At 62.0% G+C, this 45,010-nt stretch carries 62 protein-coding genes, 2 tRNA genes and 1 other RNA gene; 20 read left to right on the top strand and 45 right to left on the bottom strand.

The features are described from left to right. Positions 1-107: 107 nt before the first annotated feature. Positions 108-183, bottom strand: a tRNA-Lys gene (locus tag ABWU19_RS06185). Positions 184-305: 122 nt separating this feature from the next. Here ABWU19_RS06185 and ABWU19_RS06180 point away from each other — a divergent pair. From ABWU19_RS06180 to ABWU19_RS06145, 8 genes are all read left to right on the top strand, one after another. Further along, positions 306-392 (top strand) — tRNA-Leu (locus ABWU19_RS06180). 258 nt (positions 393-650) lie between these two features. Further along, positions 651-1,193, top strand: coding sequence for a ribosome maturation factor RimP (rimP, locus tag ABWU19_RS06175; protein WP_435900848.1), 543 nt, complete (start codon positions 651-653; stop codon positions 1,191-1,193). Positions 1,194-1,248: 55 nt separating this feature from the next. After that, positions 1,249-2,427, top strand: coding sequence for a transcription termination factor NusA (gene nusA / locus ABWU19_RS06170; protein ID WP_435900847.1), 1,179 nt, complete (start codon positions 1,249-1,251; stop codon positions 2,425-2,427). Positions 2,428-2,453: 26 nt separating this feature from the next. Then, a complete protein-coding gene (locus tag ABWU19_RS06165; RefSeq protein ID WP_435900846.1) occupies positions 2,454-2,753 on the top strand; it encodes a YlxR family protein in 300 nt (99 codons plus the stop codon). 28 nt (positions 2,754-2,781) lie between these two features. Then, a complete protein-coding gene (infB, locus tag ABWU19_RS06160; RefSeq protein ID WP_435900845.1) occupies positions 2,782-4,497 on the top strand; it encodes a translation initiation factor IF-2 in 1,716 nt (571 codons plus the stop codon). A 131-nt stretch (positions 4,498-4,628) separates the two neighbouring features. Next, positions 4,629-4,949 carry a hypothetical protein gene (locus ABWU19_RS06155; RefSeq protein ID WP_435900844.1) on the top strand — a complete coding sequence of 107 codons (321 nt, stop codon included), beginning with the start codon at positions 4,629-4,631 and terminating at the stop codon, positions 4,947-4,949. Between the two features lie 186 nt (positions 4,950-5,135). Continuing rightward, the gene (secD, locus tag ABWU19_RS06150; protein ID WP_435900843.1) at positions 5,136-7,415 is read left to right on the top strand and encodes a protein translocase subunit SecD; all 2,280 of its coding nucleotides are present in this window, start codon (positions 5,136-5,138) and stop codon (positions 7,413-7,415) included. A gap of 210 nt (positions 7,416-7,625) precedes the next feature. Next, positions 7,626-8,207, top strand: a complete 582-nt coding sequence (locus tag ABWU19_RS06145; protein WP_435900842.1) for a protoglobin domain-containing protein — start codon at positions 7,626-7,628, stop codon at positions 8,205-8,207. 138 nt (positions 8,208-8,345) lie between these two features. Here ABWU19_RS06145 and guaA read toward each other — a convergent pair whose 3' ends face one another. Together guaA and ABWU19_RS06135 are read right to left on the bottom strand one after the other, a co-directional pair. Further along, the gene (guaA, locus tag ABWU19_RS06140; RefSeq protein ID WP_435900841.1) at positions 8,346-9,872 is read right to left on the bottom strand and encodes a glutamine-hydrolyzing GMP synthase; all 1,527 of its coding nucleotides are present in this window, start codon (positions 9,870-9,872) and stop codon (positions 8,346-8,348) included. Between the two features lie 134 nt (positions 9,873-10,006). Continuing rightward, the gene (locus ABWU19_RS06135) at positions 10,007-11,326 is read right to left on the bottom strand and encodes a hypothetical protein (RefSeq protein ID WP_435900840.1); all 1,320 of its coding nucleotides are present in this window, start codon (positions 11,324-11,326) and stop codon (positions 10,007-10,009) included. A 284-nt stretch (positions 11,327-11,610) separates the two neighbouring features. Between ABWU19_RS06135 and ABWU19_RS06130 the strand changes: the two genes are divergently transcribed. From ABWU19_RS06130 to ABWU19_RS06120, 3 genes are all read left to right on the top strand, one after another. Further along, positions 11,611-11,979 (top strand): hypothetical protein, encoded by a 369-nt coding sequence (locus ABWU19_RS06130; RefSeq protein WP_027877444.1) that lies wholly within the window; start codon positions 11,611-11,613, stop codon positions 11,977-11,979. A 75-nt stretch (positions 11,980-12,054) separates the two neighbouring features. Continuing rightward, the gene (locus ABWU19_RS06125) at positions 12,055-12,672 is read left to right on the top strand and encodes a uracil-DNA glycosylase (RefSeq protein WP_435900839.1); all 618 of its coding nucleotides are present in this window, start codon (positions 12,055-12,057) and stop codon (positions 12,670-12,672) included. A 43-nt stretch (positions 12,673-12,715) separates the two neighbouring features. Next, the gene (locus tag ABWU19_RS06120) at positions 12,716-13,615 is read left to right on the top strand and encodes an EamA family transporter (protein ID WP_435900838.1); all 900 of its coding nucleotides are present in this window, start codon (positions 12,716-12,718) and stop codon (positions 13,613-13,615) included. A gap of 72 nt (positions 13,616-13,687) precedes the next feature. On the opposite strand, the gene purH is transcribed toward ABWU19_RS06120, so the two are convergent. Beyond that, complete coding sequence (gene purH / locus ABWU19_RS06115; protein WP_435900837.1) at positions 13,688-15,196, bottom strand: bifunctional phosphoribosylaminoimidazolecarboxamide formyltransferase/IMP cyclohydrolase; 1,509 nt, start codon at positions 15,194-15,196, stop codon at positions 13,688-13,690. A gap of 103 nt (positions 15,197-15,299) precedes the next feature. On the opposite strand from purH, the gene ABWU19_RS06110 reads away from it, so the two are divergent. The 3 genes from ABWU19_RS06110 (at position 15,300) to ABWU19_RS06100 (ending at position 17,231) form a co-directional block, all read left to right on the top strand. Next, complete coding sequence (locus ABWU19_RS06110) at positions 15,300-15,695, top strand: GatB/YqeY domain-containing protein (RefSeq protein ID WP_435900836.1); 396 nt, start codon at positions 15,300-15,302, stop codon at positions 15,693-15,695. Positions 15,696-15,984: 289 nt separating this feature from the next. Next, positions 15,985-16,373, top strand: an RNA gene (rnpB, locus tag ABWU19_RS06105) — RNase P RNA component class A. A 132-nt stretch (positions 16,374-16,505) separates the two neighbouring features. Then, complete coding sequence (locus ABWU19_RS06100) at positions 16,506-17,231, top strand: HNH endonuclease signature motif containing protein (protein ID WP_435900835.1); 726 nt, start codon at positions 16,506-16,508, stop codon at positions 17,229-17,231. A gap of 17 nt (positions 17,232-17,248) precedes the next feature. On the opposite strand, the gene ABWU19_RS06095 is transcribed toward ABWU19_RS06100, so the two are convergent. The 13 genes from ABWU19_RS06095 to ABWU19_RS06035 form a co-directional block, all read right to left on the bottom strand. After that, positions 17,249-17,731, bottom strand: a complete 483-nt coding sequence (locus tag ABWU19_RS06095) for a hypothetical protein (RefSeq protein WP_435900834.1) — start codon at positions 17,729-17,731, stop codon at positions 17,249-17,251. Between the two features lie 5 nt (positions 17,732-17,736). After that, positions 17,737-19,035 (bottom strand): hypothetical protein, encoded by a 1,299-nt coding sequence (locus tag ABWU19_RS06090; RefSeq protein ID WP_435900833.1) that lies wholly within the window; start codon positions 19,033-19,035, stop codon positions 17,737-17,739. Positions 19,036-19,043: 8 nt separating this feature from the next. Continuing rightward, positions 19,044-19,646: a phage tail protein gene (locus ABWU19_RS06085; RefSeq protein WP_435900832.1), complete on the bottom strand. Its 603-nt coding sequence runs from the start codon at positions 19,644-19,646 to the stop codon at positions 19,044-19,046. A gap of 2 nt (positions 19,647-19,648) precedes the next feature. Next, on the bottom strand, positions 19,649-20,725 hold the full coding sequence (locus ABWU19_RS06080) for a baseplate J/gp47 family protein (RefSeq protein WP_435900831.1): 1,077 nt from the start codon (positions 20,723-20,725) through the stop codon (positions 19,649-19,651). After that, positions 20,715-21,083 (bottom strand): GPW/gp25 family protein, encoded by a 369-nt coding sequence (locus tag ABWU19_RS06075; RefSeq protein ID WP_027878159.1) that lies wholly within the window; start codon positions 21,081-21,083, stop codon positions 20,715-20,717. The genes ABWU19_RS06080 and ABWU19_RS06075 overlap by 11 nt, the downstream gene beginning before the upstream one ends. 2 nt (positions 21,084-21,085) lie before the next feature. Beyond that, the gene (locus ABWU19_RS06070; RefSeq protein WP_051529430.1) at positions 21,086-21,571 is read right to left on the bottom strand and encodes a hypothetical protein; all 486 of its coding nucleotides are present in this window, start codon (positions 21,569-21,571) and stop codon (positions 21,086-21,088) included. Next, positions 21,561-22,220, bottom strand: coding sequence for a hypothetical protein (locus ABWU19_RS06065; RefSeq protein ID WP_277189098.1), 660 nt, complete (start codon positions 22,218-22,220; stop codon positions 21,561-21,563). The genes ABWU19_RS06070 and ABWU19_RS06065 overlap by 11 nt, the downstream gene beginning before the upstream one ends. Next, positions 22,220-22,843 (bottom strand): hypothetical protein, encoded by a 624-nt coding sequence (locus ABWU19_RS06060; RefSeq protein WP_119340429.1) that lies wholly within the window; start codon positions 22,841-22,843, stop codon positions 22,220-22,222. Before ABWU19_RS06060 ends, ABWU19_RS06065 begins: the two co-directional genes overlap by 1 nt. After that, positions 22,836-25,241, bottom strand: a complete 2,406-nt coding sequence (locus ABWU19_RS06055; protein WP_147075206.1) for a phage tail tape measure protein — start codon at positions 25,239-25,241, stop codon at positions 22,836-22,838. The genes ABWU19_RS06060 and ABWU19_RS06055 overlap by 8 nt, the downstream gene beginning before the upstream one ends. Beyond that, a complete protein-coding gene (locus ABWU19_RS06050; RefSeq protein WP_156941901.1) occupies positions 25,242-25,400 on the bottom strand; it encodes a hypothetical protein in 159 nt (52 codons plus the stop codon). Continuing rightward, positions 25,400-25,942 carry a hypothetical protein gene (locus tag ABWU19_RS06045; protein ID WP_435900830.1) on the bottom strand — a complete coding sequence of 181 codons (543 nt, stop codon included), beginning with the start codon at positions 25,940-25,942 and terminating at the stop codon, positions 25,400-25,402. The genes ABWU19_RS06050 and ABWU19_RS06045 overlap by 1 nt, the downstream gene beginning before the upstream one ends. 78 nt (positions 25,943-26,020) lie before the next feature. After that, a complete protein-coding gene (locus ABWU19_RS06040; protein ID WP_156941902.1) occupies positions 26,021-26,509 on the bottom strand; it encodes a hypothetical protein in 489 nt (162 codons plus the stop codon). 211 nt (positions 26,510-26,720) lie between these two features. Then, entirely contained in the window at positions 26,721-26,951 is a 231-nt protein-coding gene (locus tag ABWU19_RS06035) for a hypothetical protein (protein ID WP_027877618.1), read from the bottom strand. A 163-nt stretch (positions 26,952-27,114) separates the two neighbouring features. On the opposite strand from ABWU19_RS06035, the gene ABWU19_RS06030 reads away from it, so the two are divergent. Together ABWU19_RS06030 and ABWU19_RS06025 are read left to right on the top strand one after the other, a co-directional pair. After that, the gene (locus ABWU19_RS06030) at positions 27,115-27,354 is read left to right on the top strand and encodes a hypothetical protein (RefSeq protein WP_027877619.1); all 240 of its coding nucleotides are present in this window, start codon (positions 27,115-27,117) and stop codon (positions 27,352-27,354) included. Positions 27,355-27,369: 15 nt separating this feature from the next. Beyond that, positions 27,370-27,939, top strand: a complete 570-nt coding sequence (locus ABWU19_RS06025; protein WP_027877620.1) for a hypothetical protein — start codon at positions 27,370-27,372, stop codon at positions 27,937-27,939. A gap of 58 nt (positions 27,940-27,997) precedes the next feature. Here ABWU19_RS06025 and ABWU19_RS06020 read toward each other — a convergent pair whose 3' ends face one another. From ABWU19_RS06020 to ABWU19_RS06000, 5 genes are all read right to left on the bottom strand, one after another. Next, a complete protein-coding gene (locus ABWU19_RS06020; protein ID WP_156941903.1) occupies positions 27,998-28,282 on the bottom strand; it encodes a hypothetical protein in 285 nt (94 codons plus the stop codon). Then, complete coding sequence (locus tag ABWU19_RS06015; RefSeq protein ID WP_435900829.1) at positions 28,240-29,430, bottom strand: phage head morphogenesis protein; 1,191 nt, start codon at positions 29,428-29,430, stop codon at positions 28,240-28,242. The genes ABWU19_RS06020 and ABWU19_RS06015 overlap by 43 nt, the downstream gene beginning before the upstream one ends. A gap of 1 nt (position 29,431) precedes the next feature. After that, positions 29,432-30,151, bottom strand: coding sequence for a hypothetical protein (locus ABWU19_RS06010; protein ID WP_119340541.1), 720 nt, complete (start codon positions 30,149-30,151; stop codon positions 29,432-29,434). A gap of 6 nt (positions 30,152-30,157) precedes the next feature. Beyond that, positions 30,158-31,066, bottom strand: a complete 909-nt coding sequence (locus ABWU19_RS06005; protein ID WP_435900828.1) for a hypothetical protein — start codon at positions 31,064-31,066, stop codon at positions 30,158-30,160. A gap of 97 nt (positions 31,067-31,163) precedes the next feature. Further along, positions 31,164-31,400, bottom strand: coding sequence for a hypothetical protein (locus tag ABWU19_RS06000; RefSeq protein ID WP_435900827.1), 237 nt, complete (start codon positions 31,398-31,400; stop codon positions 31,164-31,166). Positions 31,401-31,530: 130 nt separating this feature from the next. On the opposite strand from ABWU19_RS06000, the gene ABWU19_RS05995 reads away from it, so the two are divergent. From ABWU19_RS05995 to ABWU19_RS05980, 4 genes are read left to right on the top strand one after another with little or no spacing between them, the layout of a single operon-like run. Continuing rightward, positions 31,531-31,695, top strand: coding sequence for a hypothetical protein (locus tag ABWU19_RS05995; RefSeq protein ID WP_435900826.1), 165 nt, complete (start codon positions 31,531-31,533; stop codon positions 31,693-31,695). A gap of 27 nt (positions 31,696-31,722) precedes the next feature. After that, a complete protein-coding gene (locus ABWU19_RS05990) occupies positions 31,723-31,926 on the top strand; it encodes a hypothetical protein (RefSeq protein ID WP_435900825.1) in 204 nt (67 codons plus the stop codon). Then, the gene (gene tnpA / locus ABWU19_RS05985) at positions 31,927-32,325 is read left to right on the top strand and encodes an IS200/IS605 family transposase (RefSeq protein WP_435900824.1); all 399 of its coding nucleotides are present in this window, start codon (positions 31,927-31,929) and stop codon (positions 32,323-32,325) included. A gap of 3 nt (positions 32,326-32,328) precedes the next feature. After that, on the top strand, positions 32,329-33,453 hold the full coding sequence (locus ABWU19_RS05980) for an RNA-guided endonuclease InsQ/TnpB family protein (protein ID WP_435900823.1): 1,125 nt from the start codon (positions 32,329-32,331) through the stop codon (positions 33,451-33,453). Positions 33,454-33,472: 19 nt separating this feature from the next. Here ABWU19_RS05980 and ABWU19_RS05975 read toward each other — a convergent pair whose 3' ends face one another. The 23 genes from ABWU19_RS05975 to ABWU19_RS05865 form a co-directional block, all read right to left on the bottom strand. Beyond that, a complete protein-coding gene (locus ABWU19_RS05975) occupies positions 33,473-33,823 on the bottom strand; it encodes a hypothetical protein (RefSeq protein WP_027877623.1) in 351 nt (116 codons plus the stop codon). Beyond that, positions 33,816-34,190 carry a hypothetical protein gene (locus tag ABWU19_RS05970; RefSeq protein WP_435900822.1) on the bottom strand — a complete coding sequence of 125 codons (375 nt, stop codon included), beginning with the start codon at positions 34,188-34,190 and terminating at the stop codon, positions 33,816-33,818. The genes ABWU19_RS05975 and ABWU19_RS05970 overlap by 8 nt, the downstream gene beginning before the upstream one ends. Continuing rightward, on the bottom strand, positions 34,187-35,749 hold the full coding sequence (locus tag ABWU19_RS05965; RefSeq protein WP_169735542.1) for a phage portal protein family protein: 1,563 nt from the start codon (positions 35,747-35,749) through the stop codon (positions 34,187-34,189). Before ABWU19_RS05965 ends, ABWU19_RS05970 begins: the two co-directional genes overlap by 4 nt. A gap of 216 nt (positions 35,750-35,965) precedes the next feature. Beyond that, the gene (locus tag ABWU19_RS05960) at positions 35,966-37,228 is read right to left on the bottom strand and encodes a terminase large subunit domain-containing protein (RefSeq protein ID WP_435900821.1); all 1,263 of its coding nucleotides are present in this window, start codon (positions 37,226-37,228) and stop codon (positions 35,966-35,968) included. A gap of 1 nt (position 37,229) precedes the next feature. Further along, positions 37,230-37,787, bottom strand: a complete 558-nt coding sequence (locus tag ABWU19_RS05955; protein WP_435900820.1) for a phage protein Gp27 family protein — start codon at positions 37,785-37,787, stop codon at positions 37,230-37,232. 10 nt (positions 37,788-37,797) lie between these two features. After that, the gene (locus tag ABWU19_RS05950) at positions 37,798-37,995 is read right to left on the bottom strand and encodes a hypothetical protein (protein WP_027877627.1); all 198 of its coding nucleotides are present in this window, start codon (positions 37,993-37,995) and stop codon (positions 37,798-37,800) included. Then, positions 37,992-38,345, bottom strand: a complete 354-nt coding sequence (locus ABWU19_RS05945) for a hypothetical protein (protein WP_027877628.1) — start codon at positions 38,343-38,345, stop codon at positions 37,992-37,994. The genes ABWU19_RS05950 and ABWU19_RS05945 overlap by 4 nt, the downstream gene beginning before the upstream one ends. A 9-nt stretch (positions 38,346-38,354) precedes the next feature. Further along, positions 38,355-38,603 carry a hypothetical protein gene (locus tag ABWU19_RS05940; protein WP_027877629.1) on the bottom strand — a complete coding sequence of 83 codons (249 nt, stop codon included), beginning with the start codon at positions 38,601-38,603 and terminating at the stop codon, positions 38,355-38,357. A 72-nt stretch (positions 38,604-38,675) separates the two neighbouring features. After that, positions 38,676-38,876 (bottom strand): hypothetical protein, encoded by a 201-nt coding sequence (locus ABWU19_RS05935; RefSeq protein WP_027877630.1) that lies wholly within the window; start codon positions 38,874-38,876, stop codon positions 38,676-38,678. Beyond that, on the bottom strand, positions 38,873-39,298 hold the full coding sequence (locus ABWU19_RS05930; protein WP_027877631.1) for a hypothetical protein: 426 nt from the start codon (positions 39,296-39,298) through the stop codon (positions 38,873-38,875). The genes ABWU19_RS05935 and ABWU19_RS05930 overlap by 4 nt, the downstream gene beginning before the upstream one ends. Continuing rightward, positions 39,295-40,164, bottom strand: coding sequence for a helix-turn-helix domain-containing protein (locus tag ABWU19_RS05925; RefSeq protein ID WP_027877632.1), 870 nt, complete (start codon positions 40,162-40,164; stop codon positions 39,295-39,297). The genes ABWU19_RS05930 and ABWU19_RS05925 overlap by 4 nt, the downstream gene beginning before the upstream one ends. Next, positions 40,161-40,631: a hypothetical protein gene (locus tag ABWU19_RS05920; RefSeq protein ID WP_027877633.1), complete on the bottom strand. Its 471-nt coding sequence runs from the start codon at positions 40,629-40,631 to the stop codon at positions 40,161-40,163. The genes ABWU19_RS05925 and ABWU19_RS05920 overlap by 4 nt, the downstream gene beginning before the upstream one ends. After that, positions 40,624-41,037 (bottom strand): hypothetical protein, encoded by a 414-nt coding sequence (locus tag ABWU19_RS05915; protein WP_027877634.1) that lies wholly within the window; start codon positions 41,035-41,037, stop codon positions 40,624-40,626. The genes ABWU19_RS05920 and ABWU19_RS05915 overlap by 8 nt, the downstream gene beginning before the upstream one ends. Continuing rightward, positions 41,034-41,324 carry a hypothetical protein gene (locus ABWU19_RS05910; RefSeq protein ID WP_435900819.1) on the bottom strand — a complete coding sequence of 97 codons (291 nt, stop codon included), beginning with the start codon at positions 41,322-41,324 and terminating at the stop codon, positions 41,034-41,036. The genes ABWU19_RS05915 and ABWU19_RS05910 overlap by 4 nt, the downstream gene beginning before the upstream one ends. Continuing rightward, on the bottom strand, positions 41,317-41,604 hold the full coding sequence (locus ABWU19_RS05905) for a hypothetical protein (protein WP_027877636.1): 288 nt from the start codon (positions 41,602-41,604) through the stop codon (positions 41,317-41,319). Before ABWU19_RS05905 ends, ABWU19_RS05910 begins: the two co-directional genes overlap by 8 nt. Beyond that, positions 41,591-41,884: a hypothetical protein gene (locus tag ABWU19_RS05900; protein WP_156941904.1), complete on the bottom strand. Its 294-nt coding sequence runs from the start codon at positions 41,882-41,884 to the stop codon at positions 41,591-41,593. The genes ABWU19_RS05905 and ABWU19_RS05900 overlap by 14 nt, the downstream gene beginning before the upstream one ends. After that, the gene (locus tag ABWU19_RS05895) at positions 41,860-42,102 is read right to left on the bottom strand and encodes a hypothetical protein (RefSeq protein ID WP_027877637.1); all 243 of its coding nucleotides are present in this window, start codon (positions 42,100-42,102) and stop codon (positions 41,860-41,862) included. Before ABWU19_RS05895 ends, ABWU19_RS05900 begins: the two co-directional genes overlap by 25 nt. A gap of 97 nt (positions 42,103-42,199) precedes the next feature. Next, positions 42,200-42,517: a hypothetical protein gene (locus ABWU19_RS05890; RefSeq protein ID WP_027877638.1), complete on the bottom strand. Its 318-nt coding sequence runs from the start codon at positions 42,515-42,517 to the stop codon at positions 42,200-42,202. Positions 42,518-42,520: 3 nt separating this feature from the next. After that, a complete protein-coding gene (locus ABWU19_RS05885; RefSeq protein ID WP_027877639.1) occupies positions 42,521-42,769 on the bottom strand; it encodes a hypothetical protein in 249 nt (82 codons plus the stop codon). Between the two features lie 2 nt (positions 42,770-42,771). Continuing rightward, positions 42,772-43,206: a division/cell wall cluster transcriptional repressor MraZ gene (gene mraZ, locus ABWU19_RS05880; RefSeq protein WP_027877640.1), complete on the bottom strand. Its 435-nt coding sequence runs from the start codon at positions 43,204-43,206 to the stop codon at positions 42,772-42,774. Beyond that, the gene (locus ABWU19_RS05875; RefSeq protein ID WP_027877641.1) at positions 43,203-43,637 is read right to left on the bottom strand and encodes a hypothetical protein; all 435 of its coding nucleotides are present in this window, start codon (positions 43,635-43,637) and stop codon (positions 43,203-43,205) included. Before ABWU19_RS05875 ends, mraZ begins: the two co-directional genes overlap by 4 nt. Further along, positions 43,634-43,978 carry a hypothetical protein gene (locus tag ABWU19_RS05870; RefSeq protein ID WP_027877642.1) on the bottom strand — a complete coding sequence of 115 codons (345 nt, stop codon included), beginning with the start codon at positions 43,976-43,978 and terminating at the stop codon, positions 43,634-43,636. Before ABWU19_RS05870 ends, ABWU19_RS05875 begins: the two co-directional genes overlap by 4 nt. A gap of 91 nt (positions 43,979-44,069) precedes the next feature. Then, the gene (locus ABWU19_RS05865) at positions 44,070-44,885 is read right to left on the bottom strand and encodes an AAA family ATPase (protein ID WP_435900818.1); all 816 of its coding nucleotides are present in this window, start codon (positions 44,883-44,885) and stop codon (positions 44,070-44,072) included. Positions 44,886-45,010 lie beyond the last annotated feature (125 nt).

Here is a 45,010-nt window from a genome sequence, read left to right as displayed (position 1 = left end):
TCCCTCCGTGTCCCTGTCCATGTTTTTCAACTTTTGTCGTGTACTTAGGTTTTTGGCTCAAAAATACGTAAAAGCCAGAGCAAATAGCCCTGGCTTTCCGCTTTGCCTGGTGGGCTGTGCAGGAATCGAACCTGCAACCCACTGATTAAGAGTCAGTTGCTCTGCCAATTGAGCTAACAGCCCAAGCAACACATAAATATAGTGGCGTAATCGCTTTTTGTCAATATCTCGCTGTGTTTTGTGTTTCTTCTTGTTACCCCCCTTGACGAAATGGGCTTAACTGGCTACTATTTCTCTTGCCCTGAGCCGGGATGGCGGAATTGGTAGACGCACATGATTCAGGGTCATGCGCCCGCAAGGGTGTGCAGGTTCAAGTCCTGTTCCCGGCACCACCAGCCCCCTCTTGCAAGAGGGGGTTTCTTAATATTGAGTTTGGCTGAACAGTCATTATTCAGGCGGCTGTTCACCAGGTAGCAGACCAGGCTTCACGGAGGTGTGCCTCAATGAGGGTTGAGTATCCCTGTGAAGTCGGCACTGGTGGCTTATGGCCCCCAGGCTAAACCCAGCGCACAAGGCAATCCGTCTCACTTTACCCTCTCATCAAATAGTGCTAAACTTTTATTTGCTAAGTTCTCCCGAGATTCCAGGGGGTGGGTTTTCAACCCACCCTTCTTTCTTGGGGAGGAGGTGAATGCGTGGAGCCAGATAAATCCTTGCAGATGGGGCCCAAAACCGGCTCAGACAGCGCTTCTCAGTGGAGTCAGGTTGTCACAGGTGTGCTGTCGCCCCTGGGCTATGAGGTGCTCGAGGCCAGCCTCAAAAGCGGTAAGAACCCCATTCTGCTCGTGCGCATTGAGCGCAAGGACGAGGTGCCCATCTCGGTGGCCGACCTCGAGCGGGCCAACCGCGCACTCAGCGCGCATCTCGACACCCTCGAGGCGCTTTTACCAGAGCATTACCTGCTTCAGGTCGAGTCGCCGGGCGCCGAACGCCCGCTCTTCACCGCCCGCCATTTCGAACGCTTTGTGGGCCTGAAGGTAAAGGTTCGCAGCCCCCAGGGCAACTTTACCGGACGGGTAGGGGCAGTCAAGGGAGATATGGTGGAGTTCTGGCTCGAGAAGGACGAGGTACGCACCCTTCAGCTCGGCACCTTCAAAGCGAACCTGGCCGAGTGGCCCGACAGACCCAGGTAGGTCAGGCCCAACAAGCTCCAGGCAAGTATCCGCATCAAGCAAAGGAGGAACATCTGTGAACAAAGATTTTGTAGACGCCCTTTCCCAGGTAGCCCACGAGCGTGGGGTTACAGCAGAAGAGTTAATTTCCAATTTTGAAGAGGCCTTGCGGCTAGCCTATTTACGGCAAAGAGGCTTCAAGCAAAAAGACGTCGAAGAAGAAGGCAAGGGCCCCATCGTAGAGGTGCAGCTAGACCCCCAGGAGGGCCACCTCGAGGTACTGGAAATACGGCGGGTGGTCGAGAAGGTCGAAGACTCCGATAAAGAGATTGACCTCGAGACCGCCAGAAAGTACGACCCCGAAGTCGAAGTGGGCGAGGAGATGGAGTTCCCCGTTGACCCTGAGGAATTCAGCCGCATTGCGGTGCAGATCGCCAAGCAGGTGCTCACCCAGCGCCTCAAAGAAGCCGAACGCACCCGCGTACATAACGAGTACAAGGACAAAGAAGGCGAGGTCGTAACCGGCAGCGTGGCCCGGGTGGACAACCGGGGCAACGTTTACGTGGAGCTGGGCCGCGGTGAGGCCCTGATGCCCCCCAAAGAGCAAATCCCCACCGAGCGCTATCACCCCGGTCAGCGCATTAAGGTCTACCTGAAACAGGTGCAGCGCTCCACCAAAGGACCCAGCCTGGTGGTTTCCCGGGCCCACGAAGAGCTGTTGCGCTACCTGCTGCGCCAGGAAGTCCCCGAGATTGCCGAGGGCATCGTGGAGGTCAAGGCGTTGGCCCGCGAACCCGGAAGCCGCTCCAAGGTGGCTGTGGTAAGCCACAACCCTAACGTTGACCCCATCGGAGCCTGTATCGGGCACAAGGGCCAGCGCATTCAGGCGGTCTCGGCTGAGCTTGGCCGCGAGCGGATCGACATTATTCAATGGAGCCCTAATCCAAAAGAGTTCATCCGCAACGCACTCTCGCCGGCCACTGTGGGCGAAATAGCCATAGAAACCAGCGAGGATGGCAAGAACCGCGCCAGGGTAGTGGTCGCAAAAGATCAGCACTCGCTGGCTATCGGTAAGGCAGGCCAGAATGTGCGCCTGGCATCCAAGCTAACCGGCTACGAGATCGACTTCGAGGAAGCCGAAGAGATTACCGACCTCGACGCAGCCATTCTGAAAGCAGCCGAGAAGGACGAGTCCCTGAAAGTCTCGCAGGATGCCAAGAGCCGCTTCGAGAGCCTGTTCAAAGACGGCGAATAGTGGCGGTGACCCACCACGGAGGCTGGATGCCCAAGGCTAAACACATTCCCATCCGCCAGTGCATCGCCTGTCGGGAACGCAGGCCCAAGCAGGAATTGTTGCGGATTGTGATTACCGAGGGAGGCCCCGTGCTCGATCTCACCGGGCGCAAACCTGGGCGTGGCGCTTATGTATGCCCCGACCGCCCCGGGTGCTGGGCCGAGAAAAAACTTCGCCGCTTCGCCGGAGCGAAAGCAACAGAGCTCTCCTTAGCATTACAAATGGTTCTAGGAAACGTCTTTAGTCAGACCCTAAAGGTCGAGAAACCATCGTCGCAAGACACATGACTTTGGACGCACAGAACTGGAGGTCAGCATGGCAAAAATCAGAATCTATCAGCTCGCTAAAGAGCTCGGCATGACCAACGACGAGCTGCTCAAAATCCTCGACGAGATGGGGGTAAGCTATAAGTCCCATGCCAGCACCCTCGAGGAAGACACCGCCCTAGCGGTCAAGGAGCTCATCGGTGAGCAAAAGGTCGCCGAGGCAGCACGCAAAGCCGAAGAGGCCCGCAAGTCTATCCCCCACCGTCCGCCGGTGGTGGTGATTATGGGGCACGTAGACCACGGCAAGACCAGCTTGCTGGATTACCTTCGCAAAAGCCGCATTGCCGAGAAGGAAGCCGGAGGTATTACCCAGCACGTAGGGGCCTTTGAAGTAAAGACCAAAGGCGGCACGGTGGTGTTTATCGATACCCCCGGCCACGAGGCCTTCACCACCATTCGGCAGCGGGGGGCCCGGGTCGCCGATATTGCCGTTATCGTGGTCGCAGCCACCGAGGGGGTGATGCCCCAGACCAAAGAGGCCATCGCCCACGCCAAAGCCTCCGGGGCCAAGATTGTCTTTGCCGCCAACAAGATGGACCTGCCCGGCGCAGACATCAACAAGGTCTACCAGGATTTGATGCAGCTGGGCATGGTGCCGGTGGCTTTTGGTGGAGACGTGGAAGTGCTGCCCATCTCAGCCAAGACCGGCCAGGGCATCTCCGACCTGCTCGAGACCATCCTGCTGCTGGCCGAACTCGAAGACCTGCGGGCCGACCCCAAAGCCGAGGCCCAGGGTGTAATACTGGAAGCTCGAGTTGACAAACAAGCGGGTGTCCTGGTGAGCCTGCTGGTACAGCAAGGTACCCTCAAAATCGGTGACTATGTGGTCGCGGGCGAGCACTGGGGCAAGATAAAGGCCATGTCTGATGCCGAAGGCACCCGTCGCACCGAGGCTGGCCCTGGGAGTGCTGTGCAGGTACTGGGCTTTTCGGACCTGCCCTCGGCCGGGGATACCTTTACCTGGGTCCCAGACCAGGTAGCGGCCAAGGAAATTACCGAAGAACGCATCGAGGAGCGCAAAGCCTCTGAGGCCAAAGCTGAGTTCACCCGCGCCCGTAGCCTGGCCGATCTGATGCGACAGGTGCACGAGGACGAACAAAAGGAAATTAACCTGATCCTGCGCGCCGATACCCAGGGTTCCCTGGAAGCCATTCAAAACATTCTGGCTAAAGAGGCCACCGAAGAAGTCAAGATTAACGTGCTGCTGGCCGCGGTAGGCGCACCTACGGAGTCGGATGTGCTGCTGGCCTCGACTGCGGGCGGGGCCATCCTCTCCTTTAGTGTCAATCCCAGCGGCTCAGTCAAAAAGGCAGCGGAACAAAAGGGCGTGCCCCTGCAAAGCTTCCGCATCATCTACGAGCTGATTGACGAGATCCGAAAAATGGTGAAGGGGCAGCGCGAGCCGGTCTACAAAGAAGAAATCCTGGGAACTGCCGAAGTGCGGGCCATCTTCAAGCTGACCCGTGGGGTCATTGCAGGCTGCATGGTCACCTCGGGCAAAATTACACGCAACGCCGACATCAGGGTTTTGCGCAAGGGTAAGGAAGTCTGGAAAGGCAAAATCGAAAGCCTCAAGCGGGTCAAAGACGATGTGCGTGAGGTGGCTCAGGGCTTTGAGTGTGGAATTCTGCTGGATGGCTTTACCGATTTCCAGGAGGGGGACGTGCTCGAGGCCAGCCAGCAAGTTGAGGTAGCCACAGACTAACCAAGCGCCTCAAGCGGTTACAGGAAACCTTCTTGTGCATGGGCAGTCAAGTGCGCTGGGCTTTACCGCAGCGGTGCGCCTCGAGCTGGTCAAACCTTGCATTGCGGTATAAAGTGATTTGGCTTTAAGTTATGAAACGCTGGCAACGCTGGATCACCTTTGCAATCCTGGCCCTATTAGCCTTGGGGCCGGGGCTCTTCTGGTCGCCCAGCAAAGCCAAAGCCGGTAGCGGGTTCAGCCAGGGCTGGATGGCCATTCCCCTACCCCAGCAACTGCTCGAGGCCAAAGCCAAATTCAATCCCCTAAGTCTGGGCTTGATTGTGGTGGCGCTGGGGCTGGCCATGCGCAGCCCTTCTGCTCCCGTTTTCCCGTCGGCCCCTGCGCAGCTCATGCTGCCCCCAAGGCGGCGGCTTTATCTGGCCTATTCCCGCCTGCAAACCGACGGTGGCTAAAGCCCCCCATGCTGCCCGGTGCCAAGAGGCCAAAAAATAAACGCTGCTCAAGAATTTTGGCCTGGCCCCAGATGAGCACAATCTGGATAAAGTATGGCCCAAAACCCTCGTTCCGACTTGATTTAGAGCAGTTCGCGTCCGCCCCGCTCTGGCGGAGAAATACAGCGAGCTGCGCCAGGAGCCCATATGACCAACCGTTTGTGGAAAGCTGTTTTTCTGATAGGGCTGCTTGTGGCAGCCATTGTGGGACTTTTCCGCCCCTGGGAAGCCCGCAACCCGCAAAACCCCTTGCTGCCCGCCGATGGCCTGATTCGGCTTGGCCTTGACCTGCAAGGAGGCCTGCGGGTAACCCTGAAGGTAGTAGCCCCGAACCCCGACCCTGCCATTGCCAAAACCGAGCTCGAGGTAGCCCGCACCGTTATCGAGAACCGGGTCAATGCGATTGGGGTGGCCGAGCCGCTGGTGCAGGTACAAGGCAACGACCGGATTATCGTTGAGCTGCCAGGCTTGAAGCAGGACCAGCAGGAGCGTGCCCTGGCATTGATTGGTCAGACCGCCAAACTCGAGTTTCGCATCGTCAATCAGGGCGCAACTGGTACCACCGTGGCGCAAATCAACGAGCAATTGCGCAACTCGGGCCTGAGCGGGGCCGCCCTGGCTGCCCGCCGGGCCGAGCTCGAGAAAAACCTTTACAAGCTCGAGGACCTCGGACCACCCCTGCTCACCGGCGCCGACCTCCGCACTGCCAATGCCTCTTTCGATCAGTTTGGCCGACCTCAGGTCGATATGGAGTTCACCCCCGAGGGGGCTAAAAAGTTCGAGGAGGTTACCCGGGCCAATGTGGGCCGCCAGCTGGCAGTAGTGCTGGACGACAAAGTCTATACTGCACCCAGCATCCGCCAGGCCATCGTCGGTGGGCGGGCCGTGATCGAGGGGCTTTCGGGCGTACAGGAAGCCTCCGACATCGCCCTGGTGCTGCGCTCAGGCTCCCTCCCGGTGAAGCTGGAAGTGGCGGAAACCCGCGCCATTGGCCCTACCCTGGGTCAGGATGCCATCAATGCGGGCATCCAGGCGGGAATTATCGGCACGGTTCTGCTGTTTACCTTAATCTTCGCCTATTACGGCTTCTGGATGGGGTTGGTTGCTGCGCTTGGTCTGGTCTATACATCCATCCTCTTATTGGCCTCGATTTCCATGCTGGGCGCAACCTTAACCCTGCCAGGCATCGCCGGTCTGATTCTGACCCTGGGTGCTGCCGTAGACGGCAATGTGCTCTCCTTCGAGCGCATCAAGGAAGAGCTCAAAATGGGCAAGAAGTTCCGTCAGGCCATCCCGGGCGGCTTCTCCCACTCCATCATTACCATTCTCGACGTGAACATGTGCCATCTGCTGGCGGCAGCCGCCCTTTACCAGTACAGCACCGGGCCGGTGCGGGGTTTTGCCGTGATGCTGGCCCTGGGGGTGGTAACCGCGGTCTTCTCCAACCTGGTCTTCAGCCGTTGGCTCCTGGAAACCATCGGCGACCGCCGCGAAGTTAAGCCCCCCTACTGGCTGTGGGGCACAAAAATTGATTTCCTGGGCATCTCCCGCTACGTCACGGCTGCATCGCTCACGCTGGCTGTCATCGCCGCGGGTATTGTATTTGTAAAGGGCTTCAACTTTGGCATCGACTTTACCGGCGGTACGGCTTTTACCATCCGCGTACCTGATACCGTCAGGGCCGACCAGATACGCAGCTTCCTGGATAATACTGGCATTGCCGAGCTACGCGGGGCCGAATCGGTCATCACCTCGCTTTCCAGTGTGAGCGGCAATGAGTTCTCGGTACGGGTGCGTCAGGTGAGTGAAGAACAGCGCATCGAGCTAGAGAAAAAGTTCCAGGAAAGCCTAGATGCCATTATCCTGCAATCCGAAACGGTGGGCCCGGCCATCGGGGCGGAGCTGCGCCGGAATACTGTTTTTGCGGTGCTGGTGGGGCTGGCGCTCATCCTGATTTATGTGGCTTTCCGCTTCGACTGGGTGTTCGGGGTAGCCAGCGTGATTGCAGTAGGCCACGACGTGGCGATTGTGGCCGGGATGTATAGCTTGTTGGGGCTGGAGTTTTCCATTCCGACGGTGGCGGTCTTGCTCACCATTGTGGGGTTCTCGATCAACGACTCAGTCATCATCTCTGACCGCATCCGAGAAAACCTCAAGCTAATGCGGGGCCGCAGTTACTACGATATCGTCAACACCTCCATCAACCAGACCCTCTCCCGCACCCTTATGACCTCGCTCTCGACCATGCTGCCCATCCTGGCCCTGCTCTTCCTGGGCGGGCCGGTACTGCGCGACTTCTCGCTGGCCATCTTCGTGGGCTTTATTGTGGGAACCTACTCTTCCATCTATGTGGTTTCGGCCCTGGTGGTCTGGTACAAAACCCTCGAGCAGCGCCGCAAGGCGGCCACAAAAGCCCGTTCGGCCTAGTTCAGCCGGGCCAGGCAGCCCCCACCTGCGGGTGGGGGTCTTTTGCTATTAACCCCAGCCGATACCGAGTTTGGGTGAACAGATTTTGGCTGCGTAGCTCTGTGAAGCCGGTATGCTGCTTTTGCAAAGTCAACTGTTCAGCGCCTGTGGGAGCAGGGACTATAGACAACGGGGCAATTTGTACCTCTGAAACTGTTCTAAGCTGACCGCATGTATCCATCGTTGAACGGGTATTTCCAGGTCGCCCAGAGCGTCTGGGCGACCTTACCACCCACGACCCGCTTTAGCCCCCAGGATGGGGTTACCCTCAATACCTATGCGGCGCACTTACGGGGCTGGGAAGAAACCATTATCAGCGGGTTCTACGACATCTTATTCAGCCACCCAGCCACCCGCTCGGTGTTTCGTGAGGGTGAGCGGCCCATGCGGGAGCAGGTGCTGAGGGTATGGTACCGGCGCACGATTGCTGGGCCGTTTGACCTCGAGTACTTCGCCTGGCAGGTTCTGGTCGGATGGGTGCATCAGTACCGGGGCATCTCCAAAAGCCAGGTCATGGTGATGTGGGGCTGGCTCATCGAGCAAATCTGGCAACTTTCCCACCTCAGCCTGCCCCTCGACGAGGCTGACCAGCTCTTTAGGGCCTGGATGCGCCTGGCCAGCTCCGTTCAAGCCATGACTGCTGACGAGCGGCTCGAGGCCTACCTGCATAAACTGGAGCAGTCCGGGGTCAGTCCACGCTTTCTCCAGTCGGCGGCAGTGAGCTGGCTCGAGCAACGTTCCAGCCAGACCTAGAGCGGTCTTCAGAGAAAAGGGCACAAAGCCGATTGTAACAAGTGCTGTTCGAGGCTTATTTTTTGCCGCTTGGGCACCCGTAGACGCATCACAGTCAAAGACAAGCAGGCGTGCCCCTCAACGCCCTTTGCTTGGGCTTCACTCCCACTCAATGGTAGCCGGGGGCTTGCTGGTAATGTCGTAGACCACCCGCCCAATCTCCGGTACCTGGCGGGTAATTTTGCGCGCCACTTCGTCCAAAAAGTCCAGCGGAAGACGGGCCCAGTCGGCGGTCATAAAGTCTACCGTGGATACCGCCCGCAAACCCAGCACATAGCCATAGCTGCGCTCATCGCCCACCACCCCCACACTTTGCATAGAGGTCAGGATGGCCGCTGCTTGCGAAACCTGGTCGTAGAGGTCCCAGTCGCGCAGGCTGGAGATAAAGATATCGTCTGCCCGACGCAGAATATCCAGTTTCTCCTGGGTAACTTCGCCCAGTATGCGGATGGCCAGCCCCGGCCCCGGAAAGGGGTGTCGCATTCGGATGGGCTCAGGCAGGCCCAGCAGTAGGGCCAGTTCGCGCACCTCGTCTTTGAACAGGTAGCGGAAGGGCTCGAGCAGCTCAAACTGCAAATCCTCGGGTAGGCCCCCCACATTGTGGTGGCTTTTGATGTTGGCGCTGCCCTCGCCGCTGCCCGCCGACTCGATCACGTCGGGGTATAGGGTTCCCTGGGCCAGCCATCGGTAGCCCTGGGCCGAAAGCTGCCGGGCCTCGCGCTCGAAAACCCGGATAAATTCGCGGCCCACTATTTTGCGCTTCTGCTCCGGGTCAGATACCCCTTGCAGAGCAGCCATAAACTGCTCTTTTGCATCTACCACCCGCAGGGCCTTTCCCAGGGGGCGCAGGGCCTGTTCGACCTCGGTTCGCTCACCCAGCCGCAGCAAGCCATGATCCACAAAAACCGCTGTGAGCCGGTCTCCAATGGCTTTTGCCAGCAAGAGGGCCAGCGTCGAGGAGTCTACCCCGCCCGATACGGCCAGCATCACTTTGTCGTCGCCCACCCTGGCGCGAATGTCGGCCACCAGGTTTTCCAGGGTGTGCTGGGCCGTCCAGTCGCGGGCAACCCCGGCCAGCTCGAGGAAATTCTCCAGCACCTGCATGCCCTTAGGGCTGTGCACCACCTCGGGGTGAAACTGTACCCCAAAGGTACGCCCATCGGGCGCAGCAATGGCCGCAACCGGGTTCTCCTCGGTTCTGGCAATTACACGCCAGCCAGGAGGTAGCTCGGTAACTGCGTCGGAGTGGGACATCCACATCTGCAGCTCGCCCTCGAGGCCAGCAAAGAGCGGGCCGGTATGAAAAACCAGGTTGGCCTTACCGTACTCGCGGCGCCCAGCCCGCTCGACCCTGCCCCCGTAGTGCTGGGCCAGGTACTGCATCCCGTAGCAGATGCCCAGAACCGGCCAGCCCTGCTCCAGCACCCCTGGCGCAGGCCGCGGACTGCTCGGGTCGAACACCGAGGCTGGCCCCCCTGAGAGAATCAGGGCTTGCGGATTTTCCGCTTTGATACGTTCCAAGCTGGCAGTTCCCGGCAAAATAACCGAATATGCCCGTAGCTCCCGGACACGGCGGGCAATCAAGCGGGTGTACTGCGAACCATAGTCGAGGATAACCACACTCATGCAAGAAGCATAAGGCCGAAGTCTATTAGTTCCAAGCCGAGAGCGGGGTCTCCGAGATCTGCACAGGCATCAGCTTTTTGCGTGACTATTTGTGCTGTCAGCGCCAACCTGCTCGAACAAGGTGTTTCTTGGGATCAGCGGAGGCTGATGGTGACGCCGCCAGGATTGGGCACTTCAATCAACGATTCCACCGGCGCGCGCCCCTGCACCCGAACCCGAATGCGATAAACACCGGGTTTGTCGAAGTCGACCCGCCCAGGCAACTGGGCCACCTCGGTGTTGAGCGGCATTTTGGAACCTTCGGGGATTTCCAGGATAACCAGGCTGGCGCTTGGCCCTGGCGGTTGCAGGCGGAACTCGACCGGATAGACCGTAGCCTGCGCCGAAGAAGCGTTTCTGGAGCGTATCCACAAACCAGCCCCGGCCAGCAGCAACAAAAGGGGAATCAACCATAACCAAAACAGGGCTGCACGACGGCTTTGCGAAGGGGGTTCTAAAACCTCAAAGGGAGGCTCGAGGCGCTCTTCGATACGGATGCGGCGTGGGGGTGTGGCGGTCGGTGTCGGCAAGGAAGGCTCGTTTACCTGAACGTTGAGGCTTTTGCTAACGGCAGGCTTTTCGGGGACTGCTTCAGGCTGAGCCTGCTTTGCTTCCTCCGAGTATGGCGAGTAGAAACCATCGAGCGAAGACGAGGCATCTGGACTGGGAGTAAACTGGCCGCTAATCCCTCCACCGCTCGCGCCTTCGGCCTCGAGGCGCTCATTTCGGACGCGCTTGGGCTCGTCTGCCGCTGGGAACGTATCCTGCACCTCGCGCCCCGAAGCAAGCGTCTCGAGTTGCTCATTTCGGACGCGCTTGGGCTCGTCTGCCGCTGGGAACGTATCCTGCACCTCGCGCCCCGAAGCAAGCGTCTCGAGTTGCTCCAGCAGGTCTGCGTAGTCGAGCTGGCCCGCCACATAGTCTTCCAGTGCTGCCCTCCAGGACAAGGTTGGATACACATCTCCAGCAAGCACCTTCACGGTGTTGAGCAAACCTCCAAAATCCCACTTATGCGCAGGGTTGGGCACCCCCACCCCACCCAGCCAGACCCGGCTACCCCTGGCCCAGATCAGCTCTGGGATTATGCACCCAATAGGAGTATTGCTTTCTTGTGCCCGATTAAGCACGGACAGTAGTTGCTTGCACCACTGCGTTAGTCGGAGCACATCAACCCGGCCAGCCAGCCAGGCAGTCTTGACAGCACCTACAGGAATCTCGGCAATCCAGGCGTCTTCTACCTGGTCTATCCAGGAAAGGGTATAGGGCATGGATAGTTTTGGAGGATGTTCTGGCAAAGGCTTAAAGGCCAGCACATCGATACCAGTACGCACGTCCTGACCCTCATACGCCTCAATTGCAGCTACCCCCGGCAGCGCAATGCGCTCCCGCAACAAGTAGTGCCCCAGGCTTTCCATAACCCGCAGTATATCGCGCTTAGGGCCATCAAAGGCATGGGGTATCTGAGGAACGCCGTTTGAATACCTGACTTCAAGGTTGGTCCAGTCTGATGCCTCCTCAACTTGCGCGGTAGCTTGATGCCAGTGTGCCACCTGGGTTTTGAATCGAACACATCAGTACACAAAAAACAGACTTCATTCAAACAACCTTGCGTTGACACTATATTTTTATGAATCCTATAATCACAACTAGGAAAGTCGACCTTTACCCCAAAGTGGGTTCTGCGTTGAAAGGAGCTAGGATGGAGTACAAGGTGACCCTCTCCACCGAAGAAATTGTGCGCGGTCTCAAGCACTATCGCCGTATTGCCAAGCAGGATGTTCTTCGGGCCCCGGAGACACCGAACCCCGATATCTTTCGCCTGCATGCTGAAGCCCGGCGCGAAATTTATGCCAAGCTGGCCGAGGTAGCCGAAGCCGAAGGCCCCGATGCGGTCGTGAGCCAGGCCCTGGAGCTGTACCAGCAGTTGCCCTTTGTAACCGGCACCGCCGAAGATGCACACCCCGAAATTAAAGGCCAGGAAAACGCCCTCGAGAACTTCTTTCTGATGATTGGCCTCGATCCCAAAATTCGCCGGGAGGCCCGCAAGGCACGCAAACCCTTGCAATAAGGGGCACCAGCCTGGGGGGTGCTGGGGCGCGCTCCCCAGTTTTGGGGCCCCACAACTGTTTTGTTTTTACCAGCTATGAACCTCGAACTTCTTGCTGCTCAAGCCAAAGCCTGTGTGGCCTGTGGCCTTGCCAAAAACCGTACCCATGTGGTCTTTGGAGAGGGCAATCCCGATGCCCAGCTAATGATTGTGGGCGAAGGCCCTGGCGAAGACGAAGATTTGCAGGGTAGGCCGTTTGTGGGGCGCAGCGGGCAACTGCTCGACAAAATCCTGGGGGCTGTGGGGATCGCTCGAGAGAGCGTCTACATCGCCAACATCGTAAAGTGCCGCCCACCAGGAAACCGTGCACCCGAGCCGCTCGAGGCCAAGACCTGCACCTCGCTCTGGCTGATAAAGCAAATCCAGCTGGTCAAGCCCCAAATCATTATTCCACTGGGTGCGACGGCGCTCGAGTTCTTCGCTGGCGAGAAGCTTCCCATCACCAGGGCTCGAGGCAAGTTCTTTGAGTGGCAGGGCATCAAAATTTTCCCCATGTTCCACCCGGCTTACCTGCTGCGCAATCCCTCACGCGAAGCGGGTAGCCCCAAATACCTCACCTGGCAAGACATCCAGCTGGTCAAAAAAAGCCTCGACGAGCTGGGCCCCAAAAGGGGTGTCGAAATCAAAGCCGCCAGCCAGGAATCGCTTTTTTGAATGGTCAAAAGCCCCCTAGAAGCCTGTTTGACATACCTCTCAAATGCCTATCTCCCGTGTTGGCCTGCTGCATCTCCTGGTGGTTTATCTGGTTTGGAGCAGCACCTATCTGGCTTTCAAAATTGGTCTCCTCAATGGCTTTGAGCCGTTTTGGATGGGAGCCACGCGTTTTATTCCCGCGGCTTTGCTTTTGCTTTTGTATGCCCGCTGGCGGGGCTGGCAGGTACAGCCCCGCCGTGCCATAGTGGGGAAACTGGCGCTATCGGGCACCGTGCTATGGCTGGGCGGTACCGGCCTCATTCTGGTGGCAACCCAGTATGTGCCTTCGGGTTACGTGGCTTTAATGATTGCCACTACACCCATCTGGGCTGCCACCGTTGAAGGCTTTTTGGATCGAAAGCAGCCCTCTGGGCTTCTGGTGCTGGGCCTGCTGATTGGTTTGTTGGGTATCCTGGCTCTAAACGTACCCAAGCTGAGCACAGCCGCCCCCACCAACCTGCTGGCTTTCGCGCTATTGCTCATCTCTCAAGTAATGTGGGCCAGTGGCACTGTCTACACCCAGCGCAGTATTGCCAGCGTGGAGCCGGTGGTCATCTCGGGTTATCAACAACTTTTTGGCGGTCTGGGCTTCTTACTCATCTCCGTGGTTCTTGGCGAGCAGTGGCACACCCCCACGCTTCTGGGCTGGGCCAGCAACCTTTACCTGATTGTCTTTGGTTCACTAATTGCCTATACCTCATACATACTGGCGGTGCGGCTGCTGCCCCTGAGCCTCGTCACGACCTATGCCTATGTAAATCCGGTAATTGCCCTGCTGCTGGGCTGGGTGTTCTTGCGGGAGCCCCTGGGGGTTTGGACCTGGATCGGGGCCGCCCTGGTGCTTGTGGGGGTGGGCCTGGTCTTCCGCAGCCGCATGAAGCCCGCCGTCCAGCCTGTGCTCTAACCCGACTGCGCCGTAAGGTATTGGTCAATTAAGCGCAGTCAGCCGGCGCCGTGGGGAGCCTTTCTCCAAACATCAGTGCTTGAAGTGGCGCGAACCAGTAAAAATCATCGCAATGCCAAGCTCGTTGCAAGCAGCAATTACCTCTTCATCCCGTTTGGCACCACCTGGCTGCACGATGGCGGTAACACCTGCTGCGGCCGCCGCCCGTACCACATCGTCGAAAGGAAAAAAGGCCTCGGAGGAGAGTACCGCCCCACGGGCCCGCTGGCCCGCATTCTGGATGGCGCGCTCGGCAGCCCATATGCGGCTTACTGCACCTGTACCTAGCCCCACCGTCACGCCATCTTTAGCCAGCACCACGCTGTTCGAGCGGGTATGCTTGCCCACATACCAGGCAAACTTGAGGTCGAGCAGTTCCTGAGGTGTGGGAATGCGCTCGGTCACATAGTGCAGGCTGAGCTCTTCCCAACGTCGGAAATCTCTGTCCTGGGCAAGAAAACCACCCACCAGGGGGCGAAACTCTCTTTTGTCGGCGTCTTCCAAGGCCGCAACCAGCACCCGCAAGTCCGGTTTTTTGCTGCGGAACCAGTCCAGCGCCTCGAGGCTTACCTCAGGCGCGATGAGCACCTCGAGGAAAGTTCCTCGGGTAGCCATCGCGGTCGGTAAATCCACCGGACGGTTAAAAGCCACCACCCCGCCAAACACCGAGAGGGTATCGGCGTCACGGGCACGTTCCCAGGCAGTTTTGGGGTTATCGGCCAGGGCTACCCCGCAGGGGTTGGCGTGCTTGACGGCCACACAAGCCGGCAGCTCAAACTCCTTGACCAGGCTCCAGGCCGCGTCGGCGTCGGCGTAGTTGTTGAAACCCATGGGCTTACCCGAAAGCACCTTTGCGTGCAGCACTGGGCCGGTCTGGCCCTCGAGGGCGTACAAAGCCGCTTCCTGGTGTGGGTTCTCGCCATAGCGCAGCTCCACCCCCGGCAGGCGCTCCAGGGTCAGGAGCTTGGTCTGGGGAAACTTCTCATAAGCTAGAAAGTTGGCAATGGCCGCATCGTAGGCGGCGGTGTGGGCAAAGGCCTTATAGGCCAACCTGCGACGAAACTCGCTGCTGATGCCGGTTCGCAAGGCCTGCAGCACCTGCGCATAGTCGGCGGGGTCGCAAACCGGCAGCACAGCCTCGTGGTTTTTGGCGGCGGCGCGCAGCATGGCTGGCCCCCCAATGTCGATGTTTTCCAGGCACTCTTCAAAAGCGGCCCCGCGTGCAAGCGTCTCGCGAAAGGGATACAGGTTGACACACAGCAGGTCGATGCGGGTCAGGTTGTGGGCTTTTAGCTCTGCCTCGTGCTGGGGGCTTTTGGTAGCCAGCAAGCCTGCGTGAATACGGGGATGCAGGGTTTTTACCCGGCCATCCAAAATTTCGGGGAAGCCCGTCACCTCGGACACGTAGGTAACGCTTAGGCCCGCCGCCTGCAGGGTTTTGTAGGTTCCTCCGGTAGACACCAGCTCAAATCCCAGCTCTACCAGACCTTTGGCGAACTCCACCAGGCCCGACTTATTCGACACCGATAAAAGTGCACGCATAGCTCAAAAATCATACCCTCCAATCAGCGCTTATAAACCTGTTGTGGCGGCCACATTGCCTAGCTATTTGGTTTGGTCAGCCGCAGGAAGCTACACTATAGATATGAGCACGGGTATTTATGAAGCAATCAAGAAGGAGATTGTCGAAGCCATGAAGCGGGGCGATACCGCCACCCGCGACTTCGCCCGGGTAGTCAAAGCCGAACTCGACCGCAAGGGCGATGGCAGACCCCTGCCAGATGCCGATGCAACCAGAATTCTTAAGGCCCTGCGGGTCACGGCGGAAGAAAACCAAAACGCCTTCGAGCTTGCTTTTCTGGACAGATACCTGCCGAAAGAGCTGAGCGAAGCCGAAATTGAAGCCTGGGTTCGCGCCAACGTGGACTTCTCCCAACTCAAATCGCCCATGGCCGCTATCGGTATTGTGACCAGGGCGCTGGGGCCATCTGCGCCGGGGGAACGGGTGAAGCAGGTGATTGAGAAAATCGTCAAAGGCTAATCCAGCCAGGCCCGGTCCCCCTTCAGGCCGGATTTCTCCAATTGTACACAGCTCGTAAGAAATATCCTTGATTCGTTCTTTTTGCTGGGGCTCCCGCCTGAAGCACCGCCAAGTGCTGCTCCTCAATCCAGTCGGTTTTGACCTGCACTAAACAGAAAGCTTCAGGTGGGGTACAACTCAGAGGCCATCTCTCGCGCCACTTATCCTGCTCCTGCGCGAGCCACACCAGTCCTGGGATCACCCTGCTTTTGGCTTACCGAAATGGGCATTCTGAGCTACAATATAGGTGCGGGAAGAGGGCGCAGCCGCTGGTGGGAGTCCACCAGAGGAAAGTCCGGGCAGCACAGGGCATGATGCCAGCTAACGGCTGGGCGGGGTAACCCGACGGAATAGTGCAACAGAAAGCAGACGGCCTCTTACCCTGGCCCTAGCGGGTACAGGCAAAGGGGTCAAGGTGAAACGGTGCGGTAAGAGCGCACCAGTGCCCCTGGAAACAGGGGCAGCTAGGCAAACCCCATCTGCTGCAAGTCCCACGTCTCGCCAAGGCGAGGCGACACGCCAGGGAGAACTGACCCGGTTCGTTATTACCTGCGGCAGGGACGCTCGAGGTGAGCGGCGACGCTCATCCCAGAGAGATGGCTGCGGAAACAGAACCCGGCTTACGCCTCTTCCCTAACCTGGCTACTCTCACCAACCCCCACTGCCCTGCGCGTGGGGGTTGGCGTGTTTTGACAGGCCGTGCTGGGTATGCAGTCTTTTGAATGAGGTTCTGGAGCATTAGCTGCAAAGCTTGGGGGTAGAATTCCGGGCGTGAATCGCCGCCTGCTCGGCAGAGAACTGTTGCGCCAGGGGGAGCAGCGTGGCCCCGGCGGTCGCAGGCTATGCCGCTATGCACCCTGCCACAACGAGGTGCCACCGGGACGCCGCAGCTGGTGCAGCGAGGCGTGTGTGCACCAGTATCGGCTGCAAGCCCACTGGAGCTATGCCCGGCAACATCTGCGCAAGCGGGAGAAGGGGGTTTGCCAGGTTTGCGGTACCGACACCCGCCCCCTTAAAAGCAGCCTGATGAAACTGTGGAAGGCCGCAGTGCAGATTGGGCGAACCCAGCGATTGGCGCAAGACCTCTACCAGCACGCTGAATACAGCAGGCTGGCCCTGCAGTATGCCCAGCTCGCCCAGGAGCTTTCCCAGCGCGGCTTTCACGGCTTTGCAGCAGAGCTACCCAGGCGCTGGCGACCGCGCAAAGCCTGGAAAAAGCCCACAGACTTGTGGGAGGCCGATCACATCCGGCCGGTGGTAGCGGGCGGCACCCACGCGCCGGAAAACCTGCGCACTTTATGCCAGCCCTGCCACAAACAAATGACTCGAGACCTCGTCCACAAGCGCAAAAAGTCTAACCCCGCCGCAGGCTGTCACGCGCCACGCTATTTGCCCATTTTACGTCACGCTAAATGTCACCTGTTGAAATATGAGAATCACGCTAAATGTCACCGGTTTGGGTCACTCTTCAATGAAAAGAGCATGTATTTATCATGAGAAGCATAAGCGCTTTATTAGAGAGTTTTTGTTGAATTTGCCTCTGTCTTTTCTTCGCTGGACGCCTCCAGCACAAACCTCAACGGCAACGCCTCCCATCCCACCCACTCGGGCCAGGCGATTTTGTTGATGGCTTCAACGCTTTTGACTTTGCCTACTTTTTGCAACAAAGCCTCGGCCTCTTCCTGCAACGCATCCAGCGCGTCGTAGTAGGCCTCCAACTGTTGCCGTTCGGCAGGGGTGGCTCTGCCCAGCTGTAGTTTTGTGCTCAAATCGGGGAAATTTGCTGGGCGACGGGATTCCTGGGCGGCGGCCAGGGCGTTTTTTACACGGATAGTGGCCTCTTCCTTGGCTAGCTCGAGCCAGGAGGCCTCGAGTTCAGCGCGGAGAGTCTTGAGGTTGTCAGGTTTTAGCCCAACAACTAGCAGGGTTTCATCTTCTTGTTTGAGCAGGATGCCCAGATCGCTGTGTGGTAATAGTTTGGATAAAAGTGCGTTCATAGCTCCTACCTAATCTCTAGCTCGACCATAGCTCCGTGCCCTCTAAATAGCGTGCCTGCGGAGCCAGATATATTGTCTGCCCCTATATACACAAGCTCAGAGCTGGGCCCCGTGAGGATGCTTTGGTTGATATCCGCATCTACCTGAGCTTGTCCTGCTACCCACAACCCTGCAGGAATCGCCGCGACCCGGATTCGAAAATGGCCTGTAGCGTAGGCCCGTACCCGTCGAATAAAGAGACTTCGGCCGCTTGGCACAGTAACAAAGGTGCGACCGACCACCACAAAGTCATTACCGCCAACCGAGATATCCTGCCCTGCAAACGCGCTCACCGTAAACCGGTTGGTGTGGTTGTAGCGGCCCTGGATATCTTGTGCAACTATCTGGTTTGCTGATAGCGTTTCGTCGACCTCCCAGTGCCCGGTGGCAAAGTTATAGCTAAATTCTCTTGAATAGTCCGGCACCCCAGACGGACTAGGTACAAAAATAAATCGGCTGCTATCTGTTGCCGTAGGCCAAATAATATTCATCTGGTTGGGCTGGCCGGGCAGCATAAATGTTTGCAAAATCTGGGTATTGATATTCAGCGAGCCGCTCATGGTATCCCCCGCTCTATTAAGCGGGGTATACCCCAGATGCCCCACCACCGCCCCAGGGGCCAGTTTGGCAGACGTCACCTGGCTGTTGCCGATGTGTTGGGTCAGGATGCTGGCGTCCCGCACGTCCTGGGCCAGCCGCCCGCTGCTATTCAGGGTAGCCAGGCCATTAGCTGTGCCCAGGATGCCACTTGATAGCTTTGCAAGGTTCACGGCACCGTCAGCGATTTTGGCAGCGGTCACCTGGCTGTTGCCGATGTGTTGGGTCAGGATGCTGGCGTCCCGCACGTCCTGGGCCAGCCGCCCGCCGGAGTCCAGCGTGGCAAGGCCATTGCCAATGCCCCGCATATCGCGCAGGGTGTGCACCCAGCGTCCCCCACCGCTCGCAGTCAAGACCCACAGGCCATCGGCGGGGAGGCTAGAGGGGTTGTACAGCCGGTAGCGGCCATATCCCTCCACATCACACACGTCGCCGTTCACAAAGCCGGTGGCAGCGGACAAAGCGGCCAACGAGGCCACCGTCCGTACCCGCTTCACCCCCTGGGTTTCGGCTTCGCTGAGCCGCACGTGGAGGTTCTCAGTGCGGTTCAATACGGCTTGCACCGCGTTTTCTAGTGGTTCAATGGCGATGGGCTCGTTGTTCCCTGAGATGGGAAAGTTGGGGATGTTGGGCGGAAAAGCGTTTTGAGGGTTGAGGGTTTTAGGCATGATTCCTCCTACGGATAAAGCACAACAGGCGGTGCACCCCAGACCTGCCCTGGTGGGTTCCAGGTAAGGCCTGCCGGGTTCCAGTTGAGCGGGCCTGTGGGCACGTAGCGCACGCTGGATATGCGGGTGTGGGCCGGTTTGATCTGATTGATTATCGCCAGGATGCGGTTTCTCTCCTCCGGCGAGCCGTCGTAGCTGCGGGTGCTGGGGTAGAGGTATACGTCGAACTCACTCCAGCGCACGCTGTCATAGTTGCGCACCGGCACGATGGCGCTGGTGTAGCCCAGTTGGGCGAGGGCCAGGCCCATCCCGTACTCGGTGCCTGCCCACTGCCAGAAACCCCAGGCATCGATAATGCGTTGCCGGAAGGCCTCAAGCCCCTCGGCAGGATAGCGCACGAGATTTCGCTCGGCTCCAAGTAGGTTTAGGCCATCCTCCGGTGCCAGCTCGGCATATCTGGCACGCAAGGCGGTAGCCACATACTCGAGGTGCTCATCGGCAAGCGCTCCATAGGCCTCGATTTCCGGCCCGACCGGGGCATCTTGAAACCAGGGCGGAGCCCGATCCCGTAACCAATCCTCCAGCAGGCGAATCTCGTATAGCGGAATCACGGCTACACCTCAATCCAGGTCAGGTTTGCGTTGAATTGCGCGGCCTGCACGCTGCTCAGGGTGACATCGGTTGCAGGAGCCGACAACGCCACATCAATCACATTGGGCACGAACAGCGCTTCGATGATGGCCGATCTGTAGATTATCCCGCCAATCGGCACACCCGCTTGCAGAGCCGCCAGGGCTGCTGCGGCCTGCCCCTGCGCCTGGCTCAGGAATCCCGTGCGTACCCGGATGGTGGCGGTAATAGTGACGTTGACGGCCGTGGCTGCATATACCTGCACATCCGCCGTGAGCGGCTTTTTCTGCTGGATGATGTTGTTGGCCGCCGCTACCGCCCCGCTGCCCAGGCCCCCCTCACCCCACACGACCACATCGACTGTTCCCTGGCCGCGCGGATTCTGATCCAAAACGCGCACCTTAGTGATGCTGGGGTCAGCCGAGAGCGCCCAGGAGCAGTAAGCGGCGGCGGTGCCGCCATAGCCCAGCTCTGCCCAGCGCAGGCGGCAGCGCTCGCGTAGCTGCGCGTCGGTTTCCTGATCAATCGCAGCCTCGATTACCTGGTCGTTAACGATGGTTACGCCGGGCAGCGGGGTAAACAGGGTTGTGCCGCTACCCAGCGCGAGCCGATAGGCCGTGCCGGGGCTCTCGGCCCTGAACTCCAGCGACAGCGTGCCGCCCGGATTGAGCACACCGCCGGCCACATTGTTAAATCGCAGATTACCCACCCCGGCCCAAAGTTGGTTGGGCTGGATGGTATAGGGGCCAAACCCGCTGCTGCAGGTCAGGGTAAAGCGCTGCCGCTCAAAGGTGGCCTCTTTGCGCAGGAGGCCATAAACGTTGTAGGCATACAGATCCAGGAATGGGCCGGTGGCGCTTTCCAGGTATCCGCCCTGGGTAATGGCCAGGCGCACCGCCTCCAGCTCGGCGATGGCCTCGGCGTACAGCTCGATCAGTGTGCGCTGCTCGGAGCCGGCTATCCAGTCGTTGGGGGCGTAGCCCTTGCTCTGCAAAATACTGATGAGCCGGGCCAGCACCTGGCTTTGCGATCGGGGCTGGAGTAATTGCTCAAGTAGCACGCAGCACCTCCACCGATACGCCGCTGACGGCCAAAACCAGCGCAAACGGGCCCTGGGCCGTCAGGCCGCGAATGCTGACGCGAACTCGATTCAAATCCATCTGCTCGGCCTCCACTTCCACCTCGGCCACCCGCGGGTCCTGCTCCACCGCGGCCTGCACGAAGGTTTCCAGCTCGTACTGGGTCTGGGCATTCCAGGGCGCCTGCACCATCTCGCGCAGGTCAAAGCCGTAGGCCGGGTCGTAAAAGAGCCCCCCGCGTGGGGTCTGTAGCCGCCGCACTAAAGCCCCCAGCAGGTTTTCCAGGCCGCTCTTGCGGCGGCGCTCGATCAGGCTGTAGTCGGTTCCGAGGTCCACCATAGTTATCCCGAAAATGTTTTGCCGGAGCCGCTGATGATCTCTCCGGTGAGGGTAGCCGAGCCTGCGGCCACGCCGGTGATGCGAATCTGGTCGCCCACCCGGGCCACCGCGGGGCCCCCGCCGGCGAGATTGACCACATCTCCATTTACATTGACCTCCGGCGCCACCAGGTTCACCTTTACGGTGGCGTGAATTATCAGCTCCCGCAGGCTGCCCGCGTCGAACAACAACGCCACCGGGCGGGCCGGATCGCCATTTTCGAAGCCCAGCAGCACCCGCGTGCCCACCTGCACCCGCACCTCCACCCCGGGCAGCATGGTGCGCAGGGGCACCCGCGTGAGCAGGGGCAGATCGGGCTTGTCCGGCTGCAGATCGAGCCGCATATCGCCGTGGTCGCGCAGAATCTGGCAGGGGTAGAGGGCCAGGGTGTCCAGGCGGCCATCCCAGATTAGCTGCTGCAGGCGGCGCTTCAGTCGCTCACCGGGCACAAAACACCTCCGTGCGATACTGGCCGATGTGGTGCACCACGCGCTCGACGTTGCCGAACACCACGTCGGCCCCAGCCGCCCGGCCCTCGAGGCGCACGCCGGGCTGCAGGCCGGGCTCCAGGGGGAACCAGAAATGCCCTCGGGCAAAGTCGAACTCGATAGAGGCTAGCCGCTTTGGATAGGAGGGCCATGCCTCGCGCCCCACCCAGACCCGGCCATCCGGCTGCACCCGCCAGCTGCGCTCCGGCAGCAACAGCAGCACCCGGCGCAACTCCTGCCAGGCGGGATACCCCAGGCGCGTGTAGCGCAGAAAAACCTCGGGGCCGTCGATCTCCCCTGCGGCCTCGCCTACCTCGGTCAGCAGGTCGCGGATGATGAGGTAGGCCGGCACCCCTTCGTAATACTTTGGGCGCAGCGCCCGATCCAGCCGGCCCGCCCCGCCCACCAGGGATAGGCTCCAGAAGCCCCCTTGCCGGCCCGCAGCCACGCAGGTAGCCGCCAGGCGCTCGCCAGATTCAAACTCCATCTGCAGCAGCTCACCCAGCGGCACCGGCTCGGTGGCCCGCAGCGCGGCGACCCACCGGCCCGTGCGGGGCAGGCTGATCTGCCCATCCGAGATTTTGCTGGAGTTGATCGAGAGCAGCGCCATTATCTACCTACCATCCGATTCGCCGTCACGGAGCCATCCGGAAGCCCTCGCGCCACGGACCATAGCCCCACCGTGCTGGGCCTGTTTTCGCCCGCCTTCTGCGCGCTGGGCTTGCCTCCGCCAGCGCCGCCGCTGCCGCTGCCGGCCAGGCTGCCCGGCGCGGGGCCGTCGAGCTTTTCCACTGTGCCACTCCGGCGCTCCTTGGACTGCCACTCCCTCAGCTTGAAGCGCAGCACAAACCCGCTTTCCCGGCTGAAGTCCGGGCTCTCCAGATCAAATAGGTAGACATAGCGCACCCCGTGAAGCTGCAGGTTGGGGTGGGCGGCCTGCAAAATTACCGGCTTCTTATCGCGCCGGTTGCGGTACAGGTTGAGCACCGCCAGGAGTCGCTCAAACTCGGCCTTGGAATCGGCCACCGCCTCCACCTCCACCTCAGCGTCGCGGTAGCGCAGAAAGGTGCGCTCGGCCCCGTTTTCGCCCGCGATGGGAGCGGAATCCTCCTCCAGGCCGCCCCCCCGCACATTCACGGTGACGTTGGGGATGGCCACCCGGCCCTGCGGGCCCAGCAGGGTCAGGGTCTCCCACACCTCCGGCGCTTCCCAGGGACTGGGGATTTTAGCCATCCACGCCCTCCTCCAGCGCCAGCTCCTCCAGCGCCAGCAGCACCGCCTCTTTGATGGCCGGCTGCAACTCCTGCACCACCTGGCGCGGCTGGCCGCTGCCGATCTGAATCTGCTCGATGTTGATGCTGACCGTGATTGAGCGCTCGGCCCTGGGGCGGGCCTGAGCCGGTGGGGGTGTGAGGCCCGGTTGTGGCAGCTCCACCCGGGGTTGGAGCGACTGCTCCATTCCGGCGACCGCATCCGCCACCTGCGGCATCCCGGCCTCGATGCCCTGGGCCAGGCCCAGCGAGAGCATCAGGCCGTAGCCCGCAAAGACCCGCGAGGGGCTTCTGATCTGAAATAGGCTGCGGAACCAGTTCTTGATGGCCTCGCCGCCCTGGGCGATGCGCTCGGCCACCCCCGAGAGCCCGGCGGAGAGGCCCTGGGCCAGGCCGCCCATGATGTTGCGGCCCCACTCCACAGCCTGCTGGCCCAACAGGGCAAGCGGGGCTGTGATCACCTGCACCACCCCCTGCATGATCTGCTCCACCCCCGCCCGGGCCCGCTCGAAATTACCCGTAAACAGGCCCACCAGCACCTCGAGCAGCCCCCGCACCAGGTTCACTAGGCCGGTGAGGGCGCTGACGATGCTGGCCCCAATGCGGGCGAAGACGTTGATGGTGAGGGTCATAATGAACCCCAGCACGAAGCCAAAGGCATAGCCCAGCGCATCCAGCGCCCCATAGGCCCGCCCTAGAGCGGCTGCGATCACCTCGCCCACCGGGCCGAACTGCAGGGCCAGCCCGGCGATGGCCTGGCGAAAACCATTCCACGCCGCCACTAAGGGCACCAGGGCCAGCCGCACCTGATCGCGGAACTGCTGCACGTGCTGCCAGGCCCAGACAAACGCCGCGCCCAGCGCCAGCAGCCCGGCCAGCAAAGCCCCCACCGGATTGGCCAGCATCGCCGCTGTGAGGGCCCGGAAGGCCCCGGCCAGCCCCAGCACCGCCGCACGGGCCGCCGGAATGGGGCCGCCCAGGGCCCGCAGGCGCAGGATGGCCCGATCCAGCGCCCCGGCCAGGTCAAACGCCCTCAAAGCCAGGGCGCTCATGCCCTCCCGCAGCAGCAGCAGGCCCATCCGAGCCTGGCCCGCCACCATACCTACCCCGGCCAGGGCGGCGATGCCCCCACCAGCGGCCAGCACCACCCCACCCAGCCCCGCCGTGAGGCCCCCCAGCGCGCTGCTTAGCCCCGGCATGGCGTTGATGGCGCTCATCACCTGATCCAGGAAGCCCCGCACGGCCCCCACCACCCGCTGCACGGGGGGCAGGAAAACCTGACCCAGGGTGATGGCGATGGCCTGGAGGTCGTTGCGCAAAAGCTGGAGCTGGTTGGCGGTGGTGGCCGAGCGGCTGGCGAACTCCTGCCCTACGCTGCCCGCGTAGGCCTGGCTGTCCCCCACCAGCTTATAACCCTGCTCCACCAGCGGCAGCGCCTTGGCCAGCCGGGCGATATCGTCGGCGTATTCCTGGCCGAAGATCAGGCTCAAGACCTTGAGCGGGTCTTTGGAGTTGTTGACGGTGCGCAGGAAGTCCAGGATGGCCCCCTGGGCGTTCTTGCGGATGGCCGCCTCCATGCCCTCGGCGCTGTAGCCGATGGCCTCGAGGCCCGTCTTGAGCTGCTTGCTCCCGGTGGTGGCGTTGGCCAGCTTGTTGATGAGGGCCTGCAAGCCGGTGGCCACCACCTCGGGCTGGGTGCCGGTGGCCAGCATCGCCGCCCCCAGCGCGGCCATCTGCTGGGCGGTGAGGCCCACCAGCTGCCCGGTGCCGCCGATGCGCCGCAGCACCTCCAGAATCTGCGGGGCGGTGGCGGCCATGTTGTTGGAGAGGTGGTTGACCGCGTCGGAGAGCTGCACCACCTGCGGCTGGGTCATGCCGAAAATGTTTCTCAGCTTGGCCAGGGTGTCCCCGGCCTCCTGGGCGGAGATATCGAAGGCCACCGCCACCTTGGCGGCATCCTCGGTAAAGCCGGCCAGCTCCTCCAGGGCAATTCCCGCCTGGCCGGCAGCAGCCGCAATCTGGGTCAGCTCGGCGGCGGAGCGGGGAATCTGGCGCGACAGGGCGATGAGCTGCTTCTGCAGCACCTCGGGGCCCAGCGCAGGGGTGAACTCCACCACCTTTTTCACATCGGCGAAGGCCGACTCGAACTCGATAGCGGCCCGGGTCGCCAGGCCGATCGGGGCGGCGACGGCCAGCGCAGCGGCGGCCAGCGAGGCCCCCATCTGGATGCGGTCGATGGCCGAGCTGGTCTGGACGGCGGCCCGCTCGAGGCCCCCCAGCGTGCGCACGATGTTGTTGGCCGGGCCGGAGATGCGATCGGCCAGGTCCACCAACACCTGCAGGCGCATGAGCTGGTTCAACTAACCCTCCGGTTTATCGGATTTCGAGCTTTCTTCCAGGGTGCGGAGGCGCTCGAGGGCGGCCTCGAGGTTGGCTTGCAGATAGGCCACGTTGAGTTCGGCCTGGGCCAGCTTCTGGGCCAAAATCTGCAGCGCGCGCTCCATATTGGGCTCGGGCATCAGGGCCTCCAGTTCTGCGGGATGCGGGCCAGGGTGGTGATGGTGTCCCACTGGGCCAGCGGGGTCAGGCGCAGGGCGCTCCTGCGCACAAACCACTTTCCGCGGTCGGCGCTGGTATTCTCGGCCACGCAGGGCTGGCCTTCGATCTCGCCAACGTAGATGCCAATGTGCCCCTCGTTGTCTGGCGCAGTTCGAGGGCTGGTGGGGGGTTCGTCGAAGTGGCGGCTACTGAAGAGCAAGTCGCCCGGCTGTAGCAGGCGCAGCAGGCTGGTACGCTGGCTGGGGTTGGCCGGGTCGTAATCGGCAGTGGAAATGGCCCAGCCCATCCGCTGCACACCCAACTCCACATCGTGCGCCCAGCGCGATTTATCGGGGTCAACCTTGGTATCATCTAATATCCGGCTGTAGATTTTCCAACGGTTGGTATCAAGAGCCCGTGCCACCGCCTCAAAGGTAAAGGCCACGCACCACTTGCTGATGGTGGGAAATCCGGGCAACTCACGGCGAACAGCCTGGATAGCGATTTTGGCAATCTTGCTCAAGGTGCCCTCCAAAAGAAAAAGCCAGCCCCGAAGGGCTGGCTAGGTTGAGTGTAGTTTAGCAGTTTACGGCGGGTTTGGCTACCGAGCCATGCTCTTCAGCATACGCTGCAACACCTGCACCTGCTGCGCAAGCAGGTTGAGCAGCTCGCTGTTGGGCTGCTGCGGGCGCAGCGCTGGCCGAATGATGTGCTGATTCATCTGGGAGCGAACCCAGCCGTGGCGGTGGGCGAGGCGAATGACGGTTGTGCGCGGTACGCCGGAAAGCCGCTCGATGGCCTGATAGCTGTACAGGCGGCCATCTGGAGCCCGCACCTCGCCCGCCAGCATGGCCAGGGCCAGCGCGCGGTCGCCTTTGGTGTGCTGACGAAAAAGGCCAGGGAAAAGCGGCTGCGGTTCGGGCGCACGGTAGGGCTCCTCAAAGAGAAGCCGGTCGAGCGTCTCGAAGGCCCAGCGCTGAAACTGGATGATGCGCTCGCGCTTTGCGGGGTCTTGGATGCGGTTGGTGGAGATTTTGGTTACGACACCGATTACACCGGGGCGTCTCAGGAACGCTGTTCTAATCGGCATTCCTTTCCTGGTGGTTGTTACAACCACGCGATAGGTGCTCAGGACTGGATCACCCTGCACAAGCTGGTACAAGGTTTTGCGATCGTATTCCAGCAACTCGCACAGCCGCGCCATTGGTACTGCTACATCCCGCCTTCCTGCCACTTCCAGCCAGGCTACTGGCAGCGTTCCGGTCGGCGACTGGATATCCTTCTTGCGAACCAATTGGGCCTCAAGCATTGTCATCCTCCCTGTCCACCGCCAGCAGCGCCGCCAAGGGCACGCCGCCGTCCACCAGGCCCGCGTGGTACACCTCGCGCAGGCACTCCACAAACAGCGCCCAGTCCTCTGCGCGGGCAGCGTCCCAGACCGCCAGCGCCAGGGGGTCGAGCCGGTTGAGCAAAAAGCCCCCCCTGGGGGTGTCCTCGAGGGGAGCCTTGCTCCAAAACGCCTGCCTTGCCATGCCTATATGCTTGTTGGTATCATACATCCTGTACCTCCGTAACATTGGAGTTCGCCAAGAAGCCGCCTTTGGAGAACGCTTCTTGGTTGCCCGCATTATGTACAACTCTCTATATAGAGTCAAGTCATTTACTACAAATACATATAGCGCATAAGATGTGGCCATGTCGTGCAGGCCCAATCTCAGCCCTCTGCTAAATCTTTTGAGGCGGGAGCGGGTTTCGCTTTATCGGCTTTCGGCAGCCTCTGGCGTAAACTATGCGGGCCTGCACCGAGCCACAAAAGGAAAATCAATACCCGACCTCCACACCCTCGCCCGCATCAAGTGCGCCCTGGAGGAAATCCTGGGGCGGTCGGTTTCGCTGGATGAGCTGGTAGAGGTACGGCGAGAGCGGCAGGATTAAGTTATCATTGGCTGCATGAAACAAAAACTGTTGGTAGCAATGATTGCTGTAGTAGTCGGCCTTTCTTTGGCTCAAAAAGTAGACATCAATAAGGCTATGTCGGCCCTCAAACAGGACAAACAGGTAACCCTGCTAAAGGAAGTTAAGCTGCCACCTCCACCTCCCCAGCGCTCTGCCGAAAAGAAGTATGAGGTTCGCGTCCGCAATGAAGCCGACGAAGTGTTCAACTACATCATCTTCCTGGCTGCTCCCAAAGGAAAGCGCTACTTCAACCTCTACTCTGTGCGTTTTGAAGATAGCTACTCCTTTGACAATGCGCTTTACGGCCTCGGCTATTTAACAGGTTTCTTGATGCGGGCTTGTCTGGGGCTGACGGAAGAGAGCACCAAAAAGCTAGTGAACTGGTTTTCTGAAAAGGTTGAGCAAATCCAAGAAAGGGGAATCGGCGATTTCTCTCGGGATTTTGGGCCTGTAGAAATGAGCTTGATGGGTGGAGTGCGCTTCGACAAAAGTGGGCACCTGATTGTGGTGCTTCAGCGCAAGGGCGAGCCCGGAAAAAACTGGCCCCAGTGGTGCGAGCGATAGCAACGCTCAACTCTTTGTAACGACTCCCCGTTCTGAAGAACGGGGAGTCGTTACAGCTTCAGATTCCAAGGTCGGCCAGGAACAGCTCCCAGGCCTCCGGGATAGGAATCCCCTGTGCCCCGAGGCGGGCCCTCTCGGCGAAGATCTCCCGGGCCAGGGTCAGGGTTGCCTCCCGATCCTGGAGGGCCGCATCCTCCAGGTAGCGCCGGAAGGGAGTCCACTCCTCCACGGCGGCCAGAAGTTCGTCCGGGTCCGCGTCAGCCTCCAGCAGACTCTTCAACCAGCCCCAGTAGCCCTGAGCTAGTTGGAGGGGACGGTAAGCCACGGTGGTCGTCTCAGCCACGTTGTCTCCTGCCAGGGAACATTCAGTTTCTCCAAAGCGCTCACCCCATAGCCTGTGGCCAAGGTGCTGCTGTGGAAGGAGTATACCACGAACCAGAAGCGGCCAACTCGAGGCCCCCGAACGGAATCGGGTAGGGCGGAGGTGGGCACCATGACCGCCAACACGGGCCCCTGAGCCCGAGCGAAAGCCAGCACCGCCACCTCCGGGTGGGCCGCTACCTCGCGGCACACGCGCTCGTACTCCTCGGGGGTCGTGGTGGGGAGCACTTGCTCCTCCAGAATACGTGTAGCCAGGTGGGCTTCCAGGGATGAGGCTCTGCTCTTCCCCAAAAGGGCGGCCTGCTCCGGGCCCAGCAAGCGCTCTCTGCGGTTGAAAGGGGCAGCGTAGACCTGCCCGGCAGCGACGAGCCAGTCCCGGGGCTCCGGCCTGGCCTGCCCGCGGCTCTCTGCCAGCTGCCGCAGGCGGTCTCTGGCCTCGGGGTGGATAGCCAGGGTACTGAGGTAGGCCCGCCACAGCTCGGGGTGATAGTCCCTGGGCTCCGGGCTCCAGGCCTCGCGCCCTGGGGGGCGGCCAAAGCCTTCTAGAGCGGGCTGATCCGGCGGGCGCTGGGTGATGCGGCCCTCAGCCTGGGCCGCGCTGTACGTTATGAGGGCAGTGCGGCAGCGGAAGTGTAGGGGCGGGATATGCGTGTTCCAGAAAGGATGATCGGCAGGCAGCACCACCCCGGCCAGGTTGAGGCAGATGCGCGAGGTGCGGCCATCCAGCACCACCGAGAGCCCCCAGTAGGGCCGCTCTTGCCGCAGCTCGTCGGCGGCCTTCCAGCGGCCCGCCCCGTAGGCCGATTGCAGGTTGGTATCGAAGATGGTGCGCAGCCGGTGGGCGTTGTCGCCCCCCCAGGCCCGTCGAATCCGCTCGGAAAGGCGATTTTTGAACTGCTCGAAGGTCTCGCCCTTACTCAACCCGGCCTCCAGCGCGTCCAGCGCCTCCTGCACCATATCGAGCTGGGCCAGCCCCGCCACGAAGAAGGCCCGGCGGCGGGCCTCCTCAGAAAGGGCGCGGTAGGCCGGGTCGGGCAGGGGCAGCCGGGCGCGAAACCAGGCGATGGCCTGCTCGGGGTCGGTGGGGGTGGCCTCGACGTTCCAGGGCATGTCAGGGGTTGGATGGCAAAACAGTTAGCCGCCAACTCTCCACGGTGGCAGTTTGAGTCACGGTAGTGGACGAGCTACGGATGCCCATCGCCACCGTTTGCGTGCCGGTCAGGTTGCTGGCGGAGGCCTGCCAGGCGTAGCGCCCGGCCTGGGCGCCGGTCAGGCCGGTGTTGCTAGCTCCTGGGGCGCTGCGCTCATTTTGCAGCGCAATCCGGGTTAGGGTGGTGGAGCTAATGGAGAATCGGCACACCGTATAGTGCACCGCGCGGTTGGTGGAGCTGGCGGCGTGAGTGGTGGAGTCGGCTGCGTCCACCGTGATGCCGCCAATCGAGCAGCGGTAGGTGTAGGTCGCTGTGGCCCCCGAGTTGTTGATGATCGTGTACCACACCTCGAGTAAAACCGTTGTCCCCGCCGAGATATCAACACTCCGACTAACCAGGTTTACGTTGGAGGTCGAGTTAATTGCGATGTCGCTGTTGGGGGCGTTGCTGTAGATAGTCGGCCCGCCCCCACCCCCCGGAGGCGCGGCCCAGCTGCCATCGCCACGCAAAAAGGTCGTGCTGTTGGGGGTGCCGCTGGCCCCGATCTTGGCAATGGTCACGGCCCCGTTGGCGATTTTTGGAGTCGTGATAGCGCCATCCCGAATTTGGTTGGAGGTGATGCCCTGCGCCAGGGCATAGATGGCCCCGGCCAGTAGGAGTAGTCCCAGGAGTGCCCGCATATACCCCTACTTCAAATAGTCCACCAGGATGCTATCGCCCGCCTGGGGAGCGCTCACGAAGGTGATGGTATTGCCGCTGATGGTGTAATCGAGCCCCGCCCCCCGGCGCTGGCGCACACCGTTGAGATAGACGCGCTCGCTCCCGGCCACGGGAGTATTCGCCAAAGTAAACACTGTGTTGGAACCATTGATGGTGCCTGCTGGCGATTCTCCCGTAACGAAATCGGCCTTCCGCAGCAGGATCGCCGGGTCTACGCCAACGCCAGACCCGCTCACGGTGAGGCCAGAGCCGCTCACCACCTGCACCGAGAAGGTGGAGCCGGTCAGGATTAAGCCGTCCCCGGCGCTATAGCTGCCCCCGTTGGTCTCCTGGGCAAAAACCAGGTCGGTAGTGCCCACCGTGGTGGGTCCGTCGGTGATGAGGTTCCAACGGCTGTTGCCGAGGGTAGAACCCTCCGAAACGAACACCTGCAGACCGGGTTTGACCTCATCGTTGCCGTCAGCGTCCTCGGCTCGGGTCAGGGCCGCACCTGGGCCGTTGAATACGTACAGGCCGTTCTGGGTCTGGTTGGTCTGGTAGGCCAGAAATAAAATGTCCCCGTTGCTCAGCGTGACGCCGTCGAAGGTGTTGGTGCCGGGGTTGCTGATGTTGACGTTGCCGGTGGCGGCGGCGCGGGCCACCCGGCGGTAGAGCACACCGCGAATGGCCTGCTTGACCTGGCCCCAGTTGGGCGCGTCGCTGTCGGCCACCGCGTTGCCTACGTTGAGCAAGCGCTGGCCTCCCAGGCTGAAATTGCCGGTCATGCTCACGCTGCCGTCGGCTTTGAGGAGTAGCGAGCCATCCTGCACGTTGCCGAGCGGCAGGGTGCCGCGCACTTGTCTAGCGTTGGTTAAGTCGATTTTTTGGTTGCTCATAGAACCTCCGGGGTGTGGGGCGAGAAACCCGGCGCTTCAGCGCTGGGAGGGATAGCCCCACGTCCGCCAGGGGCGGACAGTTTTGGCGTAGGGGTCGCTAATCTTGGTATTCGAGCAAGTCGCCTACTTCGAAGCGACGGCCCGTGATTTGCTGCAAGCCCCAGAGAACCCATGCGAGAACTCCCGCATCTATACGTTCGGGCATTCTGCGGCTCCAGCGGTACAGGGTTTCCCTCGGCACCCGTCCACCAATTGTTTTGTTCAGGTTGTAAACGGTGACTCCTTCTGATTTGAGAAGATCGGGCAATTTCCAAACGATTAAAGGCTTTTCCATACCCCCGACAGTACCACGGAGTATAGGCGCATCTATTGACATAGTACCATGCACATGGTACTATACGAGTACCTAGAAGCCCATCCGCCAAGACGCAGCTTCCAGGAAATCCAACCAAAGGGGATTCAAGATGCAGAATACCACACACCTCAAGTCCGCAAAAGCCTTCAAAGCCTACTTCGACAACCTTCGGATGTTCAGCCCCGAGTGGATTGATGCCTCCTACGTTTGGAGCGCCTGGATCAATTCGGGCCGGATTAGCTGGAAGCGGTTTGTGCGTGAGGTGGCGGCTTAGGCCGCCCCTTCTCCATCGGAGGTTCGCATGCCGCTTGAAACCGCCGAACGCGACAGCCGGGAGAACTTCTGCCGCTTCGTCCTGAGCCGCCTCGACTGGCTTACCGAAGCCTTCGACCTGCCCATCTTCGACCACCCCGACATCACCAGGGCCATGCTCAAGGGCTACCAGCTTGCTCTTCGGGACATGGGCAGCCCGATGGCTGAATACTTGGAAGGCTGGGAGGTCTGAATGCCCCGCCCCATCCAGCGCAAGTCCAGTTCGGTGTTCCTGCTGAACTACCACGTGGTGTGGATTCCCAAGTACCGCCGCAAGGTGCTGGTCGGGGCGGTGCGTGAGCGACTGATCAAATTGCTGAGCGAGAAGTGCAAGGAACTGGGCTGGGAGGTGATAGCCCTCGAGGTGATGCCCGACCATCTGCATTTGTTTGTGGGAGTCAACCCCTCGGTTGCCCCCGACCAGATCGTGTTCAGGCTCAAGGGCTACACCTCCCGGACGCTTAGGAAGGAGTTCCCCCAGCTCAAGCGGATGCCCGCAATGTGGACACCCAGCTACTTCGTTTCCAGCGCGGGCAACGTATCGGCTGCTACCATAGAGCGGTACATCGCCGAGCAAACCACCAAAGGCTGAGCCGTGAAACTGACCGCCAAGATCAAACTCCAACCCAGCCCCCAGCAGCGCGTTGCCCTGATGGAAACGTTGCAGCGGGTCAACGCGGCCTGTAACGCGGCCTCGGAATGGGCTTGGGCGAACAAAACCTTCGGCCAGTACAAAATCCACCACGGGGTGTACTACGACCTCAAGGAGCGTTTCGGACTCTCGGCTCAAGCGGCGGTGCGGGCGGTTGCTAAGGTGGCGGATGCCTACAAGCTCGATAAAAAGACCGTCCGCACGTTCCGACCCCTGGGTTCCATCGCCTACGACAATCGGATTTTGCGGTTCAACCTGACCAAAGGCACGGTGAGCATCTGGTCGGTTGAAGGGAGGCTGACCATCCCCTTCGTGTGTGGCGAGTACCAAGGCAACCTCCTTGCTTACCAGAAGGGCGAATCTGACCTTGCCTACATCAAGGGGGAGTTCTACCTCCTTCCCACCTGTGACCTGCCCGATGCGCCCCTTGCAAAGCCCGTGGGGGTGATTGGGGTTGACCTCGGAATCGTCAACATCGCCACCGACAGTGACGGGGAGCGCTACTCGGGGAAGCGCCTGAACTCGGTGCGGCACCGGCACAGGAGGTTGAGAAGAAAGCTCCAGAGGAAGGGTACCAAGGGGGCTAAGCGACGGTTGAAGAAGCTGGGCCAAAAAGAGCGGAGGTTTGCCGGCCATGTGAACCACACCATCAGCAAGCGCATCGCGGAGAAGGCCCAACGCACGCATCGGGCGGTCGCCCTGGAGGACTTGCAGGGCATCCGTCAGAGGGTCAGGGTTAGACGGCCTCAGCGCTCCACGCTGCACTCCTGGGCGTTCCACGACTTCGGACGAAAACTGGCCTACAAAGCGCAGAGGGCCGGGGTCAGGGTGGTGTTCGTTGACCCCAGAAATAGCTCTCGGGAATGCCCGCGCTGTGGACACACCGAGCGGGCCAATAGGCCAACCCAGAGCACGTTCCAATGCCGAGTCTGCGGGTTCGCTGACCACGCGGACAAGGTCGCAGCCCTGAACCTCAGCGTTCGGGGCTGGGCTGCCGTAAGCCAGCCGTACTTGGGGGAAGCGAATCGTGCTATGCATGGTTCTGTCCCTGAAAGCCCACTGCTTTAGCTGTGGGTTGCTTACATGCTTACCTCGCGTAGGTGATGATCAGGCTGTCTCCGGGTACGGTGCTGAAGGCGATGTTGAGGGTCTGACCGACCAGATAGAAATTGAACTCGGCCAGGCCGTTCAGATGGACGTTTACCGAGTTGGGGATTGGGGTGTGGGGCAGGGTGATGGAGCCGGAGAAGGCCGGGGGAATTACGATTTCCAGGCGCTCAAAAGCGGCATTCCCGCCAGAAGACGAAGGCGCTACCAGGGCCGGTCGCACCACGTATACGGCCTCGGTGCGTGGCGGCTCGATCTGCAAATCTAGCTCCTGAAGCTGCAGTTCCAGCTTCAGCTCTTGCAGCTCCAGCTCGAGCACCACCTCAGACATTGCGCTCCCCCTTCCGATCCTGTATATCGAGTTGGCCGCGCAGGATGGTGCGGGGGCCATCCGGCCCCACCAGCCGCAGGACATAGCGGGCCCGCCGCAGGCTCCACAGCGCAGTTTTGCTGGCCGGGATGGTGATCTGGAAGGCTCCGGTGCTGGTGTTGAAGGTGATCTCGCCTGGCTCGGCCAGGTAGATGGGCGCATCGGGCCCCGGCCCCCCGTAGGCCGGCCACACCTTGAGCTGCAAACTATGCCCCGGCCAAGAGGTCGAGCCCGTGCGGGTGGTAAGCCGGCCAGAAAACCCCCACGCTTCCCCGCGAATGACAATCTGCGGCACCTCGGGGATGCGGTTGTAGGGCAGTACGCTCATCGGCTATCCTCCCGCTGGGCCAGCATCCCGGCCAGCTCTGCCATGAGCCAGCCCGCCTCCACCAGCTGCCGCAGCGCGCGGGTATCCAGGTCGGGGAACAGCTCAATCAGGCGCTCACGCAGCTGCTGGGGGCTCTGGGCGGCCTCGATCTCCCGCAAGAGCCGGGCCAGCACAGGCGAAAGGCCCTCGGCAGCGGCCTCGGTGGCGGCCTCGATCATCTCGAAGACGAACTGCTGGCCGCTCATCATGCCGGGCCGCAGCTCCCGTTCCAGCGCCGCCAGGGGGCTGCGGGCCTCCTGGGGGGCCATCTGGGGCGTGCCCAGGCGCAGCAGAATCCGCTCATCCTGGGCAGGCTCCGGCAGGCCAAACTTCTCCGCCACCCAGCGCAGCGAGATGGGGTAGCCCATCTGCTGCAGGATGTCGAGGGTCTTGGCCTGCTGGGCCAGGTCCTCGGGCTCCTCCACGATGCCGATGATCTTGGGGGCCAGGCGGGCGCTGTCGGTGCCCGCGTTGAAGATGGCGAAGGGGGTCGCCAGGTCGCGCCGCAGGGTGCTGCTCAGGGCTGCCACGTCGGCCTCGAGCAAATCCAGCCGGGTGCGGCGGTGTTCCCGGCCCAGGGCCTGGGTGCCGTGCTCTCCCTCCCCCGTGGTGAGGGTCTGGCCCAGCGTGGCCAGGGTCATCTCACGGTTGGCGATCTCGTAGATGCCCCGGTAGACCTCGGGGCCGCCGGTGGCCTTAGCCACCTCGATGATCTCGATCTCGGTGTCCTTACTGATGATGCCCGCGGCATCGCTGCCCAGCGCCCGCACCGCCCGCTCCAGGGCCTCCATCTCCTCCTTGCTGGTGGCCGGGTCGTACTTGCCCAGCCGGTAGGGCTGGCCGTAGACCTCGGCGTAGACCACCCAGTCCTTGATGGCGTAGTGCTTGAACAAATACCACCAGGCGTTGGTGCGCATCAGACCCGCGCGGGTGGGGCTGCCGCTGCGGGCCTTGTAGCGGTGCTCGATGGCCTGGCCGAAAGTGGGCGCATAGCCCTGGGGGTAGCCCTCGGCCTGGATCAGAAAGCGCTTCTGCTGGGTATCCCAGATTAGCAGCCGGGGGTCAATGTGCTCGAGCTGCCCGGGAAACCACATCCCCCCGTCGCGCCGCCAGGCCATCCCCACCAGGCTCACGCCCTGCCCCAGGGCATCCTGCAGATCGAGCATCCAGCTCACCCGATCGGAGTTGTCCCACCACTCCCGCAGGGCCTCGGCCAGCCGCCGGGCCTGGGGGCTGTTGTCCGCCGGCTCGATGCGCCACTCGATGCCGATGGCCGAGAGCTTGCGGTCCTGCATGATCTGGGAGAGCACCCCATCGCGCTCCTCCATCTCGCTAAATAGTTCGGCCTGCTGCTCCAGGTACCCCTCGTCGGCCTCGTAGATGATGCGGGCCAGCTTCTCCGGTGTTAGCCCACGGCTGGGGTAGTTCGCATAGGGCCGGGATAGCCCCACCACCGCGCTGGGGTGCTGGGCCGGGGGTTTGCCGCTGATGGGATTACCAAACTGATCCAGGATGGGCATGGGCCTCCAAGCAGAAGCCCCTGCCGCGAGGGCAGGGGCTAGGTTACCTCCAGTATAGCCGGGCCAGGTGGGAAAGGTGCAGCCCATTTTGCGCCACGCTAAATGTCACCAGGTTTTTCCGGCCGTTTTAGGCGGGGGGAGGTGGGGGTCTAGGGGGAGAGCCGAAGGCCGGGTCAACCCCCGGCTAGATTTGGCGCTGAGCGGCCCACAGGGGTATCAGAGGGTACCTCTCCCCCCCGCAAAGCGCCCCGCTTCCACGGTGCGGTATTCGATAGGCCCCCGGCGGGACTCCCGGGCGTGGCGGGCCAGGGCCTTGGCCCAGAAGTGGTCGGCGTGGTCGCCCTCGTTGCGCTCGGCGTCGTAGCGCACGTTGCCTGCGCTGGTCACGATGCGCTTGACGCTGTGCAGCGACTGGCGGATGCGCTGGTTGCCTGCGGGGATGCGCTCCTTGCGGTCCTCGAAGCCCAGGCGCAGGCCCTGGGCCAGATCGGCCTTGGTCTCGAGGTTGAAGTGCACCGGCTCCACCTTCCAGCCAAATTTTCGCCGGGCCTCCTCGGCCAGCATCTCCCCCATCCCGGTAGCATCTATGCAGGCCCGGCGAACCCGCGGCAGCAGGGCCGAGAGGGCCTCGAGCTGGGCGTGGAAGGGGGTGTTGTGCAATTCGATCACTTTCCGGGCCCAGGCCACATCCCCCACCACCTCATCCACCCAGATCACCGTGAGATCACGGCGCCGGGCGATGTCCATGCCCAGGTAGGCCTGGTCGGGGTTCCACTCGTCGGAGAGGGTGTCGGCCTCGGCGGCCAGGATCAGGTCGTAGGGGATGAAGGCGCTGCCCTCGTCCACGAACTCCAGCAGATACTCCTGCTGCCAGGCGATGGGGTCGGCGATGGCCCGCTCCAGCTCCTCGGGGTCGATCTGCAGGCCCTCGCGCACGGCGTCGTAAATGGTGGTGCGGTGGCGGCTCCAGCCCTCGCCCCGCTCCCACAGCTCAAAGAACTGGTTGGCCTTGCCGTTGGGGGTGCTGGTGATGCGCACCTTGAACTCGGGGTTGCGCGTGATGATGGGGAAAACCGCAGTCCAGATGGCCTTGGAGTCGCGGTGGAAGGCGAACTCGTCCAGGTTCAAATTGCCGCTGTAGCCCCGCGCGGTCGCGGGGTTGGCGGGGAGGAACAGGTGGCGCGAGCCGTTGGGCAGGCGGTACTCGAGCTGGGTGTACCTCTCCTCGCCCTCAAAAAAGTAGTCCTCCAGAGCCTCCGCCGCGATACGGTAGGCGTCCAGGTGGAGCTTGACCTTCTCGGCCAGCTCGAGGCTCTGCCGCTGGCCGCTGGAGAGATGAATCCAGAGGGTCTTGCGCTCCAGGCTGTCGTCTACGGTCTCGAGGGTGCTGGCAAAGCTCTTGCCGATCTGGCGGGCCGCCAGCCAGATTTTGAAGCGGCTCTTATCCTGCACCCAGCGCTTCTGGTATGGCAGCAGCATACTATTGGCCCAATCCGTAAATCTCCTGGCGGATGGTAGCCAGGGTCTCGGGGTCGAGGTTGCGGGCCGCCAGCCGCTTCTCTACCTTTTCGGCCATCATGGCGGCCTGGTCCTTGCTAAAAACCCGCTCGGCCTTTTCCAGCTGCAGGCTGGCTGTCACCGCCCGCACGCCGGTCTCGAGCATCCGCCCAACGGCTTTCGGGTCAATCTCTGAAGGGTCGAAGGTTTCCAGGTAGCGCAACAGCTTGTGAATGAGCACGTTGGTAAATGCGGCCTGCAGGCTCATCTGCTTGCCGGTGGCCTGGCCGATGGCCTCCATCACCTGCTGAGCCTCGAGGGCCGCGCCCAGGGCCGGCAGCAGGTGGTTGGTGCGGTGGCGCGAGAGGCTGGCCGCGCTCAGCGCCTCGCCCCGCTCGGCGGCCCAGGCCACGATGTCCTCGATGCGGTAGGGGGCGCCGTCCTCCGGCTTGCGCACATCCCCCAGCAGCATGGCGTCGATCTGCTCGCGCAAGGGCGAGAGGCAGACCCTACAGCGGGTGGACTGCACATAGATGGCCACAACTCCCCCCCTACCTGGGCATGATCCAGCCGACAAAAGCCGCTATGGCCAGCAGGCTGTAGAGCCGCCAGCCCGGCTTGGCCGTGCGGCGCAGGATGAGCGCCTCCAGCTCGTCCAGGCGCTCCATGATGCGCTTCTGGCTGGCCTGGGCCGCCAGCCGCAGGGCGGTCATCTCCTCCCGGATGTCGCGCAGCTCCGCCGGGCTCATGCCCTCCTCCGCGGGAACGCTACACCGGGGTCGGAGATGTCGCCGTTGCACAGGTCCATTCCCCGGGCGGTGATCTCGGCGTACTCGAAGCCGCCACGGCCATCGTTGCGCCAGGCCACGTTGATGTACTCCTTGCCGGGTGCGCTCAGGTAGCGCAGCACCGATTCCAGCTCCTCATCGCCGGGCAGCATGTGCAGGCCCTCCAGGGTCAGCTTCAGGGAGCGCTCGGGCAGCCGCCAGGGCGCATCGGGGTATAGGGGTTTGTCGTCGAGGCCCGTCGCAAATAGGTAGAGGGCGTACAAAACCTCGCCGCGCAGGATTTTGATGCGTTGATTGCCCAGTCTCGACATAGCTCCTCATCAGGGATTGGGGATGGCGGGAATCTTCACGCCCAGCAGCGCGGCCAGGATGCCCACCACGATCAGGGCAGTCTTCCAGAACTCTGCCGTCCAAAAAAAGGGTGTGCGGCCCTGGGGCATGCGCTGCAACAGCTTTATAGCCAGCATTTTTTCCCGCATCTTCCGTATCTGCTCCTCCCGCCCATCCGGGGCCTGTGCCGCCAGCTCGTCCAGCATATCTTCCAGTAGTGAGCGCTCCAGGTCATTCATCCCCGTCCATGAACGAGCCCCTGCCGCGAGGGCAGGGGCTAGGTTACCTCCAGTATAGCGCCAAATCCTGGGTTAATTGTCCAGCGGCTGCACCATGTACAAAGCGCGGCCATCCTGCACGGTGTACCAAATCCAGTTGCCCTTGTAGCGGAACGATTCCCGCAGGATTTTGCCGTCCAGCGTCATGGGGCGGCCCACGCCCGCCAACCCGCGATAAATGGGGATCGCCCGGGTATGGGAATGCACCGCCGAGTCCAGTTCCCTGATGTTCATCGCACCTCCTTGCAGATCTGCCGCAGGCGAATGGCCAGCTCGGCGATGCGCTCATCCACGTTGCCCCGCTCAAAGCGGCCCCGGCTTTTGCGCCAGCGGAAGATGGTGGCCCAGCGGCTGCCCGCAATCTGGTAGATCAGCAGTTCGCGCTCGGCGGGGGAAAGCTCGTCCACAAATGAGTCGAAGTCCCTCTTCCACAGGCGAAGCTCATGGGCCTCGATGCCGGCCTCGGGCAGCTCGGGCACGTAGATGGGCAGGCAGCTGGCGCGGTGGGGGTTGTGGCCCCCCAGTACCTTCTGCCAGCTGGCCCGGCCCCGCCCCACCATCCAGATGGCCCGGAAGGCGTGCTCGGCCTGCCAGAGGTACCGGCTGCGCTCGGCGAGCGGTACCTCTCCGTCGGTGGTACCAGGAACGTGAATCAAGGCTGTGCCTCCGAGAGGTACCACCCATCTTCAGTCCGCCGGATCAGGCCCTCTTCTTCCAGGCGGTCCAACCAACGGCGTACCGTGCTCTTGGGCCAGCCCAGGTCCCGAACCAGGACGGTCAAAGTAACAGGGGCCTGGTACCGCGCCATCACACTGAGCAGTTCACCGGCCCTGCCTTCCACGCTCCACTCCAGATCCACGCTACGCTCCCGCATACGCAGCGTGGCGCGCTCGCTGACAGCACCAGCGGTACCGGCAGCTTCACTCACACGTTCGCGGGGCGGTACCTGGGGTGGTTCCGCGGTACCTGAATGTGCTGTCTGAGGTACCGGGCTTGGCACATGGGTGTGCCACACAGCCGGTACCTGCGGTACCTCTGAAGCCGTTTGGTGCGGTACCTGCACCGGCGCAGCGGTACCTCTGTGTGCCACTGGTTGATTCAGCGGTACCTCTGGGGCCACTGGGTGCGGTACCTGCACCGGCACAGCGGTACCTCCGATAAGCTCCCCGACCACCTTGCCCACCGCGTAGGTACCGACCGGTACAAAGAGGCTCATGAGAAAAACTTCCCATAGGGCCAGCTCCGGCGCACCCCGGTGCATCGAGAGGGCGTTGCCCACCCAGACCAGCCCCAGGGCGGCCAGGGCGCCACCCCCTGCCCAGCGGGATTGCCGCAGCAGCGAGTTGGAGAGCAGCGAGAGCAGGAAGGCGGTAAACTCCAGGGCCCCGGCCAGGCCCCAGGCCAGCTCACGCGGCAGCTTGCCCAGCGATAGGGCGTACCACTCGGCCAGGTGGCCGGTGCTCATGATGAGGGTGGCAAAATAAGCCAAAAGCAGCAGAGTGATCATCAGTTTGTGGATCATGGCATCACCACCTTGATGGCCCCGATGCGGGGCACCAGACGATAGGGTGGGCGTTCGGGGTTGGGGCAGTGCCCCGCCCAGCCCGCTTTGGGATCGAAGGTGCAGGGCTCGGTGAGTACCTGTACGAGATATCCCAGGCCAAAATGCTTCCAGCCCTGGGTGTGGCCCAGCTCGTAGCGTTCCACCTCTGCGCGCCGGGTCTGAAGGGCGTCGGCGGACATCAAGTGCCTCCAACGGGCTGGCTCGAAGTACACCGTGGTCCCGGCCAGGTTGAAGCCCATCAGGATGTTGTCCTGGGGGCTATACTCTACCCGCCAGATGGTGGTGGGGGTCAGGTAGGCTTGCGCCCCGGAAGGGTTGAGTTCCAAAGCCACGCTGAAGCCCCATCCCACGAGCTGCCCCCCGGCCAGGAGGCCCAGGGCCAGGGCGGCCAGGCTGAGCAGGCCCAGCTCGGTTACTTCAACCACGGCCCCACCTCCGCATCGAGTTCTCCGCCTCAAAAAGGGCCTGCTGGATGGTCTGGGGCATCTCACTGTCCCCCCAGCGCAGGGTGCGGGCCTCGCGGTAGGCCAGCACCCGCTCCAGGCTGCTTTTGATATAGCTCAGGGCGTAGGCCATGATCCGGTCGGCCTGCTCGGGCGAGTTGGCGATGTGGTAGCGCCGGGTCATGGGGTCGAACCCAACCACCTCGGGCTTAGCCCCGGTCACGCTGGGGCGGGCCGAGAGTTTGGCACACAGCTCCACCGCCTCCCGCATCTCCCGGTCCCCCACGCCCAGGGCATGGGCCAGGGCATCGCGGTCTAGGCCCTGGGGCCCGGCCTCCCAAAGGGCGCGGAAAACCGCGCGGGCCAGTTCAACCTTAGGGTCGCTCATGCTTCCTCCCAGGTGTAGGGGCCGTACTGGCCCAGGTAGGTGCGGAAGGTCTGCTCGCCGATGTCCAGCCACTCCCGCAGGGTGTAAAGGTAAATGCCGTAGCGCGGCTGCACCTGGCCACTTTCTTCCTCCAACCCGTTGAAGCGCACGGCGGTCTCGAGCTGCGAGCAGCGGATGTTCACCGTCACCCCAGGGCGGTCGTGGAGGAAGGCCAGGAGCTGCTCGAGGTTGGCCGCCTTGTCGGGCCGGGCCTGTTTGAGGGCCTGCAGGCCGCGGGCGCTAGGCATGGGCTTCCTCCCTGGCCATGTGTTTTTCGATCAGCTCCAGCCCGGCCAGGCCAATGCCCCGGCAGGGCAGGCCGGTGAGGTGCAGCTTGAGCCAGCGCCAGACCTGCTGTTCGCTGGGGTAGGTGGCTTCCATCTCGGGCTCCACCTCGTAGGTCTTGATGTAGCCCCCATCGGGTTTTTTCCAGACCGAGTAGAAGGTGCCCTTCAGTACCAGCCTGGGGTGGTCGTAGACCTGGATGCGCTTGGCGCGCAGGCGTTTGCGGATTTCATCCTTCGTCATCGCAGTCCTCCGATAGGCGCAAGGGCCGCACGTTGTGCAGCACGCGGCCCAGGGTGCGTGCCGGGAGTTCCAGCCACTCATTGGCGCTGGGGCTGTAGAGGCCGTAGATGTGAACCACCTCCCCGGGCTCGTAGCCCAGGGGCAGCTCGGGGTCGAACTGCTCCGGCAGGCAGGCCTGGTAGAGGTAGCACAGGCGCATGGCCACGTTGCCCCGCAGCAGGAGCAGGTGGGGGCGGGGGTTCTCCCGCAGTTGCACTAGAATCTCGCCGGGGGTGAGCATAGCCAGCACTCGATGTCGTCGAGCATCCCCCGCCCGCCGCAAATCGGACAGGCAGGGTGGATGGCCGCGCGCAGGCGCTCGGCGGCTTCCAGGGCTTCCGCCACCTCGTGGTAGAGCTGGGCCGCGGGCCAGTTGCGGTTCTTCTCGCAGATGCGGGCATAATGCCGGGCCTGGGCCGGGGTCTGGCAGCGCTGGTAGGCGCGGTCGAGGGCGCTCATGCGTCCTCCTCCCTCCGGCTGGCGGCCAGCACGGCCATCATCAGCATCCCCAGCAGGCCTCCCAGGATGTAGCCCAGTAAAAAAGCGGTTCCGGCGCTCACGGCATCTCCATCCCCCGCAAGCGGTGGGGGTTGCGCAGGGTCTCGATGGTGGATTCCTTGGTGGCCTGCTCGTAGAAAATCTCCGCCGAGGCCATATAGGCGGCCAGCATGCGCCGGGCCAGGCCCTTCAGGGGGCCAGGCTCGATGCTGCCGGTCTCCTTCAGCTCGCGGATATGGGCGAGCAGGTCGGTGGCCATGTTCTGCAGGTGGAAGAGCAGGTAGTCCTCCGGCTTGTACTCGGGGGCCGGGAGGCTGTCCAGATCGGCGTATACGGGCTGGGGGTTGGTGGGCTGCTTGTTTTCGGGTTTTTTCATGGCTTACTCCTTTTCGAAAACGACCAGTTTGTTGCCGTGGGGGGCGATGGCGTAGGCTTTGAAGCCTGCGTATTTGGCGCAGATGCGGGCCTCCTGCATGGAGGGCTGGCCCACCCGGCGGAAGAGCACCAGGGTGCGGCGAGCGCTGCGGGTATCGGCCACCAGCCAGAGACCTTTGCTCAGGCAGGTGCTGGCCCGACCGTTCTGGGCCTGGGCCTGGGCGAAGAGGGATTGGATGACTGTTTCCAGCATGGCTACCTCAAAAAGGTCTGGATCAGCTCCAGGCCGTCGCGCTGGGCCTGGGGTGAGGTCAGGCGGGCCAGTTCCTCGCTCCAGCGCCCAGGGCTCCACAGTTCGAAACGGTTTTTCATTCCGATGATGACCACCTCCTCGCGGATATCGGCGTGGGATAGGAGCTGTGGGGTCAAGGTGGTGCGACCGGCGGCGTCGAGGCGACCCTTCAACGCACCGCCGATCAGGAAGCGGGCCAGGGCCGCCGCCTTGGGGTTGGTGATGGGGAGCTGGGCCAGCTCGGCCTCCACCCGCTGCCAGACCACCAGGGGGAAGCCATAGAGGCAGCCTTCCAGCCCCCGGGTGATCACCAGCCCGTCGCGCAGCTCGTCGCGGAAGGCTTTAGGCAGCAGCAGGCGGCCCTTCTCGTCCAGGGCGTAGTGGTGCTCCCCGGTCATGACAGAACCCGCCCCCGCCCGGCCATATCGGCCAGGGTCTTTTCGTCGATCTTCTTCTCGAAAATCTCGGCGGCGTAGCTGATCAGCGCGGCGTAGAGGGCCTTGCGCTCGTGCTCCAGGGCGTCCTTCTCAAACACCAGCTTGTCGATCTGCACCGCGATCTGCTCCAGGCGGTCGGCCAGGTGCTCATATTCGATGTCCTCGTAGACCTGCACCCGCAGGTAGTCGCTGCGCTCGGCCTCGCTTTTGAGCTGCTTGTAGCTCTCGCGCAGGCGGGCCCCCTGGCGCACGTAGGTCTCGCGGCGCTTCAGGGCCCGCTCGGTGTTGTCGCGCTCGGCCCGCATGGCCACCAGCTGGCGGTTGATGCGGGCGATCTCCACCGGAATCTCCAGCAGCCGGCGGCGGCGTTGTTCGGCAAAGTCGGCGGTCATTTTTCCTCCTGCAATAGGACAGATGTGATTTCTTCGTCGGGGTAAACCCGCTCCAAAAGAACCTTTCTCAGCACCTGCCCCCACTTGCCGGGAAGCAGGTGGATTTCGATCTGGGTCGCCAGCACCTGCACGGTGTAGGTGGCGCCCATCTCGCCGCGGGGGTTCAGGTTGCGCAGGGTGATCACCGCGCCGTCCTGCAGCCAGGGGATGTCCCCGCGGATGTAGTTGATGGGCTTGGCAGGCCAGTCGCCGGTCTCGGTGGCCAGGTACAGCAGGGTGGCGATGTCGTCCAGGCGGGGTATGCGCTCCCCCGCCACCTCAATCTCCCGGCGTTTGCGCACTAGCGACCTCCGTACCATGCGATGGCGTGGATGATCAGCACCATCAGCGCACCCGTAGCGATGTCCACCAGTAGCAATGCCAGCTTTTGTTTCATTGGCTACCTCCCGCCAGGTTGAGCTTTTGCGAGACTGCCACCACTGCTTTGACCGTGAAGGTGGCGCGGCTCAGTCCTTTATCGGCGTTGCGGGCGATGGTGCGGTCGATCTGCTTCACGAGCCGCAGCACGTCCCGCATCACCCCGCCCGTGAGTTCGTAGATTTTCTGGCGGCTGGCCTTGGGCAGCCCGGCCAGCATGGGCATCTCCACCAGTTCCTCGGGGCTTACCGGCTCCGCCTCGGCCACCACCCCGATCCGGCTCTCGATGTCCCGCCAGCGGCGGATCTGGGGGGCGAAGTCCTCGGTGCAGATCAAGATGAAGGTGCTGGATGTTTCGTCGGCCAGATATTTGAGCACCTCGAACGACTCCCGCGGCATGCGCTGGGCCTCGTCCACCACCGCCACCATGCGCTTGGCGCTGAGCTGGGTGTGCACGGTGTGCAGCAGGTCGCGGAAGCGGCGGGTGCGGGTGATGTAGAGGTTGAGGGCCAGGGCCTCCAGCAGGGCGTTGGGCTCGTAGTTGGGCTGGGCGTGAATCCAGGCCGTGTTGAGCTGGGGCCACTGCTCCCGCACATAGCGCAGGAAGTGCCGGGTGGTGACGGTCTTGGAGCAGCCTGCCGGGCCGGTGACCAGGGCGAAGGGGAACTCGTCCTCCACCGCGTCGCGCAGCCGGGCCGCGATGATGCGGGTGGCGCGGGTCTGCACGAAATCGGTCTCGTCATCGAGCACGTCCCCGTACTCGCTGGCCAGCCAGTCCTCTACGATCTTGTCTACGTCCTCGGGGTTGATGTATGGTGGTTGTTGAGCCATATAGCTCCTTTCTGCTTCAGCGGGGGTCTACTCCCCGTTGGAGCCCATGTTGTGCTGGGACGACAGGTCTAATACCAACCTTAGATAGATAGTCATTCTTCAGGAATCCACCCGAACCCCGCCAC

It is taken from the genome of Meiothermus cerbereus, from assembly GCF_051297115.1.
Lineage (GTDB): Bacteria > Deinococcota > Deinococci > Deinococcales > Thermaceae > Meiothermus > Meiothermus cerbereus_A.
Note: the sequence above shows the minus strand (reverse complement) of the source record. Positions and strands in the feature narration are given on the sequence as shown.

Bases quoted from the DNA above. Each gene is read 5' to 3' on its own strand.
- ABWU19_RS06165 (WP_435900846.1), top strand. From the start codon at position 2,454: ATGCCCAAGGCTAAACACATTCCCATCCGCCAGTGCATCGCCTGTCGG.
- infB (WP_435900845.1), top strand. From the start codon at position 2,782: ATGGCAAAAATCAGAATCTATCAGCTCGCTAAAGAGCTCGGCATGACC.
- ABWU19_RS06155 (WP_435900844.1), top strand. From the start codon at position 4,629: ATGAAACGCTGGCAACGCTGGATCACCTTTGCAATCCTGGCCCTATTA.
- secD (WP_435900843.1), top strand. From the start codon at position 5,136: ATGACCAACCGTTTGTGGAAAGCTGTTTTTCTGATAGGGCTGCTTGTG.
- ABWU19_RS06145 (WP_435900842.1), top strand. From the start codon at position 7,626: ATGTATCCATCGTTGAACGGGTATTTCCAGGTCGCCCAGAGCGTCTGG.
- guaA (WP_435900841.1), bottom strand. From the start codon at position 9,872: ATGAGTGTGGTTATCCTCGACTATGGTTCGCAGTACACCCGCTTGATT.
- ABWU19_RS06135 (WP_435900840.1), bottom strand. From the start codon at position 11,326: ATGGAAAGCCTGGGGCACTACTTGTTGCGGGAGCGCATTGCGCTGCCG.
- ABWU19_RS06130 (WP_027877444.1), top strand. From the start codon at position 11,611: ATGGAGTACAAGGTGACCCTCTCCACCGAAGAAATTGTGCGCGGTCTC.
- ABWU19_RS06125 (WP_435900839.1), top strand. From the start codon at position 12,055: ATGAACCTCGAACTTCTTGCTGCTCAAGCCAAAGCCTGTGTGGCCTGT.
- ABWU19_RS06120 (WP_435900838.1), top strand. From the start codon at position 12,716: ATGCCTATCTCCCGTGTTGGCCTGCTGCATCTCCTGGTGGTTTATCTG.
- purH (WP_435900837.1), bottom strand. From the start codon at position 15,196: ATGCGTGCACTTTTATCGGTGTCGAATAAGTCGGGCCTGGTGGAGTTC.
- ABWU19_RS06110 (WP_435900836.1), top strand. From the start codon at position 15,300: ATGAGCACGGGTATTTATGAAGCAATCAAGAAGGAGATTGTCGAAGCC.
- ABWU19_RS06095 (WP_435900834.1), bottom strand. From the start codon at position 17,731: ATGAACGCACTTTTATCCAAACTATTACCACACAGCGATCTGGGCATC.
- ABWU19_RS06090 (WP_435900833.1), bottom strand. From the start codon at position 19,035: ATGCCTAAAACCCTCAACCCTCAAAACGCTTTTCCGCCCAACATCCCC.
- ABWU19_RS06075 (WP_027878159.1), bottom strand. From the start codon at position 21,083: ATGGTGGACCTCGGAACCGACTACAGCCTGATCGAGCGCCGCCGCAAG.
- ABWU19_RS06065 (WP_277189098.1), bottom strand. From the start codon at position 22,220: ATGGCGCTGCTCTCGATCAACTCCAGCAAAATCTCGGATGGGCAGATC.
- ABWU19_RS06060 (WP_119340429.1), bottom strand. From the start codon at position 22,843: ATGGCTAAAATCCCCAGTCCCTGGGAAGCGCCGGAGGTGTGGGAGACC.
- ABWU19_RS06050 (WP_156941901.1), bottom strand. From the start codon at position 25,400: ATGCCCGAGCCCAATATGGAGCGCGCGCTGCAGATTTTGGCCCAGAAG.
- ABWU19_RS06040 (WP_156941902.1), bottom strand. From the start codon at position 26,509: ATGCCGATTAGAACAGCGTTCCTGAGACGCCCCGGTGTAATCGGTGTC.
- ABWU19_RS06035 (WP_027877618.1), bottom strand. From the start codon at position 26,951: ATGGCAAGGCAGGCGTTTTGGAGCAAGGCTCCCCTCGAGGACACCCCC.
- ABWU19_RS06030 (WP_027877619.1), top strand. From the start codon at position 27,115: ATGTCGTGCAGGCCCAATCTCAGCCCTCTGCTAAATCTTTTGAGGCGG.
- ABWU19_RS06025 (WP_027877620.1), top strand. From the start codon at position 27,370: ATGAAACAAAAACTGTTGGTAGCAATGATTGCTGTAGTAGTCGGCCTT.
- ABWU19_RS06015 (WP_435900829.1), bottom strand. From the start codon at position 29,430: ATGCCCTGGAACGTCGAGGCCACCCCCACCGACCCCGAGCAGGCCATC.
- ABWU19_RS06010 (WP_119340541.1), bottom strand. From the start codon at position 30,151: ATGCGGGCACTCCTGGGACTACTCCTACTGGCCGGGGCCATCTATGCC.
- ABWU19_RS06005 (WP_435900828.1), bottom strand. From the start codon at position 31,066: ATGAGCAACCAAAAAATCGACTTAACCAACGCTAGACAAGTGCGCGGC.
- ABWU19_RS06000 (WP_435900827.1), bottom strand. From the start codon at position 31,400: ATGGAAAAGCCTTTAATCGTTTGGAAATTGCCCGATCTTCTCAAATCA.
- ABWU19_RS05995 (WP_435900826.1), top strand. From the start codon at position 31,531: ATGCAGAATACCACACACCTCAAGTCCGCAAAAGCCTTCAAAGCCTAC.
- ABWU19_RS05990 (WP_435900825.1), top strand. From the start codon at position 31,723: ATGCCGCTTGAAACCGCCGAACGCGACAGCCGGGAGAACTTCTGCCGC.
- tnpA (WP_435900824.1), top strand. From the start codon at position 31,927: ATGCCCCGCCCCATCCAGCGCAAGTCCAGTTCGGTGTTCCTGCTGAAC.
- ABWU19_RS05975 (WP_027877623.1), bottom strand. From the start codon at position 33,823: ATGTCTGAGGTGGTGCTCGAGCTGGAGCTGCAAGAGCTGAAGCTGGAA.
- ABWU19_RS05970 (WP_435900822.1), bottom strand. From the start codon at position 34,190: ATGAGCGTACTGCCCTACAACCGCATCCCCGAGGTGCCGCAGATTGTC.
- ABWU19_RS05965 (WP_169735542.1), bottom strand. From the start codon at position 35,749: ATGCCCATCCTGGATCAGTTTGGTAATCCCATCAGCGGCAAACCCCCG.
- ABWU19_RS05960 (WP_435900821.1), bottom strand. From the start codon at position 37,228: ATGCTGCTGCCATACCAGAAGCGCTGGGTGCAGGATAAGAGCCGCTTC.
- ABWU19_RS05950 (WP_027877627.1), bottom strand. From the start codon at position 37,995: ATGAGCCCGGCGGAGCTGCGCGACATCCGGGAGGAGATGACCGCCCTG.
- ABWU19_RS05945 (WP_027877628.1), bottom strand. From the start codon at position 38,345: ATGTCGAGACTGGGCAATCAACGCATCAAAATCCTGCGCGGCGAGGTT.
- ABWU19_RS05940 (WP_027877629.1), bottom strand. From the start codon at position 38,603: ATGAATGACCTGGAGCGCTCACTACTGGAAGATATGCTGGACGAGCTG.
- ABWU19_RS05935 (WP_027877630.1), bottom strand. From the start codon at position 38,876: ATGAACATCAGGGAACTGGACTCGGCGGTGCATTCCCATACCCGGGCG.
- ABWU19_RS05925 (WP_027877632.1), bottom strand. From the start codon at position 40,164: ATGATCCACAAACTGATGATCACTCTGCTGCTTTTGGCTTATTTTGCC.
- ABWU19_RS05915 (WP_027877634.1), bottom strand. From the start codon at position 41,037: ATGAGCGACCCTAAGGTTGAACTGGCCCGCGCGGTTTTCCGCGCCCTT.
- ABWU19_RS05910 (WP_435900819.1), bottom strand. From the start codon at position 41,324: ATGCCTAGCGCCCGCGGCCTGCAGGCCCTCAAACAGGCCCGGCCCGAC.
- ABWU19_RS05905 (WP_027877636.1), bottom strand. From the start codon at position 41,604: ATGACGAAGGATGAAATCCGCAAACGCCTGCGCGCCAAGCGCATCCAG.
- ABWU19_RS05900 (WP_156941904.1), bottom strand. From the start codon at position 41,884: ATGCTCACCCCCGGCGAGATTCTAGTGCAACTGCGGGAGAACCCCCGC.
- ABWU19_RS05895 (WP_027877637.1), bottom strand. From the start codon at position 42,102: ATGAGCGCCCTCGACCGCGCCTACCAGCGCTGCCAGACCCCGGCCCAG.
- ABWU19_RS05890 (WP_027877638.1), bottom strand. From the start codon at position 42,517: ATGAAAAAACCCGAAAACAAGCAGCCCACCAACCCCCAGCCCGTATAC.
- ABWU19_RS05885 (WP_027877639.1), bottom strand. From the start codon at position 42,769: ATGCTGGAAACAGTCATCCAATCCCTCTTCGCCCAGGCCCAGGCCCAG.
- mraZ (WP_027877640.1), bottom strand. From the start codon at position 43,206: ATGACCGGGGAGCACCACTACGCCCTGGACGAGAAGGGCCGCCTGCTG.
- ABWU19_RS05875 (WP_027877641.1), bottom strand. From the start codon at position 43,637: ATGACCGCCGACTTTGCCGAACAACGCCGCCGCCGGCTGCTGGAGATT.
- ABWU19_RS05865 (WP_435900818.1), bottom strand. From the start codon at position 44,885: ATGGCTCAACAACCACCATACATCAACCCCGAGGACGTAGACAAGATC.